Genomic DNA, 54,794 nt, shown 5'->3' with positions numbered 1-54,794 from the left:
GACTTAAGCTTCACGGCATTGGTGCTGGACCCAGCAGGAACGAACGGACGAGGCCAATTCCGCTCTGATCGGTTTTCTCCGCGACCTACGGCGATCCGGACCCTTTTCGTGTCTTCGCCGTGAGGAGTATGTTCCGCCGTTTCGGACCCCGGAGATGCGAGGACACTCGCGCGCCGCGATGCTGAGGTGCACGGCCCGGTCGGCGGTCAGCCGGATGGGCGAGAATACCGTGGTCGGAGGGGAGTTATGCCCGGGAGCCCACGCGCGCCCGGTGACCGGCGCACATCTCGACCATCCGGCGGATCCATCGGCTCCGTCGCGGACCGGCTGCGGCGACGGTTCGGACATCTGGCGGAAAAGGCCCGGCTGATCCGGGCACGGCTCCGGAACGCCGCGGTGGAGGATCTGACATCCAGATTGCGGCAGGGCGATCTGATCAACAGTTCGATGAGTCTCGCCGCGCTCATTCTGATGATGTTCTTCCCCTTTATTATCGCGTTGGCGGCGTTGTCGCCGCTGCGCCCCGGAGGCGCGGCAGAAATAATCATCAGGCGGATGGGCCTGAACCAGGATGCCGCGGAGGCCGTCGAACGGCTGTTCACGCCGCAGGACGGAACGGTCCACAGCGGCTGGACGGTGGTGGGCGCGCTCTGGCTGATTCTCGGCGGCCTCACCCTGGCCGCGACCGTGCAGTCCGTGTATGTCCAGGTTTTCAGGGTCCAGCCGCTCGGGCTTCGGGGCATCCCGGCCCAGGTCGTCTGGCTCTGCGAGCTCATCGTCTTTCTCGCCGGCGCCACCGGTGCCGGGGCGCTGCTCACCAGCACCACTACCGGCCAGATCTGCTACGGCCTGCTCAGTACCACGGGTATGTTGTTCCTTCTCTGGATCGGCATCAGGGTCCTCACCCTCGGACGGCTCGGGTGGCGCGAGGCATGGCCGGCCGCCGCGTTCACGACGGTCGGGCTGACCGGTCTTGGCGTGGTGAGCAGGTTTACTTTCTCCGCGTCCATCGTCACGAACGAGCGGAGCTACGGGAGCATCGGCGTCGTTTTCACGATCCTTTCCTGGCTGATCGGTTTTGGCGTTGTTCTCACCGGAGGGGCGATCGTCGGAATGTGGTACAACGAGACGCGCAAAGCAGCCGCTCGCGCCAAGGTGGGAATGCGGGCCAAAAAGGGAACCGGCGATGCGGCCGGATGCGGAGATCCTGACACCACCAGGCGTCGGCCCGAGCGCGAACGATGACACCCCGGGCAGCGGGGATTCAGGGCCCCGGGGCCGGGCCGGAGGCCGCTTCGGCCGGCCTGGTCGTTCTTCCCACGCTGGCGGCGGCGCAGTTCCTCATGACCCTGGACAGCTCGGTCATGAACGTGTCGATCGCCACCGTGGCCGCGGACATCGGTACCACGGTGACCGGAATTCAGACCGCCATCACCTTCTACACCCTGGTGATGGCCGCGTTCATGATTACCGGCGGCAGGCTGGGGCAGCTCTTCGGGCATCGGCGTGTGTTCACCATCGGCTGCGTCGTCTACGGCTGTGGGTCGCTGACGACGTCCGTCGCCGGGAATCTCGCCGTGCTCATGTTCGGCTGGTCGTTCCTCGAAGGAGTCGGCGCCGCGCTGATCATGCCCGCGGTCGTCGCTCTGGTCGCGTCGAACTTCGCCTCGGCGCAGCGACCGCGTGCCTACGGGCTGGTCGCCGCCGCCGGCGCGATCGCGGTCGCGGCGGGTCCGCTCGTCGGCGGCCTGTTCACCACCTACCTGTCCTGGCGCTGGGTCTTCGCGGGCGAGGTCCTCGTGGTAGGCGTCATCCTGTGGCTGACCCGGGGGATGGCGGACACGCCTCCGACCGCGCAGGGACGTCTCGACATCGTGGGCACCGTGCTGTCCGCGGCCGGCCTGGCGCTGATCGTGTACGGCGTCCTCCGCTCGGGGAGCTGGGGCCTGGTCCGGCCGGCGCCCGGCGCGCCCGTCTGGTTGGGGCTCTCACCCGTGATCTGGCTGGCCCTCGCGGGCGGAACCATCCTGTTGCTCTTCGTCCGGTGGCAGGATCACCGGCTGGCCCGCGGCGCCGCCGCGCTGCTCGATCCGGTGCTGCTGCGGAACCGGACGTTCCGGGCCGGGCTCACGTCGTTCTTCTTCCAGTATCTGCTCCAGGCGGGGCTCTTCTTCGTGGTACCGCTGTATCTGTCGGTGGCGCTCGGGCTCTCGGCGGTCGCGACCGGCGTGCGTCTGCTGCCGTTGTCCATCGCCCTTCTGGTGGCTGCCGTCGGCATTCCCAAAGCCCTCCCGCACGTCTCACCGCGACGCATCGTCCGTGGTGGTTTCCTCTCCCTGTTCGCCGGGACAACGATCCTGATCGCCGCGCTTGACGCCGGCGCCGGACCGGAGATCGTGACCTGGCCGATGCTGCTCGCCGGCCTCGGGGTGGGCGCGCTCGCGTCCCAGCTCGGCAGCGTCACCGTGTCCGCGGTCGCCGACGAGCACACCGGCGAGGTCGGTGGGGTGCAGAACACGGTGACAAACCTGGGCGCGTCGATCGGTACCGCGGCAGCTGGGGCGGTTCTCATCTCCGCGCTGACCTCGTCGTTCCTCACCGGCGTACGGCACGACCCCGCCGTACCGGCGGAGCTGAGCACGCAGGCCGAGGTGCGCCTGGCCGAGGGCGTCCCCTTCCTGTCCGACCGGGACCTGAAGATCCGGCTTGACGAGGCCGGCGTCCCGCCGGATACCGCCAAGGCGATCACTGCCACCAACGCGGACGCCCGCCTCGACGGTCTGCGTGCGGCTCTGTCGCTGCTCGCCGCCATCGCCCTGGCCGCGATGTTCCTCACCCGCCAGATCCCGGACCGGCAATCCGCTCCGGCGCCGGCTTCCGGCCGGGTCACCTGACCGCTCAGAGCCGACGGCCAGATGTACATCACGGTCACCGAAAGCAGGATTCGGCTGTGGGACACCACCGGCCCTCGTCTGCTGGTTACGGGCCGCCGTGCGGCTGACCGGCGGGCCCGCCGACGCCGGCGCGGCACGACTCCCAGCGGCCCGGCGCAATGATTGGATGCGCGGCATGGTGGCGGCCCACCCGCGACGAGGCGGACGTGGGTGAGGATTGCCGGTAAATCCCACGAACACCCGGCCCCGTTCCCGGCACACGGGATTCTCGTCAAGGAGAGCGATGAGCCGCAGCGGCAACCAGCTCAATGTCGACCATGACGACCTGGAGGACATTCGAATCGCGGTCGTTCTCAATGGCGGGATAAGCCTCGCGGTGTGGATGAGCGGGGTGGTCAACGAGATCAACAGCCTTACCCGGCGCCGTCCGAGTGATCCGGCCCCGGGTAAGGCGGATCTGCGCTTTTCGGAAGCGGCGACGGTCTACGGCGGACTTCTTGATCTCGTCCACGGGAGGGCGCGGGCAGATGTGATCGCGGGGACGTCGGCCGGTGGCATCAACGGGGCGTTGCTGGCGTATGCCCAGGCCTACGGGGCCGATCTGCGCCCGCTCGGCGAGTTGTGGGCCGAGCTGGGCTCGTTCGACGCGCTGCTGCGCGACCCGCGTGAGCCGCACCCGGCGTCCCTGCTGCGCGGCGATGACTGTTTCCTGCCCCAGCTGGTCAGTGCCTTCGAACGCATCGTGCCCGCGGGCGAACGATCCCAGCGGTATGTGCCGGCGAGCGAGCGGCCGATCGACCTGATCATCAACACGACGCTGATGCGCGGCCAGCCGAAACAGCGCGTCGACGACTTCGGGACGGAGATCATCGAATCGGCCCATACCGGAGCGCTGCGATTCACCCGCGCCGCGGACGCGTCACCCGTACTTGACCCCTTCTGGGACGCGAGGATTACCCACCGGCTGGCGCTGGCGAGCCGGAGCACCGCGTCGTTTCCGGTCGCCTTCGAACCGAGTTTCATTCCGGTGGGGGAAGCGGGGAGGGATTCCTACCATCCGGACATGGGCGCCGGCGCGGGCCTGCCGGCGGTGGCGCAGTTCGACCGGAGCCGGTACGTCATGGACGGCGGAGTGCTGCTGAACCAGCCGGTGAAACCGGCGCTCGCCGCGATCTACGCCCAGCCGGCGGAGCAACAGGTACGGCGGCTCCTGGTGCATGTGAACCCCGACCCGAGCAGTCCCGCCCCGGCCGAGGTCGCCGGTCTCGGCGACGTCTACAGCCTCGGCAGCGATACCGACGACCGGCCGCCGACGCCGGCCGCGGTGCTGCGGACGCTGGCCACGTTGCCCTACGCGCAGTCGGTCGACGCCGAGCTCACCGAGATCCAGGCGACGAACGGCCGGGTCCGCCGTTACCGCCCTGACCGCGCGAGGATCGTCCACCACCTCAACGAGAAGCTCGCCGAGAAGCTGATGGACGGCTACCGGAGCACGCGCTCGTACCAGGAGGCCGATCGCATCGGTGCGCTGCTGGCGGCGGCCGCCCCGCGGCCCCGGATCTGGTGGAGCCGTCCCGAGCTCGCAGCGGTGCTACGGGACGTCGGCACGCGCGCCGGCGGCGTCTCCTACATACCGCCGGACGACCATCTGCCAGCCGCTGACGCCGACCCCGCGCTCTGGGCCTGGGGGGTCGAGCCGGTTGAGCGCGTCGGCGCCCTCGCGGTCGACGTCTTCAAGCGCGCCATGTGGCTCGCCGATCCGACCGACCCCGCCGAGGTGACTACCCGCCGGCGGCTGCGCGGGCACCGCCGGCGCCTCCACGAAGCGCTGGCCGAGCTTCGTGAATGCCGCCGCGACGACGAGGTGTTCTGGCGGAGCTGGGCCACCCGGCCGCCGGCTCCCCCGGCGCGGGGCTCGGACGCGACGGAGCGTCAGGAGTGCCTTCGCTCCTGGGTTCAGGCCGCGCTGTCACGCTGGCCGCTGCCGCCGGGGGCCAAGGAGGCCCCGGCCGCCTCCCTGCCTGACCGGCTGGGCGCCGTCGCGGAGCGGATCGCGCGCGTCCTGGCCGAGGCGGGCGGCGACCTGCGGCATGTCTCCGCGCGCGCCCGGCCAGGCGGTCCGCCGGCCGGCCCGCCCGGCGTTCGGCACGCGGCCGGTCCTCCCGACGCGGCTGGCGACTCCGATGCGGCGGACGAGGCCGAGTTGCTGCACAACCTGGTCGAGGCGTTGTTTCCCGACGGCGCGCAGCCGTCCCCGGCGTCGTTGCTGCGCAGGCTGCTGGCGGTAGAGGTGTGCCAGATCGCGATCTCCGGCGCGCCGCCCGAGGTGGAGCAGGAGGTGCTGCTCCAGCAGATCAGCGGGTTCACCCCCAACTCGTTCGGCGGGCCCACCACCCCGGCCAAGATCGCCGGAACGGAACTGTTCTGGTTCGGCGGGTTCGCCAGCAGATCCTGGCGGGTCAACGACTGGATCTGGGGCCGGCTGGACGGCGCCACGCGCATGGTCCAGGCCGTCCTCGACCCGGGCCGGCTGCGCCAGCTCGGCCTGTCGGCCAAGGACACTCACGACCAGCTGCGCCGGCTCGCCGTCGGGGGCAGCTATCAGACCCGGTTGGGCGAGCACTTCGACGCGCAGAGCGAGGCGATCCTCGCGGAGCTGTCCTTCCTCGACGATCCGGAGGCAAGAGCAGAGCCCCTCGTGGCCACTGCGCTCGCGGTCGCCCGGCGGCTGCACGCCGACATCCTCACCGAGGAGCTGCCCCGCCTCGCCGTCGCGATCGAGGAGGATCGGAAGGAAGGCGGCCTTCCCACCGCGGGGGCACGTTTCCTGCGGCTGTGGACGGCCACGCCCGACCCCGGTCTGGACGAGCTCTTCGCCATGTTCGCCGACGCCGAGATCGCCACGGAGTCCTTCGCCGAGGCGGTCTCGGCGGGGCTCCTCTGGAGATCGGCTGCCGTCGCCACACGGTTTGCCGCGAGCCTGTTCGCCCCGGTCCCGCCGGCCTACACCCCGATGCTGCAGACACTGGAACTGGCCTTCGACGTCGTCCGGAAGGAGGCCGGTAGCGTGCTGATGCTGCCCGCCGCGGTGATGAGATGGGCCGGCCGGCAGACCACCGCGAGGATCCGGGAAAGTATCGGCGGATGACCCGGGAATGAGGGGACCGCCCATGTGGGCGTACCCGACATGGCCAGCGCATCAGGGACGAGACGGCGACGGGACGCCGCCGCCACCGCCAGCCGCGTCCGTGGCACGCTGAACCGATGAGATCTCCGCTTCGCCAATGGGTGCGGCGGCGGGCGAAGGCGCCTCGCCCCGTGTTGCCGGTTCCGCCGACGGTTCCCTGGCGCGGCCCCGTGGTCTTCCACTGCCCGGGGTGTCGGCACGCGGCGTCAGACGCTCCCGGATGCCCGTCGTGCGGACCTGGTGTCACGGTGCAGGACGGCCACCACCGTGGCCGGCGTCCGCGGACACGCTGACGCCCCGGGACCGTGAGATGCACGGCGTTCCCGGGGCGCCACCGCGGGGGCTACTTCTCGATCCACAGCTCCTCGGGCAGCAGGGAGCCGGCGCCGTACTGCCTGAGGCCGTTGACGTTCTTGGCCGCGATCGCGCCGGGGGCCGATCGCATGAGGAAGATGACCGGCGTCATCGCTGTCAGTCGCGCCTGTACCTTGTCGTAGGCCGCCTTACGATCGGCCACCGAGGTCGCGGTCCGGCCGGCCAGCAGGGCCGCATCCAGTTCCGGGTCCGCGAGACCGGACATGTTGGCCGGTGAGTTCCCGGTGAAGTTCGCCAGCAGCCGCGGCTCGGGGTCCTGGAAGGCCGCCGACGAGATGACCATGTCGAAGTCGTGGGTCGAGCGCAGCGCGGCGCCCTTCGCGAAATCGATGATCGCGACCTCGGCCTTGACGTTCTTGAAGCTGCTGAGCTGGGCCTGGACGTTCTCCGCGATCGCCTTGTTCTCACTGGTCGGATAGCTGGAGAAGGTGAACGACACCGGCTTTCCCTCGGCCGCCAGCTCGTCGAAGAGCTGCTGTGCCTTCGCCCGGTCGGTGGACCTCAGCTGCGTCTTCGAGTAGAAGGGTGAGGCATCGGTGAACAGCGTCTCCGCGACACTGCCCTTCCCGTTGTAGGCGGCCAGGTTCAGCGCGTCGATGTCCAGCGCCGCGGACACGGCCTGCCGCGCCCGAATGTCGTCGAACGGGGCTCGGCGCGTGTTGAGCGCCAGGAAGTTGCCACCGCTGAGCGGCAGCAGGTCGGACGGGAGGCCAGCGGCCTCGGCTTTCCCGAGGTTGATCCAGTTTGTTTCGATGGAAACATCAGCGCCGCCGCTGGTCAGAGTGTTGTAACGCTGGTTGGAGTCGAGCACCGTGCGCAGCGTGATCCCGTCGAGATAGGGCTTGGGCGCGTCCCAGTAGCGTGGGTTCTTCGTGAGCTTGATCTCGGCCTGACGGGTCCAGCTCTGCAGGGTGAAGGGTCCCGCGCCGATCGGCTTCTCGTCGAAGGACTGCTTGCCCTTCTGCAGGGCTGCCGGCGAGGCCACCCAGTTCAGAACCGTGCCGACAACCGCCTGCGCGAACGCCGCGATGGGCGTGGTCATCGTGACCTTCATCGTGCGGTCGTCGATCACTTCGGTCGAGGCGACCATTGCCGCTTCCGGCAGGCTCGACGACGCGGTGGCCGGGTCCTTGATGCGGTCCCAGTTGAACTTCACAGCCGCGGCGTTGAGGGGCGTACCGTCGGAGAAGACCAGGTCAGGGCGCAGCTTCAGCTCGAAGGTGGCGCCGCCGTCGGTCGTGGTGAAGGACTCGGCCATCGAGTAGCCGACCTTGCTGGTCTCGTCCGTGGTCAGCAACGTGCCGTACAGGGCGTTGCCCAGCACCGCCGTGATCGCCGCCTGGTTGGCCAGCGACGCCGGGTCCAGGCTGGTCGGGTCACTCGTCATGATGATTCGCGCGATGCCACCCGAAACGGGTTTGCTGGAGGCATCGCTGGCCGGGCTGGCCGTGTCGGAATCACCGCCCCCGCAGGCTCCCAGGACAAGGGTAGCGACGCAGACCACGGCCGCGCCGAGTAATCGCTTCTTACGCGCCATCAGTGACCTCTCGTTATGTACGTGGCGGAATCTGGGAATCGATCGGTCAACGCCCTTCAGGGCGCGCCGGGACGACGGATCAGTCGACCGGAGAGGGTCCGGGCGGCCACGGAGAAGGCAGTGCTTCGCAGGCGGGCGACCCGCCATCACGACGCATTCCGTCAAGTTCCGTCGAGCCGGAAAGTCAGGCTCTCCGTGCGCACGGAGAGCCATCGACCGGTCTGTACGAGTTATTTAGCGGGGCTTACTTCCGTGAACCGGGTGGGCCGTGGCTCATGCCGGGCCTCGGCCATGGTGACTTTGGAACACCGCCGAGGGTGAGGTACTCGCCGGTAACCGCACCCGCATATCGGGAACCAACTCGCCCCGTCGCGGCGCCCCCGGCTATACCAGAATCCACCTCGTCCTCCCCAGGGCGCCGGCTAAGTGTCGGTAGGATGCCACCAATATCTGTGTTTCGGCAATACCCGGCGACGACAGAAACGGGCCGGCCTGACCACGGCGTCCTCCAGGCCACCTGGGCCGGAGCCCCTGCGGCGACAGGCGACAGGGGGCGCGAGTCGATCCTGTGTGGCCGACCCGGACACCGCCCGACGGCGGTTGCACAGTACACGGACCTCCGAACAATTGGACATACCAGAACCAACGCGACACAACATGCGACCTCGAGATCGCCACAGTGTTCTCGTAGCTACCCTGGGCGCTCGACGGCTGATCGCGACACCCGCTAGCGTGCGAGGTCCGGGGAGGGGTAGAGCGGCGCCGGCTGTCGTCGGCGCTCCGGCCACGGAGGTAGTTCCGATGTCCCCCGCCCCAGGTTTCGTCTCGCCGGCTCGGCGTGCCCTGCTCGGCGTGGCGGCGGCGGCCGTCGTCGTCCTCGCCACCGGCTGCCAACCGGCGGTCGGCGGTGGTCCGCCGGAGCCCGACCCGGTCAGCACCGCGACCGCGGCGTCTGCGCCCGGTCCGTCGTCCACGCCCACCTCGGTGCCCACGGCCAGCTCAGCGCCCTCGGTCACCCCAGTGCCCTCGATCAGCCCCGCTCCTTCTGCCGGGCCGACGATCGGCGGCACCGCCGGGCCGGGTACCGGTGCCTCGACCGCGCCCACCGGTCCGTCGGCGCCGCCCGGCCGGCCTTCGGTGACAGGCGCGCCGGCGCCGGGCGCACCGGCAGGGCCGACAACCGTGCCGGTCACACCCGGCCGGATCCAGCCGGGTGTGGTCCGCACCGGTCCGGCGACGCACTACGGCGCGGACGGCGGCGGCAACTGCATGTTCGACCGGCTGACCGACCCGGCCATGCCGGTAGTGGCGATGAACGAGCTCGACTACGAGACGGCCCGCGCCTGCGGCGCGTACATCGAGGTCACCGGACCCGGTGGCACCACGGTCGTGAAGGTCACCGACCGGTGCCCGGAGTGCGGTCCTGGTCATCTCGACCTGAGCCAGCAGGCCTTCGCCCGGATCGCCGGCGGCGTACCCGGGCTGGTCGACGTCACCTGGCGGCTGGTGAGCCCGGCTGACATCGGATCCGTCCAGTTCCGGGTCAAGGAGGGGTCGTCGGCCTACTGGCTGGCCATTCAGGTCCGTAACCACCGCAATCCGGTCGTCTCGCTCGAGGTTCGGGTGAACGGCGCCTGGACGGCGCTGCCGCGGGAGATGTGGAACTACTTCGTGGCACCGCAGGGTCTCGGCCCGGGGCCGTTCACCGTGCGGATCACCGACGTTTACGGCGAGCAGCTTGTCGAGACCGTGAACCTGGCACCCGCCTCGGTGCAGACGACGGGCAGCCAGTTCGCCCGGCGCTGACCAACCGCCGCCGGAACCGTGGCGCGGCGGGCGGGGGGCCGCCGCGCCACGGCAGGCCGGCGGACGGACAGGCGAACAGCTCGGCGGGCAGGCGGGCGTCGGTCGGCTGGTGGCCGGCGCATGGTCCGTCGCTGGCCCGCGGGGGCTGGAAGCGCCGGATGTGGCCCGCCGTTGTGACCATCTGTCAGCGCGATTGCTAGTGATTACAGCTCAGCATCGGCCGACATCAATAAGCAGATACGGCTAGTACACCGCCGGGGACCATTACCCAGCGTGCACCGAAAACTGCACTGAGGATTTGACGGGTACGAATCGTAGACACCCGGAAATTTCTGGATATATGCCGACGGCTACTGGCAAAAACGGGCCGGGCAGGGGACGTCCGCCGGATCACCTCCGTGACACCGCGTGATCGGTAGGACAATTTCGAGGGACCAGGGAGGACAATCACCAGGGACCAGATTCGATTGGTTCCGTGGAGTGCTTGCCATCGGGACGATCGATACGAAAGGCTTCCACTGCGCGCCGCACCGCGGCGGAAACTGCATCGCGGGCTGAAAACGGTCCCGGGCGCGCCGGGTTTCACACCTGGGGATGATCACCGAAGTATTCATCGTACGCGCAGCTTCACAACAAAGACCGATCGCGCCTCCGGGCGCGCCGCCACAAGCCTTCGCGTTCTTTCGATGTTCCGCCTGCACTTCGTCATGTAGTTCTGCCTGCAATTCTGTCCGTGGCGCCGGTCCGCGCCGGGATCGATCCGGCCTCGACCGAGCGCCGGGATCTCAGTAAAGGACGCCGACCGCGCACGTCGCGGTTCCCGGGGGGATTCACCGTGCTGAGGAGCTCCCCCGCGCGCGCCGGTGTCGGAGTCCCGCCCTCGTCCCCTGAATGACCAGAGTCCCCTGAATGACCAGAGATAGGTGGCTAGTATGACCACGCCCGCGCAGGCCAGCTCCGACGTCCAGGACGGTGCCGCCGGCCAGCCGCTGTCGAGCCTTGGTACGGCCGCGGCGCGCAACCTCGCGACGACGACGAAGTCCGTCCCCCAGATGCAGGGGATCTCGTCCCGTTGGCTGCTGCGTGTCCTCCCCTGGGTGCAGGCCGCCGGCGGCGTGTACCGGGTCAACCGGCGGCTGAGCTACGTCGTCGGGGACGGCCTCATCACCGTCGTCAACACCGGTTCGGACGTGCGGGTCGTCCCGGCGGAGCTCCGTGAGCTGCCGGTGCTGCGCGGCTTCGAGGGTGACGTGCTCGACGCGCTCGCCGAGCGGTTCACCCAGCGCGAGTTCGCCGCCGGCGACACGCTGGTGACCGCCGGTGACGCCGCCGACGAGCTGTTCGTCATCGCCCACGGCAAGGTGGACAAGGTCGCGCCGGGGCACTACGACGACCCGCGATCGCTCGGGATTCTCGCCGACGGCGCGTACTTCGGCGACGACGTGCTCGTCGAGGACTCCGTCACCTGGGAGTTCTCGGTGCGCGCAGTGACCAGCACGACGGCCCTGGTGCTGCCGCGCCAGCGGTTCGCCGAGCTTCTCGACCAGTCGCCGGAGCTGCGCCAGCACGTGGACGACTACCTTGCCCGCCCGCGCCCGCCGCGCAACCGGGCCGGCGAGGCGGAGATCGCGATCTCGTCCGGGCACTCCGGCGAGCCCGCCCTGCCCGGGACGTTCGTCGACTACGAGCTGGCGCCGCGGGAGTACGAGCTCAGCGTCGCCCAGACGGTGCTGCGGGTCCACACCCGGGTCGCCGACCTCTACAACGAGCCGATGAACCAGATCGAGCAGCAGTTGCGGCTCACCGTCGAGGCGCTGCGCGAGCGGCAGGAGAACGAGCTGGTCAACAACCGGGACTTCGGCCTGCTGAACAACGCCGACTTCCGCCAGCGCATCCACACCCGTGACGGGGCCCCCACCCCGGACGACCTGGACGAGCTGCTGAGCCGCCGGCGCAGCACGCACGTCCTGCTCGCCCACCCGCGGGCGATCGCCGCGTTCGGGCGGGAGTGCACCCGCCGCGGGATCTACCCGGCCACCGCGCTGTTCCACGACCAGCACGTGCCGGCCTGGCGCGGGGTTCCGCTGCTGCCCGTGAACAAGATCCCGGTCAGTGCCGCCGGGACGACGTCGATCATCGCCATGCGGACCGGCGAGGAGAACCAGGGCGTGATCGGCCTGCACCACGTCGGGCTGCCCGACGAGCTGGAGCCCGGCCTGTCCGTGCGGTTCATGGGCATCAGCGAGCAGGCCATCATCTCCTACCTGGTGACCACCTACTTCTCCGCGGCCGTCCTCGTGCCGGATGCGCTCGGTGTCCTCGAGAACGTCGAGATCGGGCATTAGAAAGCGGCGTCACTCCCTCGGGACACCGGAAATCTCTGGCAGAGGAAGGTTCTGACCGGCGCATGCAGCCTTTCACGCTCCCGGAGTTCTACCTGCCCTATCCACCCCGGCTGAATCCGAACCTGGAGCACGCCCGCGTGCACAGCCGGGCGTGGGCCGGGGAGATGGAGATGATCGACGTACCGCAGGACGGTGTGGCGATCTGGAGCGGGCAGGACTTCGACTCCCACGACTACGCGCTGCTGTGCGCGTACACCCATCCGGACGCGGACGAGGCGCGGCTGGATCTCATCACGGACTGGTACGTCTGGGTTTTCTACTTCGACGACCACTTCCTCGAGGTCTACAAGCGCGGCCGGGACGTCGCCGGGGCCCGCCGGTATCTCGACCGGCTGCGCCTGTTCATGCCGGTCGAGGGCGCAGTCACCGCGGAGCCGGCCAACCCGGTCGAGCGTGGCCTCGCCGACCTGTGGTCCCGCACCGTCCCGGACCGCACGCCGGCCTGGCGGCGGCGGTTCGCGACGAGCACCCGTCATCTGTTGGACGAGTCCCTGTGGGAGCTGGCCAACATCGACGAGAACCGGCTGGCCAACCCGGTCGAGTACATCGAGATGCGGCGCAAGGTCGGCGGCGCGCCCTGGTCGGCGAACCTGGTCGAGCACGCCGCGGACGCCGAGGTGCCCGACGCGATCGCCGCGACCCGGCCGGCGCAGGTGCTGCGGGACACCTTCTCCGACGCCGTCCACCTGCGTAACGACCTGTTCTCCTACCAGCGGGAGGTGCAGGAGGAGGGCGAGCTCAGCAACGGCGTCCTGGTGCTCGAGCGGTTCCTCGGGTGTCCGACCCAGCAGGCGGCCGACGCCGTGAACGACCTGCTGACCTCGCGGCTGCACCAGTTCGAGCACACCGCGGTGACCGAGCTGCCGCCGGTGCTCGACGAGCACGGCGTCACCCCGACCGCCCGGCGGGACGTCCTGGCGTACGTCAAGGGGCTGCAGGACTGGCAGGCCGGCGGCCATGAATGGCACATGCGGTCCAGCCGCTACATGAACGCGGAGTCCGGGGCGACCGGGCCCGTTCCCGGCAACCTTCCCGGGGATGCCACCGGGCTCGGCACGTCGGCGGTGCGTATCGCGGCGTCGCTGCTGGCCACCGCGCCCGCCCGGATGCGCGCTTTCACCCACGTCCCGCACCAGGTCGTGGGGCCGGTGAAGCTCCCTGCCTTCTACATGCCGTTCACGACCGGTGAGAGCCGGCATCTGGCGGCAGCCCGTCACAACATCGTCGAATGGTCGGCGGCGGTCGGGCTTCTCGACCCGGTACCCGGCATCTGGGACGAGCACAAGCTCCGGGCGGCCGACTTCGCGCTGTGCTCCGCGGCCATCCATCCGGACGCGACAGCCGCGGAGCTGGACCTGACGACGGGATGGCTCACCTGGGGGACCTACGCCGACGACCTCTACCCGGTCCTGTACGGACGGACCCGCGACCTGGCCGGCGCGCGGGCCTGCACCGAGCGGCTGAAGGAGCTCATGCCGGTGGAGCCCGGCCCGCTGCCCGTCCCGGTCGGCGGGCTGGAGCGCGGCCTCGCCGACCTGTGGCCGCGCACCACCCGGGACATGACGCCCGACTCCCGGCGCACGTTCCGCCGGACGGTCTGCATCATGCTCGACAGCTGGCTGTGGGAGCTGGCGAACCAGGCGCAGAACCGGATCCCCGACCCGGTCGACTACATCGAGATGCGGCGCCGGACCTTCGGTTCCGAACTGACGATGAGCCTCTCCCGGCTCGGGCACGGGCGGGTCGTCCCGGCCGAGATCTACCGCGCACGGCCGGTCAGGGCGCTCGAGAACTCGGCCGCCGACTACTCCTGCCTGCTCAACGACATCTTCTCGTACCAGAAGGAGATCCAGTTCGAGGGCGAGATCCACAACGGTGTCCTCGTGGTCCAGAACTTCCTCGGCTGCGGCGCCGAACGCGCGATCGGCGTGGTCAACGATCTGATGACCGCGCGGCTGCGCGAGTTCGAGCACGTCGTCGACGTCGAGCTGCCCGCCCTCTTCGACACCTACGAGCTGACGGAGGAGGCACGGGACGTCCTGCGGGGGTACGTGGGCGAGCTGAAGAGCTGGCTGGCCGGGGTGCTCCGCTGGCACCAGGGGACGCGGCGTTACGACGAGGCGGAGCTGCGCCACCACCCGGCGGCCGGGGTGCGGCCCTTCGGGGGGCCGGTCGGTCTCGGCACGTCGGCGGCCGACATCCGACGGACGATATCGAGAAAATCGGGGCAACCGACCGCCTTGACCGGCTCCTGAAGGCGGACGTCACACCGCCGGCCGCTGGACCGGCGGCCGGCGGTGCACGGGGGACGGGCTGTCGAGCTGGCCGGCAGGATGGGCTGGCCGGCGGCGTGGGTCAGGCCGACGGGGCCGGGACGGCCCGCAGGCGGTCGGCCATGATCAGCGGGGTGACGCCCGTGACGCCGCCGTCGACGGGGAGGACCACCCCGGTGATCCAGCGGGCGGCGTCGCTGGCCAGGAAGGCGGCGGCGTGGGCGACGTCCCAGCCGGTGCCCTCCGTCCCGAGCATCGTGGACTCGGCGGCAAGCCGCTGCCGGTACTCGGTCTCGGGGGTCTCCCCGAGGACGGAGTACATCAGCGGGGTGGTGATGTGGCCCGGGGCGACCGCGTTGACCCGGATGCCCTGGCGGCCGTGCGAGTACGCCATGTCGACGGTGAGCCCGTGCATCCCGCTCTTGGCCGCCGAGTAGCCGGCGTTGCCGGTTCCGCGGAACCCCGCGATCGACCCGATGTTCACGATCGACCCCCCGCCCTGCGCCGCCATCACCGGGACGGCGTGCTTCGAGACGAGGAAGGCCGTGCGGAGGCTGAGGGCCAGCGACCTGTCCCAGTCCGCCTCGGACGTGTCGGCGACCGTCCCGGCGATCGCCACGCCGATGTTGTTGACGAGGATGTCCACCGAGCCGAAGCGGTCGGCCGCCGCGCGCACCGCCCCTTCGGCGTCGGTGGAGCTGGTCATGTCACCGGCGAAGACAGCCGCGGTGCCGCCGTCCTTCTCGATGACCTCGAGGGTCTCGGCGGCCCGCTCGGGGTGGATGTCGACAAGCAGGACGCTCGCGCCGGCCTGGGCCAGGACGATCGCCGTCGCCTTCCCGGTCCCGACACCGGGCCCGGGAGTGGACCCGGCGCCCGTGACGATCGCGGCCTTGCCGTCGAGGCGGCCCGGGAATGTCATGGCGCGTTTCTCCTATGTCCACGACGGGTGTGACGCCGTCGATCGTCCTGGCTGGTCGGACTACGAGGCGGTGGTGAGCTCCTTGCCCGTCCCGAACTCGTAGAACTTGCCCGTCCAGTCCACCTTGCCGTCCTTCACGTGCACCGTGGTGTACGCCGGGTTGTAGATGGCGGCGTAGGGCAGCGAGCTGGGCTTCGAGAAATCGATGGCCGGGGTCAGGCCGCCGGTTTCCACATCGGACATCTTCTGGATCCCGGCGAGGACCGACGCTCTGTCCACCGTCGGCAGCGTAGCCGCCAACTGAGCGAAGATCTTGATGCCGAGCCAGCTGTTCATGCTCAGCTCGTCGATCTTGCCATCGGGCTCGTACGCCTTCATGTCCTCGTTGAACTGCTTCCCATACGGAGTGGAAGTGTCCCAGGCCGGCGGGAGAACGAGACCGACCGTGAGCGGGCCACCGGCGCCCATCTCCTCGATCTGGCTCTTCTCGAACGCGCTGCCGGCGAAGGCGACCGTCCCCTCATAGCCCGTCGACCGCAGTGCCTTGACAGCAACGCTGGTCTGCGCCGCGAAGGTCAACCACACTACCGCGTCGGGGTCGCCCTGCGTGACCTGCTGGGCCGGCGCGCTGAGGTCAGCCGTGGAGGGCGCGAGCTGGACATTGTTCACGACCTCGATACCGGCCTCGGTGAAGACGTCACCGACGGTCTTGCGGATGACGTCCGCGGTCGGGATGTCGAGGGTGACGAGCCCGATACGCTTGGCACCGCTGGAGACCACATCCCGTGCCAAGCCGTGGAACCCGACGACGACAGCGCCGTTGACATTGAACGCGAGCGGGTTGGTGAGGTCGAATTTCGACACCGGGTACTGGCCGATGAGCGGCATCTTGGCCGCCTCGATCTGCGCCTTCGATGCGTCGTGGTAGTTGTCCGACGCGCCCGCGATCGCGACGATGCTGTCATCGCCGAGAATCTCACGGAAGCAGTTGGCCGAGTCGGTCCCGTTCTGGTGGTTGTCACAGAGCTTCAATTCAAGCGGCCGACCGTCGATCCCACCGGCCTCGTTGACTCCCCGTACCGCCGCCCTGGCCCCCGCCGCGTACTCGGGGTTACTGCTCACCCCACCGCTCATACCCGCGATCGAGGCGATTCTGATCGGCTCACCGGTCAGTCCACTCGCTAAATCAGCGGACCCGCCGTCATCACTACCCCCACTGCCGCACGCGGCAAGTGCCATCGCGAGCGACAGCATCACCGCTAGCATTCTTGCAATTTTTTTCAGCATTACCAGCCCCCAGCTTTCAATTGATAAACCAGAACGACAGCAGGACGGGATGAACAGTCTGACGACCAGCGATCAGATATCAGCGCGTGATCGGGCCACCTCACGGGCCGGGCGTTCCCAGGAGCCCCGACGCCGGACGCGCAGCGCTGTTTTCAGGAGAGGTCGCCGTTGTCAGGAGAGGTAGAGCGCCGCGAGGCCGTCGAGATCGTCAAGCCACCTCTGCGCTGGACCCTCGTCCACGATTTCGCCGCGCCGCATGACGTAGGCCCGGTCGGCGCGGCTCAGCACCGATCTCGCGTTCTGTTCCACGACGAGCACGCCGACGCCGCGGTCGGCGGTCGCCCGCACGGTGTCGAGCAGGCGTTCACGTACCAGCGGGGCGAGGCCGAGCGACAGCTCGTCGATGAGCAGCAGTCGCGGGTCCCGGGCGAGCGCGAGGGTCAGGGCCAGCATCTGCTGCTCACCGCCCGACAGCAGGGCCGCGCGGTGACCGATGCGCCGGTCGAGGGACGGGAACAGCTCCTGGTGGCCGCTTTTGCCGCGGACGAGACGAAGCGACTGCCGAACGGTCAAACCGGGGAAGATATGCCGCTCTTCGCCCATAAAGGACACGCCCTGGCGACAGCGCTTGTACACCGGAACCCGGTTACAAGGAGCACCGAACAGGAAAACGTCGCCGCCCGTAGGGCGCCGGTACCCGGCGAGCGTCCGCAGCAGCGTGGTTTTCCCGGCACCGTTCGGCCCGAGCAGGGCGACGACCTCACCCGGCCGCACCTTGATGTCGATGTCCCGCAACACCGGAACCCGCCCATAGCCGGCGGCCAGCCCGCGCGCCTCGATCGCGGCCGGCGGGCCGGCACCCGTCGAGGCGGCGGCCGTCGACTTCACCGGGCCGCCGCCCGGGATCGCCGACGAGGCAATCTGATCCGCTTCGGCCATCCGTAATCCTCCGTACCCTGAGGGTGAGCGTCGCCTGCCGCTACCGAAAGACTGCGGAACGCAACTTCACCATCAGACGATTCCGCCGCACACCCTTGCGAGTGAGCGCTCACGAGCTTACGCTCTTGCGCAAGGGTCCGCAATAGCCCTCGTCGGGACGGGCGGGGCGATTACGCGACACGAATCGCGTCGCTACTAATTCAGGCATTAGCCAAGGGGGTTCCATGGATCTGCGGGCCGTCTTACAGTTCGCGTTGTTAGGGCTCGGTGTCGGCGGTGTCTACGCCGTAAGCGCGGTCGGCATCGTGGCGATCCACCGTGGGTCACGGACAATCAACTTCGCGCACGGCGGCATCGCGCTGTGGGGCGCGCTGGTGTTCTACTGGCTGCGCGACGACCAGGGGATGGCGGCCGGTCTGGCCGCGGTGCTGACGCTGCTGAGCGCCGCCGTCTTCGGTGCCGCCGTCTACCTGCTGGTCATCAGGATCATCCGGCACCGCACCCAGCTCTCGCGAATGGTGGCGACCCTGGGAATCCTTGGCACCCTGATCGGTCTGGCGCACTCGGTGTTCGGGAGCGCCCAGCGGGTGCCCGACACATCCTTACCGTCCTCGGGCGTGGACGTGTTCGGCCAGACGATCCCCTCCGAGCGAATCATCATCTTCGCGCTCGCGGTCGTGGTCGTGGTGGCCCTGTCAGCCTGGTCGGCGTGGGCGCGGCTGCCGCTGATGACGAGGGCGATGGCGGAGCACGAGTCCGCCGCCCAGGCCCTCGGCGCCTCGCCGCACATGCTCGGAAGCCTGAACTGGGTTCTCGGATCCGTGCTGGCCGCCGCCTCCGGCATCCTCGTCGCCCCCATCGTGGGGCAGTTCGACACCGCGATGATGACGGTGATGGCCTTCGCGCTGGCCGCCGCCCTGCTCGGCCGGTTCGACAGCTACCTGCTCGCGCTGGCCGGCGGCATCGCCCTCGGTGTCGGCGAGAGCGTGGTCACCCACCTGGTGGCCGAGCACGTCCCGAGCCGCTTCCAGCTCGGCTGGCCGCAGACGGTTCCCTTCGTGGCCGTGATGGCCATCCTCACCCTGCGCCGGGACAGGGCGAGCAACCGGCTGCCGGCCGTCCCCGCCGCACCCGTCGCCGCGGGACTGTTCCGGCCCATCCCGGTCGGCCTCGCGCTGGTCGGGATAGTCGTCGTCCTGCTCGTCGGTGACGCCCAGTGGCGCGACGCCGCGATCCTGTCGATCGTCTTCGGCATCCTGGTGCTGTCGCTGGTGGTCCTCATCGGGTACGCCAACCAGATCAGCCTGGCGCAGATGACCGTGGCCGGGCTCGGCGCCTACGCCGCCGTGCGGCTCGATCTCGACTACTCGCTGCCGTTCGTGCTGGCGCCGGTGGCCGGTGCGGCCGTCGGCGCGATCGCCGGGCTGCTCGTCGGCCTGCCCGCGCTACGGGTGCGGGGCATCAACCTCGGCATCCTCACCATGGGAATGGCCGTCGCCGTCTCCGGGGTCCTCTTCGAGAGCACCCACTACACCGGCGGCATCACCGGCTCCCAGCCGCATCTGCCGACGGTGTTCGGCCTGGACGTCGATGCCGCCCGGTATCCCGACAGGTACGGGTTCGTCGCCCTGTTCTGGCTGGTGGTCGCCGGTGTGGTGGTGGCCGTCGTGCGGCGGTCCAGGCTGGGGCGCCGGCTGCTCGTGGTGCGGACGAACGAGCGGGCCGCCGCGTCGGTCGGCATCAACATCGCGCGGGCGAAGCTGTCCGCGTTCGTGATCTCGTCGTCCCTGGCGGGCGCGGCGGGCGTGCTGCTGGGCTTCCGCAGCTCCTCGGTCACCTTCACCCAGTTCTCCTTCATGGAGTCGATCAACCTGGTCAGCCTCGCCGTGATCGCCGGGGTCACGTCGATCACAGGCGGTCTGCTCGGCGGGGTGTTGGCCTTCGGTGGCCTCGTCTACCTGCTGATCTCCCAGCTCCACATCGGCTTCGTCGCGGAGAACTACGCCACCATCTTCGGCGCCGCGCTGGTCCTGACCGTTCTCGTGCACGAGAACGGCGTCGCGTGGCACAAGCGGTTCCAGAACGACCCGGCCCCGCTCCCGCAGGGGACCCAGCCCGCGCGGGAGGGCGGCGCGCTGGTCGCGGACGACGTGACCGTGCGGTTCGGCGGAGTGACCGCGGTGTCCGCCGCCACGCTGCGCGCGCTGCCCGGGATCGTCACCGGGCTGGTCGGCCCCAACGGGGCAGGCAAGACCACCCTGCTCGACGCGATCGGCGGCTTCGCACCGACGACCAGCGGGAGCGTGCACCTCGGCGAGAGATCACTCAACGGCGACGGGCCGGACGTCCGCGCCCGCTCCGGGCTGGGCCGGGTCTTCCAGGCGGGTGAGCTGTTCGAGGACCTGACGGTCGCGCAGAACCTGCGCGTCGCGGCGGAGAACGCCGGCCACACCGACGGACGGCTGCCCGCCCCGGCTCACACGGCGGTCGAGCGCTTCCGGCTGGCCGAGGACCTCCCCCGGCTGCCCACCGAGCTGCCGATGGCCAGGCGGCGGCTGGTGGGCATCGTCCGCGCGCTGGCCGCCAACCCCGCCGTCCTGCTGCTGGACGAGCCCGGCGCCGGCCTGTCGATGACGGAGATCGGCGAGCTCTCCGCGAACCTGCGCGATCTCGCGCACGAGGAGGGCCTCGCCGTCCTGGTGGTGGACCACGACATGGCGCTGGTGATGTCCGCCTGCGACCGCATCGTCGTCCTGCACCAGGGGCAGGTCCTCGCCGACGGGACGCCGGAGGAGGTCCGGGCCGATCCCGCTGTCCGGGAGGCCTACCTCGGCGAGGCCACGGAAGCCGTCGTGGCCGCGCCGGACGCTGTGCTGAGTGAGGCTGCGATGCCGGACTGAACTGATCCGACGCGGGTTACGCCGGCCGGCTGCCCGCGGTCGGCGTCACCCGGCGGGGAAGGCTCTCGGGGGCACGTCGGTGGTCGAGGCGGTGCCGCCGATGACGCCGTACAGCGTGAGCGTGTAGGTCGTGTACTCGATCGAGCCGGGCCGGTTCGTCGTGCTGAAGGTGACCGGCTGGTCGAACCGGCTGAAGGCGCAGTCGCGGGTGAAGCGGTGGTTGGCGTCGTCCCAGTCCGTGCCCTCGGTGTAGAACACGTCGAACGTGCCGTTGGGAATCCCGTCCACCTTCGCCGAGGCGCCCGCCTGGACGTACACGTTGCGGATGACGTCGGCGCCCTGGAGGACCTTGACGACCGCGTCCGTGCCGCCGGACGCGGTGACGGTCAGTTCGCCGTAGCCGCCGCGCCGCCCGCCGGGGAGACTGCCGTTGGCCGGGCGGCGGGTCTGGTCCGGCGCGCCCGGCGGCAGGAACGACCCGGCCGTGTAGTGGTGCGCCGGATCCGCGGTGGCCAGCCCCAGCACGGCCAGCCGGAGCAGATGACCGCCGCCACCGCTGGCCGCCCGGGGCAGCCCGGAGCCACCGGTGCACAAATCCCGGTCGCGGGCGTCGCCCGCCAGGGAGGTGAGTTCGCTGGCCAGCGTGCCGAGCGCGTTCGACAGGCCGGTGTGCGCGGCCGCGACCGCCGCCGGGGGCCGGACGTCGTCGAGGCCGTCCGCCTGGATGGTCAGGTTCAGCGCGACGGCCGACAGCGCGGCCGCGAGATCCTCGGGGGTCTGGGCCGAACCGATGGCGCCGAACCCGGGGCCGAGCGCGGTGTCCAGATCCGTCAGAACCCGCTGGTAGGCCTCGGGCGTGGCCCTGGCCGGGGTCGGTGACGCGACCGGGGCGCGGGGCGGGGCGGCCGACCGCGTGACGAAGCTCCCCGTCTCGCTGCCGGCCGGGACCTGCGGGAAGAAATCTCCGCCACCGCCGCAGGCCGCAAGGCTGGTGACAAGGACGACGGGTACAGCCAGGGACAACATCAAGCGACGCTTCGGCGCCATGCCAGACCCCCGCGCCTCGGATGACCTTCGACACCGAAAGAATAAGATCTGTCGCATAGCGCATCATTTCCTGTCAGAAATGCGACATGTTCCTGCCACGCGCCATACCTGTCGATCTCACGCGACGGGGCTCCGCCGGTGCCGGGACGGGGAGCTGGACACGATGAACGACGCCTGGCCCCGTCGGTACGCGGACGAGGTTCTCGGCGGCGCGGCGAACGGCGCCGGCTCGCCGCCATGGCCGCGGTATGCGACCCGGTGACGACCCGTCTCCTCGACGAGCTCGGCGTCGCCGCCGGGTGGCGATGCCTCGAGGTGGGCGCCGGCGCGGGGTCGGTGGCGGCCTGGCTGGCCGACCGCGTCACCGCCGCCGGCCAGGTCACCGCGACCGACATCGACCTCAGCCACCTGGCCGGCCTCAGTGCGCCCGGCCTGTCCGTCCTGCGCCACTACGTGACCCGCGACCCGGCGCCGCCCGGCGCGCCGTTCGACCTCGTGCACGCCCGCTTCGTGCTCGAACACCTTCCCGAGCGCGAACAGGTCCTCGACCGGCTGGTGTCCTGGCTGCGGCCGGGCGGCACGATCGTCGTCGAGTCGATCGCGAGCTTCCCGGTGGCCTCCTCCCCCAACCCGACGTTCCGCCAGGCGATGACCGCCGTCGAACAGGTCCTCGCGCGGACGATCGGCATGGACTCGACGTGGGCGCGCGGGTTCCCCGGCCCGCTGCGCAGCCGGCACCTGGTCGACGTGGGCACCTCCAGCCACCTGCCGACCACCGGCGGGGCGAACGCGTCCGCGTACTGCTGGGCGCTCACCCTCAGCCGGCTCCGCCCGCGCATCCTCAGCCTCGGGCTGGCCACCGCCGACACCGTGGACCGCGCCCTCGACCTGCTCACCGACCCGGCCTTCTTCGACCTCTCCTTCGCGACAGCCATCGCCTGGGGCCGCGCACCGGAATAGCCCCCTGCGCCGCCGGCCCGGCCCGGGAGCCCGGCGGCCTCGCGGCGCGGCGGCGCGGCGCCCGGTCAGTCCTCCGGTGCCGTCATCGCCGGGTTTTCGCGGCGGCCTCGGCGATCGCGGCGATTGCCGCCACGACGTCGGCGGGAGTCGGGCTCGCGGCGATCTGCGCGGCGAGCGTGGCGGTGGCACGGCGCTCGGGCGCGTCACCGAGCAGATCGCGGACGGCCGCGGCGACGTCACCCGGCCGCCGTGCCTCGTTGTGGAACACCCGGGCGGCGCCGCGCTCGGCGAGCAGCTGCGCGTTGTGGAAGTGGTCCGCACCCTGCGGCAGCAGCACCTGGGGGACACCGTTCGCCAGCGCGCCGAGCACCGTGCCCGAGCCTCCGTGGTGGACGGCGACGTCCACCACGCCGAGCACGCGGCTCTGGGCCACGAACCGCTCGACCCGCACCCGCTCGGGCAGCGCGCCCAGGGCCGCCGGGTCGCCCTCCGGGCCGGCCGCGACGAGCACGTCGACGTCCAGCGCGGCGAGGTCGTCGACGACCGCCCGGATCACCTCGACGGCGCCGAACGAGACGGTGCCGAGCGTGACGTACACCCGGGGCCGCTCGGCGGGAGCGGTCAGCCACCCGGGCAGCGGCGCCCGCTCGTCGGCCCAGGCCGTGCTGCGGATCGACAGCACCGGCACACCGTCGGGGCCGGGCCCCTGGCGCAGGCCCGGCGGGAACGGCTCGAGGTAGGCGGCGATCACCTCGCCCGGCCCGGCCGGAGCAGCGCGCCCCGCCGCGGTCCAGCGGGTGCGGTGCGCCTCCAGCGCCGCGGGGAAGGTCACCTCACCGAAGGGGCTCCACTGCCCGATACCGAAGGCCACGGCGGGGATACCGGCGAGGTGCGCGGCCAGCACGGCTCCGACGTTGGCGCTCTCGGCGACGACCACGTCCGGCGGGTCCGCGGTGAGCAGGGGGGTGAACGCGTCCAGCACGCCCTGCGCCGTCACGTCGGCGAACATGGCGACGGGAAACTCGAACCCGGTCGCCTCCGGGTGCCGCCGGGCGGTCTCCCGCTCCACGTACTGCAACGTCCACCCGGCCGGGATGCCCTGGACGGTCGGCACGGGCAGCGCCCCGAGGAAGGGCTCGCCGGTGGCCAGGCGGACCCGGTGCCCCGCGTCCTGGCAGGCCACCACGAGGGGGATCAGCGGGTAGAGGTGCCCGTATGCCGGCAACGACGCGAAGAGGACGTCCACGCGGGTCAGTCTGGCACCGTAGGCAGCGTCATCCGGCCGCCGGAGACAACATCGTCCGGACGATCCCGTCCGCCGGGTCGACCCGGACGAGAGTCGAGCCGCGCAGAAGGACCACGTAGAGCGCGCCGGTGGGATCGGCGACCAGACCGGCGGGATCCTCCAGGTCGGCGCCGGTGGCCAGGGCGCCGTCCGGATCACCGTCCGTCCCGCCGGAACCGGCGACCGTCGTGATGATCCCGTCGGGGCCCACCCGGCGGACGTGGTTGGTGCCGTCGGAGATGTAGAGCGCCCCGTCGGCGCCGAGGGCCGTCGCCTGTGGGCTGCGCAGCGTCGCCTGCGCGGCCGGACCGCCGTCGCCGCCGTGGCCGGCCTTCCCCGGGGTCCCGGCGACGTGGCTGATCGTCCCGTCCGGGGCGATCTTCCGGACGGTGTGTGCCTGGAAGTCGGCGACGTAGAGCGTTCCGTCGGGGGCCACGGTGAGGCCGTTCGTGTCCGAGAGCAGTGCGTCCCGGGCCGGGCCGTCGTCGCCCGAGGTGCCCGGCCGGTCACGTCTGCCGGCCACGGTGGAGATCTTCCCGTCGGGCGTGACCCGCCGGATCCGCGGGCCGTCGCCGATGTAGACGCTCCCGTCGGGCGCCAGTGCCAGGCCCAGGGGGGTGATCGCGGCCTCCGCCGCCAGCCCGTCGTCGCCGGTGAAGCCCTCGTCGTCGGATCCGGTGCCCGCGACGACGAAGGCGCGCCCCTCGGGGGTGATGCGGTAGACCCGGCCGCCGAAGTTGTCCGCGACGTAGACCGTGTCGTCCGGTCCGACGGCGACGCCGTGCGGCCCGAGCAGGGCCAGGTCGGCCGCCGGGACGCCCTCGGGCGGGACGGCCGGCGCCTGCCCACCGTCCTCCGCACCGCCGGCGGGTTTCCGCGCCGCCGTGCCCACGAGCTGGGAGACGGTGCCGTCCGGGTGCAGCCGGAGGATCTCACCGACGTTCTTGCGCCGGGCGGTGACGTAGAGGGAGCCGTCCCGGCCGAGCGCGATCCGGGAGAGGTAGTCCTGGTCGGGGATCGTCAGGCCCGGCCCGGAGTACGCGGGCCGATCCGGCGAGGCCGGCCGGGCGGCATCCGCACGGCCGGTGCCGGCGACCGCGGCGCCGTCGCTCCCGGTACCGCGCAGCACCATCACCAGGCCGATGGTCAGCACGCCGACACAGACCGCCGTCGCCGCCACCGCGGCGGCTGTGAGGGAACCGGCCCGCGGCCGGCCCCGCCCCCTCGTCGGTCCGCGACCGCCCGCCGGAGCACGACCAGGAGACGGGCCGGGGCCGGGACGCGGGCCTAGGCCTGGGCCTGGGCTCGGACTCGGACTCGGACTCGGGCTCGGGCTCGGGCTCGGGCTCGGAATGCTGCCGGGGTTCCTGCCGAAGGCCGGCCCCGGGCCGGCGCCGGGGGCGGAACCGTGACCCGCGGCCGCACCGGGAAGGGGGTCACCGAGCCGGTGTCCGGCCGCGCCGAGCACGTCGTCGGGCAGCTTCACGGGGATCCCGGCGGCAGCGAGCCATCCGTGGCCGAACACGGCGTTGGCCGCCGCGGCGAGCTGGCGGGCGAAGTCACCCGCCGTCGCCGGGCGCAGCGCCGGATCCTTCGCCAGCGCGGCCAGCACCACGGCCGCCAGCGGTGGCGGCACCTCCGGCAGCGGCCGCGGCGGCACCGACAGGTGATGGTGCAGCAACGCAGGCAGGGGCAGTCCCCGGGGGAAGACCGGCCGGCCCGCCACCAGCTCGTACAGGACGACGCCGAGGGAGTAGAGGTCCGCGGCCGGGCCGAGCGGCGCGCCGGTGATCTGCTCCGGAGCCATGTATCTCGGGGTTCCGACCATGCCGGTCGTGGACGCCGCCGTGGCCTCCACGATCTTGGCGATGCCGAAGTCGGTGACCCGCGGTACGCCGTCCGCGGTGAAGAGCAGATTGTCCGGCTTGACGTCACGGTGCAGCACCCCGCGGCCGTGCGCCACGTCCAGTGCCGCCGCGGCGGCGAGCGCGATGGCACAGGTCGCCCGCGGCGGGAGCCCGGCGGCGGCCCGGGCGCGCAGGGTGCCGCCGGTGAGCTGTTCCATCACCAGCAGGCACAGCCCGTCCCGCTCGACGTAGTCGAAGACGCGCACGATGTGCGGATGGTCCAGACCGGCCAGGACCCGCGCCTCCGCGAGGAAGCGGGAACGGAGGTTCTGGCTCTCCCCGGTGCCGGCCGAGGCCCCGGGACCGCCGGACGGGTCGGCCTCAGGCGACGGGTCCAGGAACACCTTCACCGCCACATGCCGGCCGATCAGGCGGTGCCGGGCGGCCAGGACTGTGCCGAAGCCGCCGCGGCCGAGCTCCGCGCCGATGTCGTACCCGGGAAGGACCGCCGCGACGTGATCAAGGTCAAGCGTCCGCATTGCCCGGATAATAGGGGGATCGCGACGCAGCCGGGTCAGGTGCGGAAGGGGCCGCGGACCTCGAAGGTGATGCCGCCGGAGGACGATCCGGTGGTGCCCCGCTGGGAGGAGAAGTACAGCCGGGAGCCGTCCGGGGAGAACGCCGGCCCGGTGATCTCCGACGAGTTGTGCCCGGTCAGGCGCAGGATCGGCGCCACGACCGCGGCCGGCGTGATGACGCAGATCTCGAGGTTGCCGCCGTCCTCGGCGACGTAGAGGTCGCCGTAGCTGGAGCCGGTGATGTTGTCGACGCCGGTCAGCGGCGCGGTCCCGCTCACCAGGGAGTCGTCGTAGGCGAGCTCGAAGGCGTTGGTGGCGCAGTTCAGCTTCCAGACCCGGTTGTCGCCCTTGGTGGTCCACCAGACCGTGTCGTTCGCGTAGTAGACGCCCTCGCCGCCGTTGAAGTGCTTCGCCGCGGAGACCTGGGTGCGGGTCGAGGTCGGCGAGCCGTCCGGGTCGGGGACGGTCTGCCAGGTGGCGGTGCCCGAGGTGGCCGACGCCGACGCGCACAGGACCTCGAGGGTTCCCGTCGCCAGGTTGCCCCAGGTCGTTGGCCGGAAGCGGTAGAAGCAGCCGTCCGTCCGGTCCTCGGTCAGGTAGATCACCTGGCGGACCGGGTCGCAGGCGGCGGCCTCGTGGGTGAACCGGCCCATCGCGGGCCGGGCGACGGCCGCGGCGCCGGTGGCCGGGTAGGTCTCCCAGACCCGGCCGGTGGACGTCTCCTCGCAGGACAGCCAGCTCCCCCACGGGGTGGCGCCGCCGGCGCAGTTGGAGCTCGTGCCGGAGAGCAGCCGCTGCGCGGAGGTGACGGTGCCCGCCGAGTCGAAGCGCAGCACGGACGCCCCGCCGCTGCCGCTCACCTCCGAGTTCGAGACGTACATCCAGCCCGAGCCGTTCGGGTAGCAGGCGCCGCCGTCCGGCGCGGCATGCCAGACATAGCTCGTTCCGGACACTGTCTGCCCGGAACGGGCGACAATTCTGCTGGTGAATCCGGTCGGCAGCGCCACTCCGTTCGCATCGGCCGCCAGAAGGGATCCGTACGGGCTGGCCCCGGGCTGCGCCGGAACCGCCGAGGCGGCCTCCAGAACGACGCCGGAAAGAGTCGCGACACCCACGCCGACAAATGCGGACCGCAGAAACAGGCGCCTGTCCACCATTACTCCTCCAGAAGTTCGTGCTGCTTTCCCGGCGCATCGCCGGGCGCACTGGCGAACGATAGCGAGCCGAATGCGACCGGACCACCCACAGATCGGTGAACGTTGGAGGACCGCCGACGACGGGAACCGGAACATCGCGCTAATTCGCCCCGCCTCCCGGACACGCGGGCACCGGCGGTGGAAAGCCGGTCGGGGCCGGGCCGCCGGCAGGTGCCAGGTCACCGGCAGGTGCCAGCGATCGGCTGGCGACCGGCTGGCCACGGGCCCGTGTCGGGAATCTGACGCTCACACGGCGCGCGCCTCCCCCACCGAGCCCAGGCCACGCAGTGCCACCTTCCTGCACTCAGCGCGATACCTTCGCTGACTCTCCGCGCAGCACCTGACACGGTCCGCCGCGCGACCGGACACATCGGACACATCCGCGGTTCCCGTGGGTGGAAACATCGGCCTTCGGCGTCCGAGGCGAAGGAGGAAGCCTATTTGCCGCCACCCCTCGGACGGCCTCGGTGCGGAATGTCACGCGGCTCCACAGCACGGCCTGGATAAAATGCGTGCATGGCTACCGCGAATCATCCTGGGCCCCAGGACATGATTTCTCGTCCACGTGATTCACACAGGTCGGGCGGGGCGGCAGTAAAGGCGCCGGAGCTCGTCATACTACTCAGCCCGTCCGGTGACATCACAGGCACCACCCCGAAGGCTACCGTCCACGGACCGCAAACCCCCCTGCACCTGGCATTCTCCTCGTACGTCTTCGATGACATGGACCGGATCCTCGTTACGCGCCGCGCGTTGGAGAAGCCGACCTGGCCCGGCGTGCTGACCAACACCTGCTGCGGCCACCCGGCCCCCGGGGAGGATTTCCGGGAAGCCATCTCGAGGCGGCTCCAGGAGGAGCTGGGTCTGCAGGTCCAGCGAATAGACCTGGCCCTGCCGGCGTTCCGCTACCGCTGCGTCATGGACGACGGAATGGTGGAGAACGAGATCTGCCCGGTCTTTTTCACCCGGGCGTCGGGGCCGTTCCGAATCAATCCGGACGAGGTGGCCGAGGCGTTCTGGCTCCCGTGGTCGAAGTTCGTCGACGACGTGATGAGCGGTGCCCTCGCGATCTCACCCTGGTGCCGGCTCCAGGTGGAGCAGCTGCGCAAGCTCGGGCCGTCGCCCCGGCACTGGCCTTCGGCGCCGGATGACCAGCTTCCCCCGGCAGCCCGGCAGAACCGCGCAGACTACGCCGGCTGACCCGGCGCGGGCCGGCGCGCGATGAGGAAGGCCTGCGGCGTCCGTTCCGACCCGTCATCCACCGGCTCGCGCAGGAACCGCGCGGACCGGCAGATCCGCCACCGCCAGCAGGCCGGCGACCCGCTCGGGCCGCCGGCGGTGGAAGTCCAGCGAGATCGCCTGACCGAACGCCTCGGTCAGGCGCATGGGCTCGTCACCGACCTGGAAGGCCAGCAGCAGGTGGCCGCCCGGTGCGAGGACCCGCCGGAACTCCGCGAACACCCCGGGCAACTGGTCGTCGGGATGTGGATCGTCGAGTAGTAGGCCACGACGCCGGCGACCGCGGCGTCCGCCAGGTCGAGCGCGGTCATCGTGCCCACGGAGAAGCGCAGGTGTGGGGGTGGTTGCGCCGCGCCACGTCGACCATGCGCGGCGACAGGTCGACACCGAGGACGGGCAGCCCCAGCGCGTGCAGGTGCGCCGTCACCCGGCAGCGTGTAGGTGCCGGGATTGTTCAGCCCGACGCGACAGTTCTGGAACTGGACGTTTCCACCGATGGCCACCGGGCCCTCGGTCTCGTTCGAAAACAGCCCGCTGTCACCTTCGGCGAGCACGAGACAGCCGTGGCCGGGGTCGGCGTTCAGATTGCCGGGAGACACCGTAAGGACTGGATTGACCGCCGTCACCTGCGCGCTCGCGGGTATCGCCGGCGCCAGAGCCGCCAAGGCGATTATTGCGAGTGTTAGAAACCCGGACGAGACCAACGATTACACAGAGTAGTCACAGAAATGGAGAGGACGACCGCCGCGTGTCGCCGCGCGCACCGCTGTGCCTGATGTGCCGCTCAGCGGCCGGATGACATCCCATTGCCGCACCGGGCGGTGTCGGTTACGTTCCGGCTGGCGAGAGGAGCGTGAGATGTCCCGAACCGTCACCGCCGCGGGGCTGACCACCCTCGTCGACGACCTGCTGCGGAGCCATCCGCCGGCCGCGACGGACCCGCACGAGTTCCTCGGCGCGCGGTTCGACGCCGGGCTCGCCTGGGTCTGGGCCGGGCCGGGCGACGGCGGCCTCGGCGCCGACCCGGCGCTGCAGCCGCTGATCGAACAGCGGCTCGCCGCCGCGGGTGCGCCGGCGCCGTTCCGGTACAACCCGATCGGCATCGGCATGACCGGGCCGACGCTGCTCACCCACGGCACACCCGAGCAGCGCGGGGCCTATCTGCGCCCGCTCTTCGCCGGCACCGAGGTCTGGAGCCAGCTGTTCAGCGAGCCCGGCGCCGGCTCGGACGTCGCCGGCCTCGCCACCCGGGCCCGCCGCGACGGCGACGAGTGGATCGTGGACGGGCAGAAGGTGTGGACCTCCTATGCGCATATCGCCCGCCGGGGCCTGCTGATCGCCCGCACCGATCCGGACGTGCCCAAGCACGCCGGGCTGACCGCGTTCGTGGTGGATCTGACCGCGCCCGGGGTGGAGGTGCGCCCGCTGCGGCAGCTGACCGGTGAGGCCGAGTTCAACGAGGTCTTCTTCACCGCGGCCCGCATCCCCGACACCCAGCGCCTCGGCCCGGTCGGCGCGGGATGGCGGGTCGCCACCACCACGCTGATGAACGAGCGGGTCTCCCTCGGCGGGGGGCTGAGCGGCGGCGTCGATCCGGGCGCGGCGCTCCTCGCCGCCTACCAGGAGGCCGCCGACCGCGGCGACGGGAACCCGGTGCGCCGCGACCAGGCGATCCGGCTGTGGATCGAGGCGAACGTCAACGCCCTGACCGCGGCGCGCGCGGCGGCGGGCGGCAACCGCGGCCGGCCCGGGCCCGAGGGCTCGGTGCTCAAGCTGGCCGGCGCCGAGCACAGCCGCCGCGCGGCGGCGTACCTGGTGGACCTGATGGGCCCGGCGGGCACCCTCATCCCGGACTACCGGATGACCCGCCCGGGCCTGCCCCTCGGCGGCGGGGGTCCCCGGGACACCGCGGCCGCCTTCCTGCGATCACGCGCCAACACGATCGAAGGCGGGACGTCGGAGATCCTGCGCAACATACTCGGCGAACGGGTGCTCGGCCTGCCCGGCGACATCCGCGTCGACAAGGATGTGTCCTGGCGTGACATACCGCGCTGACCGCCCGTCGCCGAGAGGAGCTCCGTGAGTCTGGTGTTCTCCGACGAGCAGGAAGAGCTGCGCCGCACGGTGCGGTCGTTCCTCGAGCACGCCTCCCCCGAGTCGGAGGTGCGCCGCCTGATGGAGTCCGACGACGGGTACGACCCGGCCATCTGGCGGCAGATGGCCACCCAGCTCGGGCTGCAGGGGCTACACGTCCCCGAGGAGTACGGCGGCGCCGGCTTCGGGTACGTGGAGCTCGGCATCGTGCTGGAGGAAATGGGCGCACGGCTGCTGTGCGCGCCCTTCCTCGCCTCCGCCGTGCTCGCCACCGGCGCGCTGCTCGCGGTGGACGACGCCCTGGCCCGCAAGGAGCTGCTCCCCGGGCTCGTCAGCGGGACGACCATCGGGACACTGGCGTTCGCCGGCCCCACGGGCCGTCCGGAACCCGCCGGTTCCGGTGGGCTCGGGCCGCAGGGTGGAACCGGCGCCGAAGGCGGGCACCACGGGCTGCTCGCGGCCCGGGCTGCCAGCGGGTACACGTTGCGCGGCACCCGGCATTTCGTCCTGGACGGGGCGCTGGCCGATCTCATCCTCGTCACGGCGTGGGCCGAGGGCGGGCTCTCCCTGTTCGCCGTCCCCGGTGACGCGGCGGGTCTGACCCGGTCCCGGTTGCCAGTGATGGACCTGACCCGCAAACAGGCCGATCTCACGTTCAGTGACACCCCGGCCCGGTTGATCGGCGCCGAGGGCGACGCCGGCCCGGTGATCGACCAGGTGCTCCGGCTCGCCTGCGTCGCGCTGGCGAACGAGAGCGCCGGCGGCGCCCGGACCGTCCTCGAGCAGGCCGTGCGGCACGCGAAGGACCGCCTGCAGTTCGGCCGTCCGATCGGGTCGTTCCAGGCCGTGAAGCACAGGTGCGCCGACATGCTGGTCGCGGTCGAGGGCTCGAAGTCGGTCGCCTATCACGCGGCCCAGGTCGCCGCCGCCGGGGACAGCGACCGGCTGGCCCGCGCCGCCTCCATGGCAAAGGCGTACGTCGGGGAGGCGTACTTCTCGGCCGCGGCGGACAACATCCAGATCCACGGCGGGATCGGATTCACCTGGGAGCACTCCGCGCACCTGTACTTCAAGCGCGCGAAGACGTCCGAGCTGCTCTTCGGTGACCCGGTACACCACCGCGGCCTGCTGGCCGACCGCCTCCGGGTCTGAAATGCCGCCGGTCGGCCCGCCGGGCCGACCTGAATTTCAGCCGCTACGACCGCGCCGCGGCTACCAGGCCGGGAAGTCGCGCTTGCGGATCAGGCAGTGCACGCCCTTCACGTCGTCGACGACCTGGCTGACCACGAAGTCGGCGGCGGCCGACAGGTAGCTGTACGCGACCATCACCGGGACATCCCGGACCTGGCGCAGCACCCGCAGCGCCTCGCGGACGGCCAGCCGCATGGCCTCGTCGAGGTCGTTGTGCAGGCCGATGGCGATCCAGTGCTCCGGGGTCTCGCCGAAGGGGCCGCCGGAACCCGCGCCGAAGGGCAGCGCCGCGGCGGCCGGAAGCGGGGTGAGCCGGACGGTCGTGCGCAGCGAGGCCTCCAGGGCGGTCAGCGACACCTCGCCGTGCCCCTGGGCGAAATGCGGATCACCGGTGTAGAAGCCCGCGCCCGGGATCTGGACCGGCAGGTAGAGCGTCGACCCGGCGACGAGGTCGCGCACGTCGAGGTTCCCGCCGAATGCCCCGGGCGGGGTCGTGTTGAGGGCCTTTTCCCCGGCCGGGGTGAGGCCGGTGAGACCCATGAACGGCGCGACCGGGAAGCTGATCTGCCGGCCCTCGCCGTAACGCATCACGGCTCGCCCGGCGGCGACGTCCACCTCGCAGAACTGGCTGTAACGGTCGGCGAGCACGCCGTCGGGGCCGACGGGAAGCTCGCCGGGCAGCGCGCCCCGGCCGTGCCGGCTGGAGACGAGCCCGTAGGGCACCCGCGGGCGCAGCTCGAGGAACTCGACCTTGAGGATGTCGCCGGGGCGCGCGCCGTCGACCCGCACCGGACCGGTGACCACGTGCGGGCCGTCGAGCCCGCGGTAGTGGGAGACGTCCCGGGCGATGTCGATCGCGTCGAGGAGGACCGAATCCGCCGCGACGGCGTGCTCCGCCCAGAAGGCGACCGGGTCGCGGCCCTGGTCCTCCATGAGGCCCTCGTGCGAGACGGTGTCGATGGTGACGGTGGCGCCCGCCGCCACTTCGAGCACCGGGTCGGTCGCCGCGCTGGGCAGCCGGCCCCAGGTGACCGTCTTGGGCGACGAGGGCAGGTAGTGCTCCCCCGGTACCTCGCCGGACCCGCACTGCAGGACGGACATGTCGCACTCCTCGTTGTTCCGCCCGCCCCGGGACCGTCCGTGCCGACGGCGGCCGTCGCAGCTCATCTCACCAGGAAATAGCTGGTCACGCCCAACCCGGGCGCGCTGTCTCACACCTTGGGGGACTTGTGGCCACCGACGCGCGCGCATCGCGCCAGGCCGACTGCGTCGCGCTAGCCCACAGCGGCGCGACGGCGGCCCGCGAGCGCGGCGGCGGCGGGGCCGGTCCGCGCGACGAGATCCGCCAGCCGGTCGGGGAACGCCCTGCGCTGGCCCGCGCTCACCAGAGTGATCACCTGCCCGGCGGCGGCGAGGGCCACCAGCGCGACGAGGTCCGGCGCGGCGTCCTCGGGCCTGACCTCCCCCCGAAGGACCCGCCCGGCCGCCCGGTTGAGCTCCCGGACCCTGGGCCGCTCGAGCAGCGCGACGGCGGTTGTCGGGATCACGGCGAGGACCTGCCCACGGGCGACCCGCACCCACCGGGCCGCCTCGAGGTCGTCACGGGTCTCGACCACGGCCGCCCGGTGGTCGAGGTCGATCCAGGCCGCCCAGGTACGCGGCTCGGCCGCGGCGGTGATCTGCCGGTGCACCGCCGCGACCACCGGGTCGGCCCGCCCCACCCCGCCGCGCGGCGTCGGCGCCGCCCGGCCGGACGGGCCGCCAGCTGGCCCACCGTCGGGGGTCGGCCCGTCGGTCAGCCGGGCCAGGCCGTGATCGTCGGCGAGCCAGCCGCCCGCCCACAGCTCGGTGAGGGCCGCGGCCCGCAGCGCCTGGCCGAGGCGCCGGTTCGGGTACATCCGGTCCTTCTCGAGGTTGTAGGCGAGGAGGTACAGCTTGGCGGGCAGTGATGTCGGCAGGTCCGGTTCCACACCACCTGTCTACCGAGCGGAGCGGACATGCGACGGACGTGAACGCGACAGGCCGCCGGGAGAGACAATGAGGCGGTGGACGAACGTGAGGTCGTCGCCCGGCGATACGGGGAACACCTGACGGACCAGGACCTGCTGGCGCTCACCGGCGGCCGGGCGGATCAGGTCGGGGCGCTGCGCCGCGAGCCCACCCTCATCCTCGACCTGCTCGACCGGCCCGCGGTGGCGGACGGGCTGCTCCTCACCGCGGGTACGGCCGGCCGCGACGAACCGGACAGGTTCACCTTCATCTCGCCGTTCCTGGTCTTCGCCGCCGCGGTACACCGCACGGCGCGTGGCCTCGTCGGTTCCACCTATGTCGCCGAGCGCGCCGGGCCGCGCTCCCGGGTGCCCGTCTTCGACGCGCCCGAGCTGGCGGCGTTCGCCTCCGTGCCCGCCCATCAGCTCTACCTCGCCGAGCTGCTGGCCTCCTACTCCCGCCTCACCGGCGGCGAGGTGTGGCGGCGCACCGACCGGGGCTGGCGGCGCCAGCGCTGGGACGAGCTCGACCTCCCCCGGCTGGCGGCGCTGCTCGACGCCGTCCCCGCCGCGCAGCGCCCGGCGGTCTGGCGACGGCTCGGCGACGGCGCCGTCTTCCTGGCCGGCGTCTTCCCCGATCACGCGGAGCGGACGCTCGGCCTGCTCGCGGTGAGCCGGCTGCGCGAGGCCACCGGGCTGCGGCTGACACGCGACGACGTCCCGCGGATGTTGGAGTCCGTCGCGCGGCGGGCGTACGAGCAGGTGGGGCCGGGTGTTCCGGTGGGTGCGGCGAAGGCGCCCGGCTCGACCCGCCGGCTGCTGACCGTCATCGCGGACAGGTATCTCTTCCCCTTCGCCGCGGACTGGCTCCCCGGCCCCGCTCACTGACCACCCGGGGCCAGGCAGCCGTCCAGGGATCAGACGGTGCCGGCGGGGTGGCTCGAGCCGCTCGGGCCGAAGCGCTCGGTGCGGATTCGTTCGGGCTCGTGGCCGATCTCGACCAGCGCGTCCGCGACGGCCTCGACGAAGCCGGTCGGGCCGCAGACGTAGCAGGTCGGCGTGAAGTCGGGCGGCCAGCCGGCCTCGGCCAGGTCGGCGGGGCGCAGCCGGCGCGGCGGCGACGTCCAGTGATCCGGGACGACCCGGGTGTAGCAGCGGGTGACGTCCAGCCCGGGGTCGGCGCGCGCGGCCTCGCGCAGCTCGTCCGCGTAGTAGAGGTCGGCCGGGGAGCGCACCGAGCAGATCAGGCGGAACGGCACCCGGCTGGCGGCGGACCGCCGGGCGCGCACCATCGCCATCAGCGGGACGATGCCCGACCCGCCGGCGACCAGCAGCACCGGCTCGGGGTCGGCGGGACGCCAGACGAACCAGCCGCCGATCGGCCCGCGGATCTCCACCGGGTCGCCGACCGAGAAGATCTCCGTCAGATACGGGGAGACCTCACCGCCCGGCACCCGCTGGACCGTCAGCTCGACCCGGTCACCCGCCGCCGGTGCCGCGAGCGAGTAGCTGCGGCGGGTGCTGTAGCCGTCGGCGGCGGTGAGGCGGACATCCACCCGCTGGCCCGACAGATGCCCGGGCCAGCCGGGGACGTCGAGGACGAGGGTGCGCGCGGTCGGCGTCTCGTCGCGGACCTCGGCCAGGCGTGCGACCCGCCAGGCCAGACGCTCCCTCAGTCGCCCTGGTAGCGCTGCTCCAGCCACGGATCACCCCGGTCGTGATAGCCGCCGTCTTCCCAGAAACCCCGCTCGTCCCGTTCGAGGAGGCGGATGCCGCGCACCCATTTGGCCGACTTCCAGAAGTACAGGTGCGGGACGAGCAGCCGGGCCGGGCCCCCGTGTTCGGGCTCCAGGGCGGCCCCGTCGTAGCCGTGCACCACCCAGGCCTGGCCGTCGAGAAGGTCGGTGAGGGGCAGGTTGGTGGTGTAGCCGCCGTAGGAGTGCACCAGCGCGTACTCGGCTGTGGTGTCGACGTCACCGAGCAGGACGTCGAGGCTGACCCCCTCCCAGCGGGTGCCGAGCTTCGACCACTGGGTCACACAGTGGATGTCCACCGTCGGCGACTCGCCGGGCAGCGCACGGAAGGCCGGCCAGTCCCAGCGGTGCTCGACGCCGACCTCGGTCGTGATCGTGAACTCCCAGGTCTCCAGCGGGACCCGCGGGGTGGGGCCGGCGGAGAGGACCGGGAAGTCCTCGGTGAGGTACTGCCCTGGAGGCAGGTCGGACCCGGCGGATCGCGGTCTGCCCTGGAAGCCCGGCGACACGATGCCCACTGGAGACTCTTACCACGAATCGCGTCTACCGAGAATCGCGTCGGCGAGCTTCCGTCACCGAGATCAGCCGCCCACCACCCGGGCCAGCCGCCCGTCTCCGAGGCCGGCCCCGCCACCGGGCGCGGCGGGAATCCGGCCGGCGCCGCGGGCGAGGTCGAGGGCGATGTCGACGAGCCCGATCCGGTCGAGCGCCGGCACGTCGGCCAGGGGGATCCAGGCGGCCAGGTCGGTGGAGCCGCCGATCTCGTGGCGCAGCGTGCCGCCGACGACCCGCGCCGAGTACAGCACCCGCAGGCCGTGGAAGTCGGTGCCGTCCCGCTGCAGGTAATGGATCGAGTCGATGCCGAGCAGGCCGGTGAGCTCCACGTCGTGCCCGGTCTCCTCGCGGACCTCGCGAATGGCGCCCTGCTCGGGGTGCTCGCCGTGGTCCAGGCCACCGCCCGGCAGCGTCCACCGGGCCCCCGCCGGGTCACCGGGGCTGAAACGCGCGAGCAGGAGGTGGTCGTCCCGGACGCAGACCGCGTACGCGCCCACGCGGAGGAAACGTGGGGCGGCGGCGCCACCGGTGTCGCCGGGGCTCTGCACGTTTCCTCCTTCGTGCCGAGCCACGGCCCGCCCACGGCTGACCGGTCGGCGCTGGCCGCTGGCCGCTGGCGCGGCGGGGCTGCGGCGTGGGCGTGGATGGGGGCGTCGCGTATGGGGGCAAAACGTCGCCCGGGGTCGGGGGGTCCCCGGGCGACAGGAGGATCTTTCCACCGCTGACCGCGCATGGGCAATGACGGACAGGCGTGGTCCCGTCACATTAGGACATTGGTCCTGGGTCGAAGGTCCCAGGGTGGCCCGTCACGCGCCCCTTGCTTACTCGTCAGACGGGCTCTTTCACAACGGCCGGTCGCCAGAAGGCCGATTGTCGGGATGTTGATGCCGGCGCCGCCGGCCGGGCCGCGGGTCAGTGCTCGAGCCGGCCGCAGCGCGGTGCCGGCCGGAGCACGTCGAAGCGGCTCGCGTCGGGAGCCACCTGAAGGAAGGTGTAGCACCGGCCGAGCTGACCGAAGGAGTCCGTGAAGTCGATGGGCGCCGGCAGCAGCCCGTCGGCGGCGTAGTCGCGGACGGCGCGCAGCTCCTCGATGAAGCGCTCCCGGCTCGGGCACCGGCCGGCCTCGGCCAGCCCGCGCAGGAACATGTCGGTCGAGATCCAGCCGGAGAGCGCGGCCTGCCTGTTCGGCGGCTGCAGGTACGGGGCGTACCGCGTCATCGCGTCGAGGAAGGCGCGGTGGCCCGGCGTGTCGAGTTCGAACGGCTGGTAGTCGACGAAGATGTAGACGCCGCTCAGCACCCGGCCGAAGACGTCCAGCAGGCTCTGGTCGTACCCGGACGGCGAGAGGATCACCCGCAGGCTGGCCCCGGCCCCCCGGGCGCCCAGCACGACCTGGCCGAACGCGGCCCCCGTGACCGCCCCGACGAGCGTGTCGACACCGCTGTCACGCACCTGCGCGCCGACGTCGGCGAAGTCGATCGGCCCGGTCGCGTCGAGGGTGCCGACGACCCGCACCCCGGCTGCCTCCAGGCTGGCGACCAGCTCCTCGCCGAAGGCGCCCGAGGCGGCCGAGAAGCTCGACGCGGCGATCAGCGCCGTCGTCCCCCCGCGCTCGGCGACGAAGTCACCCCAGGTCGACACCGAGGCACCGTCCGCGATCATGTTCGAGTAGCTGAACATGTTGTCGAAGGTGGTCCAGGACGCCTCCAGCGACGTTCCGGTGACCGGGATGCCGCGGCTGTGCAGGAACTCCGCCGAGCCGGACGCGGCCGTGGTGGACTCGACGATCCCGAACACCTGGTGCTGGTCGACGAGCATGCGGGCCGCGGTCTCGTTGACGCTGGGCTGCGATTCGTCGTCGCGCCACGAGTACTCGATGCTCCGCCCCTGGACGCCACCGGCCGCGTTCGCCACCCCGAGCCGGGCGTCGACCCCGGCCCGGAACGGGTCGAACAGCGACGCCGCGTTGCCGGTGTTCGGGAACAGCAGGCCGAGCCGGACCTCGTCCGCCGTGACCCCCGGCACGGGCGGGCACGAGGCACCCGAACCGTGCGAGTCCGTGGCATCGGACGAGTCGTTCCAGGACACGCACGAGACACACCCGGCGGCCACGAGCAGCGCCGCGAGCACGATCGGCAGGGTCCGGAGGCGAGTCCGCAGGCGCGTGAACAGGTGCGTCCGTTGACGGCTCGCCAGGTGAGGCCGGCGCCGTGTGCGCCGGCGGCGGACGGCGGCGGACGATCCGCCTGCCGTCTCCGTGACCGGTGAGATGCGCACAGCACCACAGTGACCCAGGACGGTCACCGCACCACAGCTATCCGTTGTTTCTGTGAAATTCGACCGTTGGGTCAGCCGGGACGCAACTTTTTGGCAAGTAGCTCGGCGAGGTGATAAGCAGTCCGGCCACCGAGCTGGGCGGCCTGCGTGCGGCACGAGAAGCCGTCCGCGAGCAGCACCGTGTCCTCCCCCGCCGCGCGCAGGGCGGGCAGCAGCGCCCGCTCGGCGACGGCGACCGAGATGTCGTGGTGCCCACGCCGCATCCCGAAGTCACCGGCCAGGCCGCAGCACCCCGCCAGGGTCTCGACCTCCGCGCCGGCGGCCCGCAGCAGCGCGCTGTCGGTCTCGAAGCCCATGACCGCGTGCTGGTGGCAGTGCGGCTGCGCGAGCACCCGCACGCCGTCCAGCCGCGGAAGCCGCCACCCGCCCGCGGGGTTCCTTCCACCGGCCGGGTTTCCGCCGCCGGCGGGGCTCCTGGCCGGGCGCCGTTCGGGGCCGCCATCCTGGGTCAGCAGCTCGGCGAGCGTCCGCACGCCCGCCGCGAGCGCCTCGGCCCGCCGGTCTCCGGGGAACAGCTCGACGAGGTCGTCCCGCAGAACAGCCGTGCACGACGGCTCCAGCCCCACGATCGGGATCCCGCTGAGCGCGTAGGGGGCGAGCTGGTCGAGGGCCCGGCGCAGGCGGCGCCGCGCCCCGTCCAGTTGGCCGGTGGTGATCCAGGTGAGGCCGCAGCAGGCGGGCCGTCCGCTCGGGATCAGTACCCGGTGGCCGGCGGCGGTGAGGACCTCGACCGCCGCCCGCGCGGCGCCGGGCGCGAACGCGTCGGTGAAGGTGTCGACCCACAGCAGCACCGGTGGGTCCGTCCGGTCGCCGGTGGCGGCCGGCGCGTTCCGGCTGGTTCGCCGCCACCAGCGGTGGAACGGCTCCGCGGCGAACTCCGGCGCGGCGCGGCGGGCGTCCAGACCGCCGAGCCGGAACAGTGGACGGCGGATCGCGTCGGTGCGCAGCGCCGCGTTGACCACCCGGGGCGCGCGCCCGGCGAGACGCGTCCACCGGGGCAGCCAGCCGAGGGCGTAGTGCGCCGCCGGTCGCGGGCGACGGCGGTAGGCCCGGTGCAGCACCTCGGACTTGTACCGGGCGACGTCGACACCGGCCGGGCAGTCCCGGGCGCAGGCACGGCACGACAGGCAGAGGTCGAGCGACTCGCGCACCGCCGGATCGCGCCACTCCCGCCGCGCGGGCGCGGGGATGGCCGGCGCACCACCCGGGCCGGCGGGGCCACCGGCGGCAAGCTCCTGCAGGACCCGCGCGCGGCCCCGGGTCGAGTCCTTCTCGTCCCGGGTGGCCAGGAAGGACGGGCACATGAAGCCCCCGGACGTGGACGTGTCCGCCCGGCACTTCGCCAGGCCGACGCAGCGGTGCACGGCCTGAGTGAGGTCCCCCGCGTCCGCGGTGAGCGCGAAGCTCCCTTCCACCCGCGGCAGCGGACGGGCCCGCGGGCGGCGCAGGTCGGCGTCAAGCGGCCGTGGGCGCACGACGACGCCGGGGTTCATCAGGTCGTCCGGGTCGAAGATGTGTTTGAAGGCGGCGAAGGCCGCCAGAGCGTCCGGCGAGTACATGATCGGAAGCAGCTCGCCGCGGGCCCGCCCGTCCCCGTGCTCGCCGGTCAGCGAGCCGCCGTGCGCGACGACCAGGTGCGCCGCCGCGGTGAGGAAGGTCCGCAGCCGGCCGGGGTGCTCGGCGAGCGGGAAGTCGATCCGCACGTGCACGCAACCGTCGCCGAAGTGACCGTAGGCGACGCCGTCCAGCTGGTGGGCCCGCATCAGCTTGCCGAACTCACGCAGGTAGGAACCCAGGTTGGCGGGCGGGACGGCGGCGTCCTCCCAGCCCGGCCAGGCCGGGGCCCCGTCCGGGGTGCGCCCCGCCAGGCCCGCCCCGTCCTCCCGCAGGCGCCAGAGCGCCGCGGCCACAGGCCCGGCCGGCAGCACCATGGACGCCCCTGCTCCCGCGTCGGCCACGACCGCCGCCGCCGCGGCCGCGGCGTCCGACCCGGTCGGCCCGCCGACCTCGACGAACAGCCAGCCGCCGCCATCGGGCAGCGTGGGGACGGTGCCGCTCCCCCGGTGGCGGCGCACCCCGTCGACGAGGCGGGCGTCCATGCCCTCGACGGCGAGCGGGCGGTGGCCGAGCAGGCCGGGGACGGCGTCGGCGGCGGTCGCCATGTCCGGGTATCCGAGCACCGCGAGCGCGGTCGCGGCCGGTACCTCGACGAGCCCGACCGTCGCGCCGAGCACGACGGCGCAGGTGCCCTCGGTACCGACGAGAGCGCGCCCGAGATGGGCACCGCGTTCGGGCAGCAGATGTTCCAGCGAGTAGCCCGAGATCTGCCGGTCGAACCGCCCCAGCTCCGTCCGGATCACTCCGAGGTTCGCGTGGACGAAGGTGTCGAGCCCCGGCACCACCGGCCCGGCAGGCGATCCGTTGCCGGACGGTGGCGTGCCTGTCGCCGCGGCGGTGGCGGCGAAACGGCGGCCCGTGCCGTCCACGACGTCGAGGGCGACGACGTTGTCGGCGGTCCGCCCGTAGGCCACCGCGTGCGCCCCGCAGGCGTTGTTCCCGATCATGCCGCCGAGGGTGGCGCGACCGTGGGTGGACGGGTCGGGGCCGAACCGCAGCCGGTGCGGGCGCGCGGCGGCCTGCAGGTCGTCCAGCACCAGACCGGGGGCGACCTTGGCGGTTCTGGAATCCGGGTCGATGTCCGGAGTTCCGGTGAGATGCCGACTGAGGTCCATGACGACCCCGGGGCCGACCGCGTTGCCGGCGATGGACGTCCCCGCGCCGCGCACCGTCAGCGCGGTGCCCGTCTCCCGGCAGACCGCGGCGACAGCGAGGACCTCGTCGACGTCGCGCGGCAGGACGACGACCTCGGGGGTGACCCGGTAGTTGGAGGCGTCCGAGGAGTACTCGGCGCGCCGCCGCGCCGAATGATCGACCACCGGTGCCGTGCCACCCGCGGTGCGGACCACGGCGGATCCGGTGGCCGCGCGCAGCCGCGCGACCAGCTCCCGGGCCTCAGCCTCGCCCCGTGCCGCTGCGCTCCCGCTCCCGGCCGGCCGGGAGCGGCCCAGGCCCAGGCCCCGGCCCCGGTTCCGGCCCCGGCCGGGCTGGGCGCGGGTCGTTCGCTCCGCCCGGGAGCCCCCGGGCAGATCACCGTCGCGCATCGCGCCTCCCGTCCGCACCGAACCACACCGAGGGCCGGCCCGACACCGAGACGGCCCGTTATCGGGCGGCCCGGCCCTCGGTAGCTCTATCCCCTGTACGCCCAGGTCGTCCCCGCCCCCGGTCGAGTCCTTCGAGTGGTGCCGCGGGCGAGGGGACGTGTCCAGGTGTTGTCGTCTCGCTGGTGAGCCGAGATCTGTCGTAGGTCTGGGAGACGATCCCGACGTACCACCGGATCATGCCGGCCCAACCAGGCGATCATCGAGTGTCTACGGGAGGTGCACATGTCGTCCAAAGCTCCGCCCCCGACCGGCCTGGCGGCCGGCCCTGGCGCCGCCGGAGCTGGCGCCGACCACGGTGATGGCTCCGGTGCTGCCGGTGGCCGCCGCGGGGCGGATCGCGGCGCCTCGCTGGTCCCCACTCTCATGGCGCTCCTTCTGGCCCGTCTCACCGCGAGCCGCACGGCGCGGCGCGGGGTCCGCTTCTTCGACGACCAGGGCGGCCGGCTGGTGGCCATCGTCGCGCTGGATCTCGTCGGCGCCGTGTCCGTGGCCGTCACTCCGTTCGTGCTGCGCGCGGTCGTCGACGACGGGCTGATCGACCAGTCCGCCACCCAGGACAGAACCGCGCTGGTCGGCCAGGTCGCGCTGCTCCTGGCCGCCTTCCTTCTCCAGGCGTTGCTGGGCGCCGTCTCGACCCTCGTCGGTTCGGGTGTCGGTGAACGGGTGCACATGCGCGCGACCGTCGCGATCCACGACCAGTTGCTCCGGCTGCCGTTCTCGTTCTTCCCCGGCCAGCGGCACGGCGACGTCCTGACCCTGTTCGGCGGGGACATCGCCGAGGTCCGCAGCGCGGTGTCGCTCTCCGTCCCGCGCGCGATCAGCGCCGGGGTCACCGCGGTGGTGGGCGTGGTGAGCATCGTCCTGCTGGACTGGCGGCTCGCGCTGGTCGCCGTGCTCCTGTCTCCGCTGGTCTTCGGCCTGATGACGCTGGGCCGGCGCCGCGGACGCGAGCTGACCAGGGAGCACATCAAGCTGCGCTCGGCGCACTTCGCCCTGATCACCGACACGACGAGCGTGTCGGGAGCCCTGCACGTACGGCTGTTCGGGCGCAGCATGTACGAGTCCGGCCGGCTGGCCACGATCGCCGACCAGACCCGCCGGATCTCCCTGAAGCGGATCAGGGTGTCCGCGCTGGCGCAGCTCATGTCATCGGCTGGTGCAGCGCTCGCCATCGTCGCCGTGATGAGCGTCGGCATCTGGCTCGTCAGCACCCAGCGCGCGACCGTCGGAACGCTGGTCGCGTTCGCGAGCGCGCTGCTGTTCGCCTACCGCCCGGTCACCGGCCTGGCCGAGAGCCGGGCCGACCTGATCGAGGCCGGTGTCGCCTTCGACCGGATCTTCGGGCTGCTCGACCTGGTGCCCGACCCACGGGACCTCCCCACCACCACCGCCGGGCCGGCGGGCCGGCCGGCCCCGGGCAGGTCCGCGGCGGCCGGGGCGGCGGAGTCGAGCACCGGGCTGGTCGGGGTTCCGGCTCCCCGTGGGGCCACCGGGCCGGGCGCGGGCGCGCCGGCCGCGGGGAGCGGCACGGCACCGGCCGAGGCGAGCGCGCCCACCGTCCGCGCGCCCGAGATCGTGGTGGACGGAGTGTGGTTCCGCTATGCCGGAGGCCGGCAGAACGCCTGGTCCGCCGCCGGCCGAGACGTGCGCCGCCGGTGGTGGTACGTCGCGGACGATGAGGAGGACGAGGACCAGGAACCCGAGCAGGCGGCCTCGGGTGAGGCCGCCCAGGCCGGGGAGGCCGGCCCCGCGGGCCGCTGGGCCCTGCGCGATGTCCGGCTCATCGCCGGGGCCGGCGAGAAGACGGCGATCGTCGGAGCGAGCGGCGCGGGCAAGACGACGCTCGGCTACCTCCTGTCCGGGGTGCACCGCCCCGACCGCGGCCGCCTCCTGCGCGACGACACGGACTTCGCCGACCTCACCTGGAGCGCATTGCGGGCGACGATCGGAGTCGTCCCGCAGGACCCGCACCTGTTCAACGACACGATCGCCGCGAACGTCCGCTACGGACAGCTCGACGCCACCGACGAGGCGATCACCGCGGCGGTGGTCGACTCGGGCCTCGGCCCGATGCTGGAGCGGCTACCCAAGGGCATCCGGACGAAGGTCGGTGCCCGGGGCTACCAGCTCTCGGGCGGGGAGCGCCAGCGCCTCGCGCTCGCCCGGGTCCTGATCTCCGACCCGCCGGTACTCATCCTGGACGAGGCGACCTCCCAGCTTGACGCGGCGACCGAGCACACCGTCCAGGAGGCGCTGACCCGCCTCGGGGCGGGGCGGACCCGCATAGTCATCGCGCACCGGCTGTCCACGATCGTCGACGCCGACCGCATCTACGTGATGGGCGACGGCTCCGTGGTCGAGCACGGCACCCATGCCGAGCTGATCCAGGCCGACGGCGCCTACGCGCGCCTGTACCACCGCCAGCTCCGGAAGGAGGTCACCACAGCAGGTTGAGCTGGCGGCCTCCGACCACCGGGTCACCGAGACCGGCATCGGTGTCGGCATCGTCGGTGTCGGTGTCATCGGTGTCGGTGTGGGCGTGGGCGGTGTGGGCCTCGGCTTCGGTGCGACTGGTCGCCCTCGGGGCAGCGCCGGCCTCGGGTGTCGCCGGGCCACCGCGCACCGGCATCCGATGCAGGACGCCCGGGAGCTCCCCGGTGTGCACCACGGTGAGCACGCGGGTGGCCCGGGTCAGCGCCACGTAGAGATCCGCCAGGCCCCGGGTCGGGCCGGCCAGGATCTCGGCCGGTTCGACGAGGACCACCGCGTCGAACTCGAGGCCCTTGGACTCCGCGACGGTGAGGACGGCGACGGGCGCGTCCAGCAGCAGGTCCGCCTCCGCCGGCTCCCGGGTCCCGGTCGGGCGGTCGTCCGGGTCGTCGGGCTGCCTCGGCAGCGCGAGCTGGGGCACGGCAGCGCGCAGGGCGGCCCGGATCTCCGCGGTCCGCCCCGGCGGGCAGATCACGGCGACCCGCCCCCCGGCCGCCTCGCCCGCGGCCCGCACGGACTCGTCGACCACGCCCCGCAGGAGCGCCTCGTCGGCGGACGGTATCCGGACGGCGTCCGGGCGCCGGCCGGCGGAGCGGACCGACAGGGGCGGCGCGGCCGTGGGATCGGCCGCCGTCAGCACGTCGGCCGCGACGTCCATGATCTCGCTGGGGGTACGGTAGTTCACGGTGAGCCGCTCGACGGTGTAGTGGGCGCCGACAGCCGGACCCAGCAGTTCGCCCCAGCTCTCCGGCGGCCGCGGGCGGGCCGCCTGGGCGAGATCCCCGACGAGCGTCGCGGTGCGCCCCGGGCAGCGCCGCCAAAGCAGGCGCCACAGCATCGGCGAGACCTCCTGGGCCTCGTCGACGATGAGGTGGCCGAACGTCCAGGTCCGGTCCCCGGTCGCGTACTCGGCGGCGCCGCGGCGCTGGCGGGGTGCGGTCCAGCGCTCGGCGACCGTGTCGGCGTCGAGCCGGTCGTCGAGGCCGAGCATCTCCAGCACTCCGCGGGCGTACTCCCGCTCGGCCGCGCGCTCGGCGGCGGCGCGGCGCGCCTCGTCGAGGCGGGCGGCCTCCTCCGGGTCACCGAGCAGCTCCGCGGCCTCGTCCAGCAGTGCGACATCCGCCGGAGTCCAGCGGATCCGGCCGGTTTCGGCGGAGCGGGTTTCGCCGGAGCGCCGCGCCGGCGCGTCCGCCGGGCCCTCGCGCCGCAGCAGGGCGCGTTCCTCGGCGGTGAGCCGGGTACCGGCGGCCCGGGCGAGGAGCTCCGGCGAGGCGTACAGGTCGGCCAGCAGGCGGGCCGGGGTGAGCAGCGGCCACAGGTCGTTCAGGGCCCGCCGCACGCCGGGGTCCGCCCACAGATCTGAAGTGATCTCCGAGCGCTCCTCGGGCTCGAAGAGGCCACCGGGCAACCGGGAGACCACCTGGTTCGTCAACGCGCCGAGCAGCTCGCGGATGAACACGCGGCGCGCGGAGTTGTGCGGGCGGCGGCTGCGGCGGGCCCGGGTCCTGGCCCGGACAATGGTGTCGCGGTCCAGGTGCAGGTCGTGCTCGTCGTGGCGGATCCGCACCCCTCGGCCGGGTGCCCGCTGGCGGTCCCGGACCGCGCCGGCGATGACGTCGGCCATCCGTGCGTCGCCCTTGAGGGACGCGGCGGCGACCTGGTCCTCGCCGGTCGCGTCCACACCGGGGAAGAGCCGTCCCGGGGTCGCGAACACCACTCCGGTCTCGCCGAGGGAGGGCAGGACCTGCTCGATGTAGCGGAGGAAGACGGGGCTGGGGCCGACCACGAGCACCCCGGACCGGACGAGCCGGTCGCGATCGGTGTAGAGGAGATATGCGGCACGGTGCAGCGCGACGGCGGTCTTGCCGGTGCCCGGCCCACCGTCGACCACCAGCACCGCGTTCGCCGCCGCCCGGATGATCCTGTCCTGTTCGGCCTGCAGCGTCGAGACGATGTCGTGCATCCGGCCCGTGCGCGGGGCGGACAGCGCCTCGAGGAGCATCGTGTCCCCGGTCGCGCCGAACCCGGCCTCGGCGCCCGCGCCGGCTTCGGGGGCCGCATCGCCCTCGGCGGCCCCCGAAGCCCCGTCGGCGGCGCCGGCCTGCGCGAGGTAGGCGCGGGGGTCGAGCGGGTCGTCGGCGAGGCCGGTGACCCGCCGACCGCGGGTGCGCAGGTGGCGGCGGCGGGTCAGGCCACGCGGATCGGCGATGGTCGCCTGGTAGAACGCGGTGGCCACGGGCGCCCGCCAGTCGACCAGGATCGGCTCCTGCTCCTGGTCGGTCAGCCCGATCCGGCCGATGTAGGTGCGCCCCCCGGCCGCGTGGTCCATCGCGCCGAAGCACAGCCGCCCCTCGGCGGCGTCGAGCCGGGCCAGCCGGTCGGCATGCGTCGCGGCGAACACGTCGCGTTCCACGATCGACTGCGGCGTGCCGGTGCCAGCCTCGAGCAGCACCTGTCGGAGTTGTCCTTTGGTGGTCTCCCGGACCTCGTCCAGCCGGCCGTAGAGGGTGTCGACGTAGGCCTGCTCACGGGCGAGCTCTCCGTCACGTGTCGTCGGCACCGGATGTCCCTTCGGGTCGGGTGGCGGGAGGCGGGTCGGGAGGAGGTCCCGGTGCGGGTACACGGGCGCCAACAGCCCACCACACCCGGATCATCCCGCCCGCCGAAGCGCACACCACGACGTGTCCCGCTGTCGACCTGCCGCGTCTCCCGGATGGGCGCCTTCGCCGGCCACGGCGCCGGCCGCTCCCCGGGAGGTCGCCGGGCCAACGCTGGCCCGGCACCAGCCGACCCCGAAGGACGGCACGCGGCTGCCGGTGGACGGATCGAGCGCGGATTCTCCTCGGCCACCCAGGCTACGTCCAGCTCGGCGCCGCGCGGCCGACGGCCGGGGTGACGGTCGCCGTGCCCGCCGCGCGGCGGAGCCCGCCGGGCCGCGTTCAGACGTGCGCCGGTGCCAGCTCACCGACGAGCGCGGACTCGAAAGCCGGCAGATCACCCGGCCGCCGGCTGCTGATCAGCGGATTGGGCCCCGACCGGCAGATCACGACCTCGTCGTCGACCCAGGTGGCACCGGCGTTGCGCAGGTCCGTCCGCAGACTCGGCCAGCTCGTGACCCGCCGGCCCCGGACGACGTCGGCCTCGATCAACGTCCACGGGCCGTGGCAGATCACGGCCACTGGAAGACCACGGTCGAAGAAAGTCCGGACGAACGGCACGACGCCCGGCTGCCAGCGCAAAGTGTCCGGATTGGCCACCCCGCCGGGAAGCACCAACGCGTCGAAGTCACCCGGGTCGGCGCCGGTGACCGTCGCGTCCACCGGGAAGGTGTCGGCGCGGTCGAGATGGTGGAACGCCTGGACCGTCCCCTCCTCCGTCGAGACCAGGACCGGGGTGAACCCGGCGTCGCGCACGGCCCGCCAGGGTCCGGTCAGCTCGACCTGCTCAACGCCTTCCTTCGCGGTGAGGAACGCGACCTGGCGCGCGGTGTCCGCACGGCGGCCCGCGTCATGACCGAGATTCGTCATGCTGTTCACTCCCTCGCTGAGGTCCGTTCAGCGGCCTGGGCCCCGGTCCCGGGCAGCCTGTCCGTGGTGCCGAGGCCGTCACCCGCCAGGGGCCGCCGCCTGCCGCACGTCGTCGGCGTCGTGCTCGAGCCGGGTGCGCACCAGCGCCGCGACGAGGCGCGGTACGTCCTCGCGTTCGACGAGGTCGCTCAGGTCCCGCGGGTCGGTCGGCAGGCCCAGCTCGGCCGCCGCCGCCAGCGCCCGCTGGTCCGCGTAGGGCACCAGCTCGTCCCAGGCGGCCTGGGCCTCGCGCAGGAAGATGTCCGCGCCGACCGGCCCTATCCCCTTGATCTTCTGGAGCAGGACCCGCTCACGGTCCGGGGTGCGCTCCGCCGCGTCGCGCAGGCGCCGGATGTCGCCGTCGTAGGTGTCGAGCAGGTAGGCGCAGGCGTCGCCGAACGTGCGCGAGGTGCTCTCGTCGTAGCGGGCGTACCCGCTGCGGTTGAGCACGCGGGCCCGGTCCGCCCACGACGCCTCACCCAGGGCGGCTGCGGACGTCCACCCCTGCTCACGCAGCGCACGGAACGCGCCGACGGCGATCGGCGTGCGGATGCGGGCGCTCGCGAGCAGCGCGAACACCAGCAGTCCGAACATCGACTCAGCCGTGTCGGCGGGGACGTCGACGTCGATCTCCTCGGCGTACGTGCGGCCGTGCCGGGCGAGCAGCTCACGCACGATCGCACCGGTGTCAGTTCCAGCCATGAGACTGGGCTACCCGCGACGGTCCCCCGCACTCCCGGGCCGCCTGCCGGCGCCGCGCCAGCGCAAGGGCCGGCACCGCGGCGGCCCGCGGCGGCCCGCGGCGGCCCGCGGTCGGAATCACCGGCGTGCTAGGCGAAGGCGAACTCCCGGATCAGGCGGACGAGCTCGTGCGGGCGATCGCTCTGCACCGCGTGGCCGGCGCCGTCCACCACGACGGAGCGCAGCGCCGGCAGACGGCGGTGGAACTGCTCGACGTCGTCATCATGGACGAACCGGGACAGCGCCCCGCGCACGAGCAGTAGCGGGACAGTGATCGTGTCCACCTCCTCCCACAGGCTGTCCATGCCGGTCACCTCGGTCGTCGCGCCGGGGCCGCCCAGGTCGTAGCGCCACGCCCACCGGCCGTCGGCGCGCTGGTAGGCGTTGTGCCGCACACCGCGGCGGACGCCCGAGGCCGGCCGGTTCGGGCTGAGCCGGACCGCCGCGTCGGCCATCTGCTCGAACGAGTCGTAGGTGGGCTGGCCGCCGACCAGTGCCACCGCGCCGCGCTCCGCGGTGTTCATCGCCCGGCTCCGGTCGGCCGACTGGGGGGTGACGTCCACGATGACCGCGCGCCGGCACAGGTCGGGCCGGGTCGCGGCGAGGTGGATGGTGGTGGCGCCCCCGAGGGACATGCCGACGATGACCGCCGCGTTCGGCGCCAGCTCACCCAGCGCCGTCGCCACCGCCGCGCCGCTCGCCCACGGGCCGTAGTTCCGGTCCGGACGCCGGAACGACCGGCCGTGACCGGGCAGGTCGAAGGCGATCGCGGGCCGGCCGAGGGCCAGCGCGACCGAGTCCCAGGTATGGGCGTTCTGACCGCCGCCGTGCAGGAACACGATCTCCGGGTCGGCCGTCCCCCATCGGATGTGGCTCAACCGCCGCCCGGGTTCGACCTCCACGTGGCCGCGGGTGACCTCCGGCCGGCCCTGACGGGGGATGCCCAGCTCCTCGGCGTTCTCGTGGAGCAGCCCGAACTCGTCGTAGTCGTCGCGCTCGTAAGCCTGGTCGTGGTTGTGGTCGTGCTCTTCGGCGTCCAGCGTGCTGTTGATGTTCGGCAGATCGGCCATGATCCCGCCTCGCTCTCGTCACCGCCTGTTCGACCGCCCGGCACCGCCCGACGCGGCGGCCGACGGATCGTCAAGGGAGAATGTAGGACCCATCGGCGCGACACGTACCGGTCCGGACGGCCGGGGCAACGAGAGGAACCCATGAGCGGCTTCAGCCTCGACCTCACCGACGAGCAGACTGAGCTGCGGCGGTGGGTGCACGGCTTCGCCGCGGACGTCGTCCGCCCGGCGGCGGCCGAGTGGGACGAGCGGGAGGAGACTCCCTGGCCGGTGATCCAGGAGGCCGCCAAGATCGGCCTCTACAACTTCGACACGCTGGCCACGCTGTGGGCCGAGGAGACCGGCCTGGGCCTGCCGCTCCTCTCCGAGGAGCTGTTCTGGGGCGACGCGGGCATCGGAATGTCGATCATGGGAACGTCGCTGGCGGTCGCCGGGATCGCGTCGGCCGGCACGTTCGACCAGCTCGGCGAATGGGTGCCCCAGTGCTTCGGTGACGCCGCCGACCCGAAGGTGGCCGCGTACTGCGTGTCCGAGCCCGAGGCCGGCTCGGACGTCTCGTCGATGCGGGTCCGTGCCCGCTACGACGAGGCGACCGACGAATGGGTGATCAACGGCCAGAAGGCGTGGATCACGAACGGCGGCATCGCGAACGTCCACGTGGTCGTCGCCTCGGTCGACCCGACGCTGCGCGGCCGCGGCCAGGCCGCGTTCGTCGTCCCGCCCGGCACCCCCGGGCTGACCGGGAACAGGAAGATCAAGAAACTCGGCCTGCGGGCCTCGCACACCGCCGACGTCTTCCTCGACGACGTCCGGGTGCCCGGCCGGTGCCTGCTCGGCGGCAAGGAGAAACTGGACGAGCGGCTCGCCCGCGCCCGCGAGGGCTCCCGCTCCGCCGGCCAGGGCGCCCTGCAGACCTTCGAGATGACCCGCCCCACGGTCGGCGCGCAGGCGGTGGGCATCGCCCGGGCCGCCTACGAGTACGCGCTGGACTATGCCCGCCACCGCGAGCAGTTCGGACGTCCGATCATCACCAACCAGGCCGTCGCGTTCGCGCTGGCCGACATGCGGATGGAGATCGACGCGGCCCGCCTGCTCATCTGGCGCGCCGCGTGGATGGGCCGCAACGAGCGGCGCTTCGAGGCCGGGGAGGGCTCGATGTCGAAGCTCAAGGCCGGCGAGGTCGCGGTGTGGGCGACCGAGAAGGCGGTGCAGATCCTCGGCGGCGCCGGCTACAGCCGCGAGCACCCGGTGGAGCGCATGTACCGCGACGCCAAGATCTACACCATCTTCGAGGGGACCTCGGAGATCCAGCGGCTCGTGGTCGCGCGGGCCATCTCCGGAATGCGCCTCTCCTGATCCGCGGATGGCGGCGGTCGGAGCCGCACGGCGCACGGATTTACCGGATTGAGTCGCGGAATCCCGGCAACATACGGGGTCTGCCGACGTGAAGCAGTCTTCAATCTGGCGTAGGCCGGACCGCCGACGCGGTAACGGGGGCGATGTCGGGGGCATCGACTGCGTCTGGTGGTCCGGCCGGGGGCGCGTCAGCCGCCGGTGAGGTTCGCCGCGCTGACATAGGCCACGCTCGCGTGGCTGTCGACCGGGCGGCCCGACCCGTCGACGCACCGGACGGTGGCGGTCACGTCGTTCGGCTTGAAGCCCGACGTCCAGTTGTCCACCGAGCACCTCGAGGTCGGCTCGCCGTAGGCGGTCACGCTGAGGTGATCGGGCGTCCCGGCGACGCCGGGAAGGACCACCTCGTAGACGCCGACTCCTGTGCGCCGCACCGTGTTGACCGACCCTGCGCTGTTCGCCGAGTAGCGCGCCCAGGCGTCGACCGGGTCCCCGAGCGGCGCCGGCTCGAGGGGTCCGCCGTCGCGGACAATGCCGGTGAACAACTGCGCGAAGTCGCTCGCGCCGGTCGGCACCAGCGCGTTCCGGTCGGTGTACAGCAGGACGAACGGGGTGTCCGCCAACGTCGTGCCGTCGGCGCAGCCGACCAGGACGGACTGCCGGTCGGCCTTGACCTCCCGGCCGAGGACGTTGCACCCGGCGGCGGAGGTACCAGCCGCGTTGACCTGGAGGTTGTTCCCGGGGCGGACGAACTCCGACCCGACCAGGTCGACGGCATAGCGGCCGGTGCCGAGACGGTGGACCTGGACCATGCCGGGCCCGGACACGCTGTAGGCGTCGCGGGGCCGGGAGTCAGCGCGGCCGCCCTGGTCGAGGTGCACGTACGCATATGGAGGATCCCCGACCGATGGACGGTGGCCCTCGGGTGCGTAGGTGAACAGAAGACTGAACCGGGAGTCGACGAAGTCACCGGACGGACGGCGGCAGGCCAGGTTGACGCGCTCGTCCAGCCGCCCGGGCGGCCCGGACGCCGATCGCGCGCCGGTCACCGCGCCGGGCTCGCCCGGTGGTGGCGCCACCGCGTCCCAGTCGACGATGTGGCAGTGGGCCGGCGCGGCCGCGTCGGTGACGGCACCGGACGGCGCGTCGGCGTCGGCATCCGCGGCGCCGGTCGTGGCTGGGTTCGGGCCGGTGCCGGTTCGGCCGGCCGCGGCGGGCCCGCCGATCGCGGTCGCCAGGGCGACTCCGCGCCGCCGCGACACGCCCAGGCCGGGGAAAACCACGCTGTACCGGCCCACGGCCGTACGGGAGATCACCGGTCGGGCCTCGGCCAGGGCGTCGACGACCTGCCAGCTCCCGGCCGCGGCGGAGTCGGGGGGCTCCAGCGGAGCCGCGGGCGACACGACGTCGGAGCGCAGGAAACCCCAGCGGGGGCCGATGGGATCGCCGCTCCCGGCACCGCCGTTCCCGCCGTCACCGGGCCCGCCGGCCGCGTACGCGGCGGGATCATCACGGACGGCGGCGAGCGTGACGAGCGTCACCGCGGTGATCAGCGCCAGGACGGCGAGCACCGCACTGGTCACCGTGGCCCGACTAAAACGCGGCACGCGTCCAGCCCTTTCGTCGTCGGCGCTCGCGACCGCGGCCGTGCCCACCCCATCCGGGCGCGAGGTACGTCGTAGCCGAGAATGGCACAACTGTGGGTGCACCCGCACAGAGACCCCGGGCATGCATGTAACAGGCCAGATCATCAGGTACCCGACAGATCAGCGCGGCTGCGGCGGGTGAAACGGTCCGTGGCCGGCGGGTCCCTCCGCGCCCGCCGCTGCGCCGAAGCGGGCCGCCGGGCGGCGACAATCACCGTGCCGACATCACCCCGGCGACCTGCAGGAGGACATTCCATGGGACGGTTCAGGCCGATTCTCCGCCGCGGTGGCCTCAGCTTTCTGCTCGCGGTTCTGGCGGCGACCGGGGCCGCGTGCCAGCCCGGTCCGGTGCGCGGCCCGGGCGGTGGGGCCGATTCCCCTCCCGCGGCCGACACAGATGCCACACCACGCCCGGACCCGGAAGACCTACGCCGTGTCTCGGCGGAAATAGAACGCCGGGTCACGTCCTATGCCCAGACCCATGACACCTCGTACTCCTTCGGGGTCTACATCGATTCCGGGATAGGACGGGTCATCCTGGAGACCGACGCCCCCGCGAACGTGACGGACCAACTCGTCGGCGCCGACGCCGATCTCGTCCAGATCCGGCGGGAAAAGGTCGAGGACTACTAGCCGCGGACATCACCGCACAACGCACTGTTTGTGCGGCTTGCCTTGTCAAGAAGGAGACAGGCGTCGAAACATCGACGCTCCGAACCACCTCGGTACTGTGCCGACGATCTCCAGTGATTCGGAGAGATGCACCAGGTGGGCAGACAACCTGAACGCATCCGACAATCGTTCTGCAGGTTTTCGGAGAGTACATAGGTGAGAAATTCCAGATCGAGGCTCCGCTGGGGCGGAGCCGGCCTGGCGATGGCCGGATTCACCGTGATCGCGAGCACGATTCCGGTGTACGCCGCGAACTCGTCAGGCGACAGCAAGGCGACCATCGCGGTCGACAACGCGGTGGCCGCTCCGGCCGCGGATGCCACCTTCGCGACGGACCAGGTCGCGGCCGATCTGGCCGCGACCTCAAGCACGATCGGGTCGAAGGTCGTCTCCTTCGTCCAGGCCAAGGGCACCTCCTACACCTTCGGCGTCTACGCCGATCCCGACCTGGGCAAGGTCATCGTCGAGACCGACGCGCCCGCGCGGGACGTGGCCGCGCTGCTCGGCAAGGACGCGAGCCAGGTCGTGGTCCGCAAGGGGAAGGTCACCGACCTGTTCAGCCGGCGCGACGACGTCCCCGCATTCTGGGGTGGCGCCGGGATCAGGTCCGGTGGGGCCATCTGTTCCTCGGGCTACACCGTCGCCAACTCGGCGAACACCCGCTACCAGGTGACCGCCGGGCACTGCGCGCCCAACGGCGCGACCGAGGTCACGGAGCTGGGCAACCGCACCTTCGGCGTCGTCAGCGGCAACGGTCTGCCCAGCAAGGACATGGAGCTGCTCGGCGGCCAGTCGTACGGATCGTTCATCTACGGCGGCGGCGTCAACAGCAGCACCGGTTACCACGTCGCCGGCGCCGGCAATCCCGTCGTCGGTTTCACCAACTACTGCCACAGCGGCCGCACGACGGGTGAGAACTGCGGGCACACCGCGCAGAGCGTCACGGCCACCGTCTGCACCAGCAGCGGCTGCAAGTCGCCCGTGGCCGCCTTCACCGGCGGTGTCCTCCCACAGGGCGGCGACTCCGGCTCGCCGTTCTTCGTCGGCTCCACCAGCGGCACCGACAAGCACATCCGCGGGCACGTCATCGCGGGTAACGGAACCACCTCGTACGCCGAGCTGTGGAACAACGTCGCGGCACGCTACGGCGTACATATCGTGACATAGTTCTCGCACGCCTGTTCACGAACCGGTCGGACCCGAGCGCACTCCTCTCGCCCGGGTCCGGCCGGTCTCTCGTTTCAAGGCCCACCACCTACCGGAACGCCGTTTTCCCGTCCACCGGCCGCGCGCCGGACGACAGGCGTCACGCGGCCCGGCAGCGCACACACAGGCATCCGAGGCACGCTTTACGGGAGGTGGTGGGCCGGGCATTCCGGCCAGGAGACCGTCGACGGTCGGGGGCCCGCCGGGTCCGGGGCTGTCGACGTGGCTCCGCC

General features: G+C 72.2%; 36 protein-coding genes and 1 pseudogene. 16 read left to right on the top strand and 21 right to left on the bottom strand.

Annotated features, from left to right (window positions below; all coding sequences use genetic code 11):
- Positions 1–396: 396 nt before the first annotated feature.
- The 3 genes from E0504_RS34610 (at position 397) to E0504_RS34600 (ending at position 6,042) form a co-directional block, all read left to right on the top strand.
- Positions 397–1,245: a YihY/virulence factor BrkB family protein gene (locus tag E0504_RS34610; RefSeq protein WP_243657752.1), complete on the top strand. Its 849-nt coding sequence runs from the start codon at positions 397–399 to the stop codon at positions 1,243–1,245.
- Entirely contained in the window at positions 1,242–2,894 is a 1,653-nt protein-coding gene (locus tag E0504_RS34605) for an MFS transporter (RefSeq protein WP_112105954.1), read from the top strand. Before E0504_RS34610 ends, E0504_RS34605 begins: the two co-directional genes overlap by 4 nt.
- A gap of 283 nt (positions 2,895–3,177) precedes the next feature.
- Entirely contained in the window at positions 3,178–6,042 is a 2,865-nt protein-coding gene (locus E0504_RS34600; protein ID WP_131626622.1) for a patatin-like protein, read from the top strand.
- A 382-nt stretch (positions 6,043–6,424) separates the two neighbouring features.
- Here the strand turns inward: E0504_RS34600 and E0504_RS34595 are convergent, their stop codons facing one another.
- On the bottom strand, positions 6,425–7,993 hold the full coding sequence (locus E0504_RS34595) for an ABC transporter substrate-binding protein (protein ID WP_112105956.1): 1,569 nt from the start codon (positions 7,991–7,993) through the stop codon (positions 6,425–6,427).
- A gap of 801 nt (positions 7,994–8,794) precedes the next feature.
- Between E0504_RS34595 and E0504_RS34590 the strand changes: the two genes are divergently transcribed.
- The 3 genes from E0504_RS34590 (at position 8,795) to E0504_RS34580 (ending at position 14,459) form a co-directional block, all read left to right on the top strand.
- Entirely contained in the window at positions 8,795–9,799 is a 1,005-nt protein-coding gene (locus E0504_RS34590) for an expansin EXLX1 family cellulose-binding protein (RefSeq protein ID WP_112105957.1), read from the top strand.
- A gap of 932 nt (positions 9,800–10,731) precedes the next feature.
- On the top strand, positions 10,732–12,144 hold the full coding sequence (locus tag E0504_RS34585; protein WP_020463016.1) for a family 2B encapsulin nanocompartment shell protein: 1,413 nt from the start codon (positions 10,732–10,734) through the stop codon (positions 12,142–12,144).
- A gap of 62 nt (positions 12,145–12,206) precedes the next feature.
- Entirely contained in the window at positions 12,207–14,459 is a 2,253-nt protein-coding gene (locus E0504_RS34580; RefSeq protein WP_112105958.1) for a family 2 encapsulin nanocompartment cargo protein terpene cyclase, read from the top strand.
- A gap of 100 nt (positions 14,460–14,559) precedes the next feature.
- On the opposite strand, the gene E0504_RS34575 is transcribed toward E0504_RS34580, so the two are convergent.
- From E0504_RS34575 to E0504_RS34565, 3 genes are all read right to left on the bottom strand, one after another.
- Entirely contained in the window at positions 14,560–15,399 is an 840-nt protein-coding gene (locus E0504_RS34575; RefSeq protein ID WP_112105959.1) for an SDR family NAD(P)-dependent oxidoreductase, read from the bottom strand.
- A gap of 60 nt (positions 15,400–15,459) precedes the next feature.
- Entirely contained in the window at positions 15,460–16,638 is a 1,179-nt protein-coding gene (locus E0504_RS34570) for an ABC transporter substrate-binding protein (RefSeq protein ID WP_306769289.1), read from the bottom strand.
- A gap of 219 nt (positions 16,639–16,857) precedes the next feature.
- Complete coding sequence (locus E0504_RS34565) at positions 16,858–17,625, bottom strand: ABC transporter ATP-binding protein (protein ID WP_112105960.1); 768 nt, start codon at positions 17,623–17,625, stop codon at positions 16,858–16,860.
- Between the two features lie 224 nt (positions 17,626–17,849).
- Between E0504_RS34565 and E0504_RS34560 the strand changes: the two genes are divergently transcribed.
- Positions 17,850–20,525 carry an ATP-binding cassette domain-containing protein gene (locus E0504_RS34560; protein ID WP_131626621.1) on the top strand — a complete coding sequence of 892 codons (2,676 nt, stop codon included), beginning with the start codon at positions 17,850–17,852 and terminating at the stop codon, positions 20,523–20,525.
- A 45-nt stretch (positions 20,526–20,570) separates the two neighbouring features.
- Here the strand turns inward: E0504_RS34560 and E0504_RS34555 are convergent, their stop codons facing one another.
- A complete protein-coding gene (locus E0504_RS34555; protein ID WP_235013893.1) occupies positions 20,571–21,551 on the bottom strand; it encodes a hypothetical protein in 981 nt (326 codons plus the stop codon).
- A 279-nt stretch (positions 21,552–21,830) separates the two neighbouring features.
- Between E0504_RS34555 and E0504_RS34550 the strand changes: the two genes are divergently transcribed.
- A complete protein-coding gene (locus E0504_RS34550; RefSeq protein ID WP_306769288.1) occupies positions 21,831–22,532 on the top strand; it encodes a class I SAM-dependent methyltransferase in 702 nt (233 codons plus the stop codon).
- 82 nt (positions 22,533–22,614) lie between these two features.
- Here the strand turns inward: E0504_RS34550 and E0504_RS34545 are convergent, their stop codons facing one another.
- Genes E0504_RS34545 through E0504_RS34535 form a run of 3 tightly spaced genes read right to left on the bottom strand, consistent with a single transcriptional unit; the run spans position 22,615 to position 27,399 of the window.
- The gene (locus E0504_RS34545) at positions 22,615–23,778 is read right to left on the bottom strand and encodes a glycosyltransferase (RefSeq protein ID WP_112105964.1); all 1,164 of its coding nucleotides are present in this window, start codon (positions 23,776–23,778) and stop codon (positions 22,615–22,617) included.
- Positions 23,779–23,806: 28 nt separating this feature from the next.
- Entirely contained in the window at positions 23,807–26,203 is a 2,397-nt protein-coding gene (locus E0504_RS34540; protein WP_131626620.1) for a serine/threonine-protein kinase, read from the bottom strand.
- Between the two features lie 35 nt (positions 26,204–26,238).
- Entirely contained in the window at positions 26,239–27,399 is a 1,161-nt protein-coding gene (locus E0504_RS34535; RefSeq protein ID WP_200835251.1) for an alkaline phosphatase PhoX, read from the bottom strand.
- A 555-nt stretch (positions 27,400–27,954) separates the two neighbouring features.
- Between E0504_RS34535 and idi the strand changes: the two genes are divergently transcribed.
- Entirely contained in the window at positions 27,955–28,638 is a 684-nt protein-coding gene (gene idi, locus E0504_RS34530; RefSeq protein WP_198541219.1) for an isopentenyl-diphosphate Delta-isomerase, read from the top strand.
- Here the strand turns inward: idi and E0504_RS54480 are convergent.
- Positions 28,626–29,107: pseudogene (locus E0504_RS54480) on the bottom strand (class I SAM-dependent methyltransferase); the annotation flags it as partial. The gene idi and the pseudogene E0504_RS54480 overlap by 13 nt on opposite strands.
- A gap of 428 nt (positions 29,108–29,535) precedes the next feature.
- Here E0504_RS54480 and E0504_RS34520 point away from each other — a divergent pair.
- Positions 29,536–30,732: an acyl-CoA dehydrogenase family protein gene (locus tag E0504_RS34520; protein ID WP_112105966.1), complete on the top strand. Its 1,197-nt coding sequence runs from the start codon at positions 29,536–29,538 to the stop codon at positions 30,730–30,732.
- Between the two features lie 24 nt (positions 30,733–30,756).
- On the top strand, positions 30,757–31,923 hold the full coding sequence (locus tag E0504_RS34515) for an acyl-CoA dehydrogenase family protein (protein ID WP_071061152.1): 1,167 nt from the start codon (positions 30,757–30,759) through the stop codon (positions 31,921–31,923).
- Positions 31,924–31,983: 60 nt separating this feature from the next.
- On the opposite strand, the gene E0504_RS34510 is transcribed toward E0504_RS34515, so the two are convergent.
- Together E0504_RS34510 and E0504_RS34505 are read right to left on the bottom strand one after the other, a co-directional pair.
- Positions 31,984–33,063: an acetamidase/formamidase family protein gene (locus E0504_RS34510; RefSeq protein ID WP_041254855.1), complete on the bottom strand. Its 1,080-nt coding sequence runs from the start codon at positions 33,061–33,063 to the stop codon at positions 31,984–31,986.
- A gap of 173 nt (positions 33,064–33,236) precedes the next feature.
- Positions 33,237–33,932, bottom strand: a complete 696-nt coding sequence (locus tag E0504_RS34505; RefSeq protein ID WP_131626619.1) for a GPP34 family phosphoprotein — start codon at positions 33,930–33,932, stop codon at positions 33,237–33,239.
- A 75-nt stretch (positions 33,933–34,007) separates the two neighbouring features.
- Between E0504_RS34505 and E0504_RS34500 the strand changes: the two genes are divergently transcribed.
- Positions 34,008–34,838: a hypothetical protein gene (locus tag E0504_RS34500; RefSeq protein WP_112105968.1), complete on the top strand. Its 831-nt coding sequence runs from the start codon at positions 34,008–34,010 to the stop codon at positions 34,836–34,838.
- A gap of 29 nt (positions 34,839–34,867) precedes the next feature.
- Here the strand turns inward: E0504_RS34500 and E0504_RS34495 are convergent, their stop codons facing one another.
- From E0504_RS34495 to E0504_RS34475, 5 genes are all read right to left on the bottom strand, one after another.
- Positions 34,868–35,653 (bottom strand): FAD-binding oxidoreductase, encoded by a 786-nt coding sequence (locus tag E0504_RS34495; protein ID WP_112105969.1) that lies wholly within the window; start codon positions 35,651–35,653, stop codon positions 34,868–34,870.
- Complete coding sequence (locus E0504_RS34490; protein ID WP_112105970.1) at positions 35,623–36,222, bottom strand: sulfite oxidase-like oxidoreductase; 600 nt, start codon at positions 36,220–36,222, stop codon at positions 35,623–35,625. Before E0504_RS34490 ends, E0504_RS34495 begins: the two co-directional genes overlap by 31 nt.
- 63 nt (positions 36,223–36,285) lie before the next feature.
- Positions 36,286–36,807 carry an NUDIX hydrolase gene (locus tag E0504_RS34485; protein ID WP_112105971.1) on the bottom strand — a complete coding sequence of 174 codons (522 nt, stop codon included), beginning with the start codon at positions 36,805–36,807 and terminating at the stop codon, positions 36,286–36,288.
- A gap of 364 nt (positions 36,808–37,171) precedes the next feature.
- On the bottom strand, positions 37,172–38,536 hold the full coding sequence (locus E0504_RS34480; protein WP_112105972.1) for an ABC transporter substrate-binding protein: 1,365 nt from the start codon (positions 38,534–38,536) through the stop codon (positions 37,172–37,174).
- Positions 38,537–38,607: 71 nt separating this feature from the next.
- Positions 38,608–41,757: an FAD-binding and (Fe-S)-binding domain-containing protein gene (locus E0504_RS34475; protein WP_112105973.1), complete on the bottom strand. Its 3,150-nt coding sequence runs from the start codon at positions 41,755–41,757 to the stop codon at positions 38,608–38,610.
- A 282-nt stretch (positions 41,758–42,039) separates the two neighbouring features.
- Here E0504_RS34475 and E0504_RS34470 point away from each other — a divergent pair, with 282 nt between their 5' ends.
- Positions 42,040–44,271 carry an ABC transporter ATP-binding protein gene (locus tag E0504_RS34470; RefSeq protein WP_235013894.1) on the top strand — a complete coding sequence of 744 codons (2,232 nt, stop codon included), beginning with the start codon at positions 42,040–42,042 and terminating at the stop codon, positions 44,269–44,271.
- On the opposite strand, the gene E0504_RS34465 is transcribed toward E0504_RS34470, so the two are convergent.
- The 4 genes from E0504_RS34465 to E0504_RS34450 form a co-directional block, all read right to left on the bottom strand.
- A complete protein-coding gene (locus E0504_RS34465; protein WP_112105992.1) occupies positions 44,255–46,867 on the bottom strand; it encodes an ATP-binding domain-containing protein in 2,613 nt (870 codons plus the stop codon). The genes E0504_RS34470 and E0504_RS34465 overlap by 17 nt on opposite strands.
- Before the next feature lie 379 nt (positions 46,868–47,246).
- A complete protein-coding gene (locus tag E0504_RS34460) occupies positions 47,247–47,834 on the bottom strand; it encodes a type 1 glutamine amidotransferase domain-containing protein (protein WP_112105993.1) in 588 nt (195 codons plus the stop codon).
- 78 nt (positions 47,835–47,912) lie between these two features.
- Positions 47,913–48,575, bottom strand: a complete 663-nt coding sequence (locus tag E0504_RS34455) for a hypothetical protein (RefSeq protein ID WP_071066595.1) — start codon at positions 48,573–48,575, stop codon at positions 47,913–47,915.
- A gap of 128 nt (positions 48,576–48,703) precedes the next feature.
- Complete coding sequence (locus E0504_RS34450; RefSeq protein WP_112105975.1) at positions 48,704–49,684, bottom strand: alpha/beta fold hydrolase; 981 nt, start codon at positions 49,682–49,684, stop codon at positions 48,704–48,706.
- Between the two features lie 141 nt (positions 49,685–49,825).
- On the opposite strand from E0504_RS34450, the gene E0504_RS34445 reads away from it, so the two are divergent.
- Positions 49,826–51,040 (top strand): acyl-CoA dehydrogenase family protein, encoded by a 1,215-nt coding sequence (locus E0504_RS34445; RefSeq protein WP_071066596.1) that lies wholly within the window; start codon positions 49,826–49,828, stop codon positions 51,038–51,040.
- A gap of 188 nt (positions 51,041–51,228) precedes the next feature.
- Here E0504_RS34445 and E0504_RS34440 read toward each other — a convergent pair whose 3' ends face one another.
- On the bottom strand, positions 51,229–52,644 hold the full coding sequence (locus tag E0504_RS34440; protein ID WP_235013895.1) for a hypothetical protein: 1,416 nt from the start codon (positions 52,642–52,644) through the stop codon (positions 51,229–51,231).
- A 294-nt stretch (positions 52,645–52,938) separates the two neighbouring features.
- Between E0504_RS34440 and E0504_RS34435 the strand changes: the two genes are divergently transcribed.
- Positions 52,939–53,316, top strand: coding sequence for a hypothetical protein (locus E0504_RS34435; protein WP_112105977.1), 378 nt, complete (start codon positions 52,939–52,941; stop codon positions 53,314–53,316).
- Positions 53,317–53,559: 243 nt separating this feature from the next.
- Positions 53,560–54,522, top strand: a complete 963-nt coding sequence (locus E0504_RS34430) for a S1 family peptidase (RefSeq protein WP_243657750.1) — start codon at positions 53,560–53,562, stop codon at positions 54,520–54,522.
- The last annotated feature ends 272 nt before the right edge of the window (positions 54,523–54,794 follow it).

It is taken from the genome of Parafrankia sp. BMG5.11 (assembly GCF_004337455.1).
The sequence above is the reverse complement of the archived record's forward strand: the minus strand, read 5'-3'. Positions and strand labels throughout refer to the sequence as shown.

Bases quoted from the DNA above. Each gene is read 5' to 3' on its own strand.
- E0504_RS34605 (WP_112105954.1), top strand. From the start codon at position 1,242: ATGACACCCCGGGCAGCGGGGATTCAGGGCCCCGGGGCCGGGCCGGAG.
- E0504_RS34600 (WP_131626622.1), top strand. From the start codon at position 3,178: ATGAGCCGCAGCGGCAACCAGCTCAATGTCGACCATGACGACCTGGAG.
- E0504_RS34595 (WP_112105956.1), bottom strand. From the start codon at position 7,993: ATGGCGCGTAAGAAGCGATTACTCGGCGCGGCCGTGGTCTGCGTCGCT.
- E0504_RS34590 (WP_112105957.1), top strand. From the start codon at position 8,795: ATGTCCCCCGCCCCAGGTTTCGTCTCGCCGGCTCGGCGTGCCCTGCTC.
- E0504_RS34585 (WP_020463016.1), top strand. From the start codon at position 10,732: ATGACCACGCCCGCGCAGGCCAGCTCCGACGTCCAGGACGGTGCCGCC.
- E0504_RS34580 (WP_112105958.1), top strand. From the start codon at position 12,207: ATGCAGCCTTTCACGCTCCCGGAGTTCTACCTGCCCTATCCACCCCGG.
- E0504_RS34575 (WP_112105959.1), bottom strand. From the start codon at position 15,399: ATGACATTCCCGGGCCGCCTCGACGGCAAGGCCGCGATCGTCACGGGC.
- E0504_RS34570 (WP_306769289.1), bottom strand. From the start codon at position 16,638: ATGGCACTTGCCGCGTGCGGCAGTGGGGGTAGTGATGACGGCGGGTCC.
- E0504_RS34565 (WP_112105960.1), bottom strand. From the start codon at position 17,625: ATGGCCGAAGCGGATCAGATTGCCTCGTCGGCGATCCCGGGCGGCGGC.
- E0504_RS34560 (WP_131626621.1), top strand. From the start codon at position 17,850: ATGGATCTGCGGGCCGTCTTACAGTTCGCGTTGTTAGGGCTCGGTGTC.
- E0504_RS34555 (WP_235013893.1), bottom strand. From the start codon at position 21,551: ATGTTGTCCCTGGCTGTACCCGTCGTCCTTGTCACCAGCCTTGCGGCC.
- E0504_RS34540 (WP_131626620.1), bottom strand. From the start codon at position 26,203: ATGCGGACGCTTGACCTTGATCACGTCGCGGCGGTCCTTCCCGGGTAC.
- E0504_RS34535 (WP_200835251.1), bottom strand. From the start codon at position 27,399: ATGGTGGACAGGCGCCTGTTTCTGCGGTCCGCATTTGTCGGCGTGGGT.
- idi (WP_198541219.1), top strand. From the start codon at position 27,955: ATGGCTACCGCGAATCATCCTGGGCCCCAGGACATGATTTCTCGTCCA.
- E0504_RS34520 (WP_112105966.1), top strand. From the start codon at position 29,536: ATGTCCCGAACCGTCACCGCCGCGGGGCTGACCACCCTCGTCGACGAC.
- E0504_RS34510 (WP_041254855.1), bottom strand. From the start codon at position 33,063: ATGTCCGTCCTGCAGTGCGGGTCCGGCGAGGTACCGGGGGAGCACTAC.
- E0504_RS34475 (WP_112105973.1), bottom strand. From the start codon at position 41,757: ATGCGCGACGGTGATCTGCCCGGGGGCTCCCGGGCGGAGCGAACGACC.
- E0504_RS34470 (WP_235013894.1), top strand. From the start codon at position 42,040: ATGTCGTCCAAAGCTCCGCCCCCGACCGGCCTGGCGGCCGGCCCTGGC.
- E0504_RS34460 (WP_112105993.1), bottom strand. From the start codon at position 47,834: ATGACGAATCTCGGTCATGACGCGGGCCGCCGTGCGGACACCGCGCGC.
- E0504_RS34455 (WP_071066595.1), bottom strand. From the start codon at position 48,575: ATGGCTGGAACTGACACCGGTGCGATCGTGCGTGAGCTGCTCGCCCGG.
- E0504_RS34450 (WP_112105975.1), bottom strand. From the start codon at position 49,684: ATGGCCGATCTGCCGAACATCAACAGCACGCTGGACGCCGAAGAGCAC.
- E0504_RS34445 (WP_071066596.1), top strand. From the start codon at position 49,826: ATGAGCGGCTTCAGCCTCGACCTCACCGACGAGCAGACTGAGCTGCGG.
- E0504_RS34435 (WP_112105977.1), top strand. From the start codon at position 52,939: ATGGGACGGTTCAGGCCGATTCTCCGCCGCGGTGGCCTCAGCTTTCTG.
- E0504_RS34430 (WP_243657750.1), top strand. From the start codon at position 53,560: ATGGCCGGATTCACCGTGATCGCGAGCACGATTCCGGTGTACGCCGCG.